The sequence below is a fragment of the Bacillus sp. JJ1533 genome, from assembly GCF_036965045.1.
Taxonomy (GTDB): domain Bacteria; phylum Bacillota; class Bacilli; order Bacillales; family Bacillaceae_L; genus Ferdinandcohnia.
Genome location: NZ_JBALOV010000007.1, coordinates 145,153 through 202,823, shown reverse-complemented (window position 1 = coordinate 202,823; position 57,671 = coordinate 145,153). Strand labels below are relative to the sequence as shown.

Annotated in this window: 55 protein-coding genes, 1 other RNA gene, 1 pseudogene and 2 other annotated features (1 of these 59 running past the window's edge); of the genes and pseudogenes, 7 read left to right on the top strand and 50 right to left on the bottom strand. The window is 38.5% G+C overall.

Going from position 1 to position 57,671, the window contains the following annotated elements:
• From V7138_RS05200 to V7138_RS05120, 17 genes are all read right to left on the bottom strand, one after another.
• On the bottom strand, positions 1–885 hold the 5' portion of the coding sequence (locus tag V7138_RS05200) for a bifunctional cystathionine gamma-lyase/homocysteine desulfhydrase (protein ID WP_335394683.1). Its footprint begins 249 nt before the window's first position; the window shows 885 of its 1,134 coding nt (coding positions 1–885); the start codon lies at positions 883–885; its stop codon lies off the left edge, out of view.
• Between the two features lies 1 nt (position 886).
• Positions 887–1,810 (bottom strand): PLP-dependent cysteine synthase family protein, encoded by a 924-nt coding sequence (locus V7138_RS05195; protein WP_335394681.1) that lies wholly within the window; start codon positions 1,808–1,810, stop codon positions 887–889.
• Positions 1,811–1,849: 39 nt separating this feature from the next.
• Complete coding sequence (gene mtnN, locus V7138_RS05190) at positions 1,850–2,554, bottom strand: 5'-methylthioadenosine/S-adenosylhomocysteine nucleosidase (RefSeq protein ID WP_335394680.1); 705 nt, start codon at positions 2,552–2,554, stop codon at positions 1,850–1,852.
• Positions 2,555–2,575: 21 nt separating this feature from the next.
• Positions 2,576–3,220 (bottom strand): class I SAM-dependent methyltransferase, encoded by a 645-nt coding sequence (locus V7138_RS05185; RefSeq protein ID WP_335394679.1) that lies wholly within the window; start codon positions 3,218–3,220, stop codon positions 2,576–2,578.
• Positions 3,221–3,370: 150 nt separating this feature from the next.
• Positions 3,371–4,099 carry a YrrS family protein gene (locus tag V7138_RS05180; RefSeq protein ID WP_335394678.1) on the bottom strand — a complete coding sequence of 243 codons (729 nt, stop codon included), beginning with the start codon at positions 4,097–4,099 and terminating at the stop codon, positions 3,371–3,373.
• An 88-nt stretch (positions 4,100–4,187) separates the two neighbouring features.
• Positions 4,188–5,963: a peptidoglycan D,D-transpeptidase FtsI family protein gene (locus V7138_RS05175; RefSeq protein WP_335394677.1), complete on the bottom strand. Its 1,776-nt coding sequence runs from the start codon at positions 5,961–5,963 to the stop codon at positions 4,188–4,190.
• An 88-nt stretch (positions 5,964–6,051) separates the two neighbouring features.
• Complete coding sequence (gene greA, locus V7138_RS05170; RefSeq protein ID WP_335394848.1) at positions 6,052–6,528, bottom strand: transcription elongation factor GreA; 477 nt, start codon at positions 6,526–6,528, stop codon at positions 6,052–6,054.
• Positions 6,529–6,693: 165 nt separating this feature from the next.
• The gene (gene udk, locus V7138_RS05165) at positions 6,694–7,329 is read right to left on the bottom strand and encodes a uridine kinase (protein WP_335394676.1); all 636 of its coding nucleotides are present in this window, start codon (positions 7,327–7,329) and stop codon (positions 6,694–6,696) included.
• 1 nt (position 7,330) lies between these two features.
• Positions 7,331–8,608, bottom strand: a complete 1,278-nt coding sequence (locus V7138_RS05160) for a peptidase U32 family protein (RefSeq protein ID WP_335394675.1) — start codon at positions 8,606–8,608, stop codon at positions 7,331–7,333.
• A gap of 23 nt (positions 8,609–8,631) precedes the next feature.
• Positions 8,632–9,561, bottom strand: a complete 930-nt coding sequence (locus V7138_RS05155) for a peptidase U32 family protein (RefSeq protein ID WP_335394674.1) — start codon at positions 9,559–9,561, stop codon at positions 8,632–8,634.
• Positions 9,558–10,208 (bottom strand): O-methyltransferase, encoded by a 651-nt coding sequence (locus V7138_RS05150; protein WP_335394673.1) that lies wholly within the window; start codon positions 10,206–10,208, stop codon positions 9,558–9,560. The genes V7138_RS05155 and V7138_RS05150 overlap by 4 nt, the downstream gene beginning before the upstream one ends.
• A 291-nt stretch (positions 10,209–10,499) precedes the next feature.
• Positions 10,500–11,636 (bottom strand): endolytic transglycosylase MltG, encoded by a 1,137-nt coding sequence (mltG, locus tag V7138_RS05145; RefSeq protein WP_335394672.1) that lies wholly within the window; start codon positions 11,634–11,636, stop codon positions 10,500–10,502.
• A gap of 185 nt (positions 11,637–11,821) precedes the next feature.
• On the bottom strand, positions 11,822–12,109 hold the full coding sequence (locus tag V7138_RS05140) for a DUF1292 domain-containing protein (RefSeq protein WP_335366100.1): 288 nt from the start codon (positions 12,107–12,109) through the stop codon (positions 11,822–11,824).
• A gap of 14 nt (positions 12,110–12,123) precedes the next feature.
• Positions 12,124–12,540, bottom strand: a complete 417-nt coding sequence (ruvX, locus tag V7138_RS05135) for a Holliday junction resolvase RuvX (RefSeq protein WP_335394671.1) — start codon at positions 12,538–12,540, stop codon at positions 12,124–12,126.
• Between the two features lie 5 nt (positions 12,541–12,545).
• Positions 12,546–12,812 (bottom strand): IreB family regulatory phosphoprotein, encoded by a 267-nt coding sequence (locus V7138_RS05130; protein WP_010678229.1) that lies wholly within the window; start codon positions 12,810–12,812, stop codon positions 12,546–12,548.
• 147 nt (positions 12,813–12,959) lie between these two features.
• Complete coding sequence (alaS, locus tag V7138_RS05125; protein WP_335394670.1) at positions 12,960–15,593, bottom strand: alanine--tRNA ligase; 2,634 nt, start codon at positions 15,591–15,593, stop codon at positions 12,960–12,962.
• A 52-nt stretch (positions 15,594–15,645) separates the two neighbouring features.
• Positions 15,646–15,861: a binding site (T-box leader), on the bottom strand.
• A gap of 58 nt (positions 15,862–15,919) precedes the next feature.
• Entirely contained in the window at positions 15,920–16,990 is a 1,071-nt protein-coding gene (locus V7138_RS05120; RefSeq protein WP_335394669.1) for an AI-2E family transporter, read from the bottom strand.
• A 124-nt stretch (positions 16,991–17,114) separates the two neighbouring features.
• On the opposite strand from V7138_RS05120, the gene V7138_RS05115 reads away from it, so the two are divergent.
• Positions 17,115–17,357, top strand: a complete 243-nt coding sequence (locus V7138_RS05115) for an NERD domain-containing protein (RefSeq protein ID WP_335394668.1) — start codon at positions 17,115–17,117, stop codon at positions 17,355–17,357.
• A gap of 66 nt (positions 17,358–17,423) precedes the next feature.
• Positions 17,424–18,044, top strand: a complete 621-nt coding sequence (locus V7138_RS05110; protein ID WP_335394667.1) for a hypothetical protein — start codon at positions 17,424–17,426, stop codon at positions 18,042–18,044.
• 317 nt (positions 18,045–18,361) lie between these two features.
• On the opposite strand, the gene V7138_RS05105 is transcribed toward V7138_RS05110, so the two are convergent.
• The 9 genes from V7138_RS05105 to V7138_RS05065 all read right to left on the bottom strand — a co-directional run bounded on the left by V7138_RS05105 (position 18,362) and on the right by V7138_RS05065 (position 25,893).
• A complete protein-coding gene (locus V7138_RS05105; protein WP_335394666.1) occupies positions 18,362–18,493 on the bottom strand; it encodes a YrzQ family protein in 132 nt (43 codons plus the stop codon).
• A gap of 23 nt (positions 18,494–18,516) precedes the next feature.
• A complete protein-coding gene (locus tag V7138_RS05100; RefSeq protein ID WP_010678234.1) occupies positions 18,517–18,705 on the bottom strand; it encodes a hypothetical protein in 189 nt (62 codons plus the stop codon).
• Positions 18,706–18,731: 26 nt separating this feature from the next.
• Positions 18,732–19,211 (bottom strand): PRC-barrel domain-containing protein, encoded by a 480-nt coding sequence (locus V7138_RS05095; RefSeq protein ID WP_335394665.1) that lies wholly within the window; start codon positions 19,209–19,211, stop codon positions 18,732–18,734.
• A gap of 105 nt (positions 19,212–19,316) precedes the next feature.
• Complete coding sequence (gene recD2 / locus V7138_RS05090; RefSeq protein WP_335394664.1) at positions 19,317–21,719, bottom strand: SF1B family DNA helicase RecD2; 2,403 nt, start codon at positions 21,717–21,719, stop codon at positions 19,317–19,319.
• Positions 21,720–21,739: 20 nt separating this feature from the next.
• Entirely contained in the window at positions 21,740–22,402 is a 663-nt protein-coding gene (locus V7138_RS05085; RefSeq protein ID WP_335394663.1) for a tetratricopeptide repeat protein, read from the bottom strand.
• A 75-nt stretch (positions 22,403–22,477) separates the two neighbouring features.
• Positions 22,478–23,590: a tRNA 2-thiouridine(34) synthase MnmA gene (gene mnmA, locus V7138_RS05080; protein WP_335394662.1), complete on the bottom strand. Its 1,113-nt coding sequence runs from the start codon at positions 23,588–23,590 to the stop codon at positions 22,478–22,480.
• Between the two features lie 11 nt (positions 23,591–23,601).
• Complete coding sequence (locus tag V7138_RS05075; RefSeq protein WP_335394661.1) at positions 23,602–24,744, bottom strand: cysteine desulfurase family protein; 1,143 nt, start codon at positions 24,742–24,744, stop codon at positions 23,602–23,604.
• Positions 24,745–24,795: 51 nt separating this feature from the next.
• Positions 24,796–25,209 (bottom strand): cysteine metabolism transcriptional regulator CymR, encoded by a 414-nt coding sequence (cymR, locus tag V7138_RS05070; RefSeq protein WP_335394660.1) that lies wholly within the window; start codon positions 25,207–25,209, stop codon positions 24,796–24,798.
• A gap of 12 nt (positions 25,210–25,221) precedes the next feature.
• Positions 25,222–25,893 (bottom strand): YczE/YyaS/YitT family protein, encoded by a 672-nt coding sequence (locus tag V7138_RS05065; protein WP_335394659.1) that lies wholly within the window; start codon positions 25,891–25,893, stop codon positions 25,222–25,224.
• A 168-nt stretch (positions 25,894–26,061) separates the two neighbouring features.
• Here V7138_RS05065 and V7138_RS05060 point away from each other — a divergent pair, with 168 nt between their 5' ends.
• The gene (locus tag V7138_RS05060) at positions 26,062–27,363 is read left to right on the top strand and encodes a replication-associated recombination protein A (RefSeq protein ID WP_438824312.1); all 1,302 of its coding nucleotides are present in this window, start codon (positions 26,062–26,064) and stop codon (positions 27,361–27,363) included.
• Between the two features lie 27 nt (positions 27,364–27,390).
• Here V7138_RS05060 and V7138_RS05055 read toward each other — a convergent pair whose 3' ends face one another.
• Positions 27,391–28,347, bottom strand: coding sequence for an ABC transporter permease (locus V7138_RS05055; protein WP_438824311.1), 957 nt, complete (start codon positions 28,345–28,347; stop codon positions 27,391–27,393).
• A complete protein-coding gene (locus V7138_RS05050) occupies positions 28,334–29,254 on the bottom strand; it encodes an ABC transporter ATP-binding protein (RefSeq protein WP_335394657.1) in 921 nt (306 codons plus the stop codon). Before V7138_RS05050 ends, V7138_RS05055 begins: the two co-directional genes overlap by 14 nt.
• Before the next feature lie 284 nt (positions 29,255–29,538).
• Between V7138_RS05050 and V7138_RS05045 the strand changes: the two genes are divergently transcribed.
• Positions 29,539–30,210, top strand: coding sequence for an RsfA family transcriptional regulator (locus V7138_RS05045; RefSeq protein ID WP_335394656.1), 672 nt, complete (start codon positions 29,539–29,541; stop codon positions 30,208–30,210).
• Positions 30,211–30,238: 28 nt separating this feature from the next.
• Here V7138_RS05045 and V7138_RS05040 read toward each other — a convergent pair whose 3' ends face one another.
• The 5 genes from V7138_RS05040 to V7138_RS05020 all read right to left on the bottom strand — a co-directional run bounded on the left by V7138_RS05040 (position 30,239) and on the right by V7138_RS05020 (position 35,538).
• Positions 30,239–31,003 carry a tRNA threonylcarbamoyladenosine dehydratase gene (locus tag V7138_RS05040; RefSeq protein WP_335394655.1) on the bottom strand — a complete coding sequence of 255 codons (765 nt, stop codon included), beginning with the start codon at positions 31,001–31,003 and terminating at the stop codon, positions 30,239–30,241.
• 180 nt (positions 31,004–31,183) lie between these two features.
• Positions 31,184–31,375: non-coding RNA, 6S RNA (gene ssrS / locus V7138_RS05035), on the bottom strand.
• Between the two features lie 288 nt (positions 31,376–31,663).
• On the bottom strand, positions 31,664–33,433 hold the full coding sequence (gene aspS / locus V7138_RS05030) for an aspartate--tRNA ligase (protein ID WP_335394654.1): 1,770 nt from the start codon (positions 33,431–33,433) through the stop codon (positions 31,664–31,666).
• Between the two features lie 11 nt (positions 33,434–33,444).
• Positions 33,445–34,713, bottom strand: coding sequence for a histidine--tRNA ligase (gene hisS / locus V7138_RS05025; RefSeq protein WP_335394653.1), 1,269 nt, complete (start codon positions 34,711–34,713; stop codon positions 33,445–33,447).
• A gap of 182 nt (positions 34,714–34,895) precedes the next feature.
• Positions 34,896–35,262 (bottom strand) — a binding site (T-box leader).
• 99 nt (positions 35,263–35,361) lie between these two features.
• Positions 35,362–35,538: a hypothetical protein gene (locus V7138_RS05020; protein WP_165439132.1), complete on the bottom strand. Its 177-nt coding sequence runs from the start codon at positions 35,536–35,538 to the stop codon at positions 35,362–35,364.
• Positions 35,539–35,675: 137 nt separating this feature from the next.
• Here V7138_RS05020 and V7138_RS05015 point away from each other — a divergent pair, with 137 nt between their 5' ends.
• Positions 35,676–37,466: an SH3 domain-containing protein gene (locus V7138_RS05015; protein WP_335394652.1), complete on the top strand. Its 1,791-nt coding sequence runs from the start codon at positions 35,676–35,678 to the stop codon at positions 37,464–37,466.
• Positions 37,467–37,557: 91 nt separating this feature from the next.
• Here V7138_RS05015 and dtd read toward each other — a convergent pair whose 3' ends face one another.
• The 7 genes from dtd to V7138_RS04980 all read right to left on the bottom strand — a co-directional run bounded on the left by dtd (position 37,558) and on the right by V7138_RS04980 (position 47,200).
• Positions 37,558–37,998 carry a D-aminoacyl-tRNA deacylase gene (gene dtd, locus V7138_RS05010; RefSeq protein WP_335394651.1) on the bottom strand — a complete coding sequence of 147 codons (441 nt, stop codon included), beginning with the start codon at positions 37,996–37,998 and terminating at the stop codon, positions 37,558–37,560.
• A gap of 16 nt (positions 37,999–38,014) precedes the next feature.
• Positions 38,015–40,204, bottom strand: a complete 2,190-nt coding sequence (locus tag V7138_RS05005) for a RelA/SpoT family protein (protein ID WP_335394650.1) — start codon at positions 40,202–40,204, stop codon at positions 38,015–38,017.
• Between the two features lie 224 nt (positions 40,205–40,428).
• Positions 40,429–40,941: an adenine phosphoribosyltransferase gene (locus V7138_RS05000; protein WP_335394649.1), complete on the bottom strand. Its 513-nt coding sequence runs from the start codon at positions 40,939–40,941 to the stop codon at positions 40,429–40,431.
• The gene (gene recJ, locus V7138_RS04995) at positions 40,941–43,295 is read right to left on the bottom strand and encodes a single-stranded-DNA-specific exonuclease RecJ (RefSeq protein WP_335394648.1); all 2,355 of its coding nucleotides are present in this window, start codon (positions 43,293–43,295) and stop codon (positions 40,941–40,943) included. The genes V7138_RS05000 and recJ overlap by 1 nt, the downstream gene beginning before the upstream one ends.
• A gap of 201 nt (positions 43,296–43,496) precedes the next feature.
• Complete coding sequence (locus tag V7138_RS04990; protein ID WP_335394647.1) at positions 43,497–44,393, bottom strand: cation diffusion facilitator family transporter; 897 nt, start codon at positions 44,391–44,393, stop codon at positions 43,497–43,499.
• A 127-nt stretch (positions 44,394–44,520) separates the two neighbouring features.
• Complete coding sequence (secDF, locus tag V7138_RS04985; RefSeq protein ID WP_335394646.1) at positions 44,521–46,770, bottom strand: protein translocase subunit SecDF; 2,250 nt, start codon at positions 46,768–46,770, stop codon at positions 44,521–44,523.
• Positions 46,771–46,918: 148 nt separating this feature from the next.
• The gene (locus V7138_RS04980; protein ID WP_335394845.1) at positions 46,919–47,200 is read right to left on the bottom strand and encodes a post-transcriptional regulator; all 282 of its coding nucleotides are present in this window, start codon (positions 47,198–47,200) and stop codon (positions 46,919–46,921) included.
• Between the two features lie 138 nt (positions 47,201–47,338).
• Between V7138_RS04980 and spoVB the strand changes: the two genes are divergently transcribed.
• On the top strand, positions 47,339–48,901 hold the full coding sequence (gene spoVB / locus V7138_RS04975) for a stage V sporulation protein B (protein WP_335394645.1): 1,563 nt from the start codon (positions 47,339–47,341) through the stop codon (positions 48,899–48,901).
• Positions 48,902–48,925: 24 nt separating this feature from the next.
• On the opposite strand, the gene V7138_RS04970 is transcribed toward spoVB, so the two are convergent.
• On the bottom strand, positions 48,926–49,591 hold the full coding sequence (locus tag V7138_RS04970) for a DUF421 domain-containing protein (protein WP_335394644.1): 666 nt from the start codon (positions 49,589–49,591) through the stop codon (positions 48,926–48,928).
• Positions 49,592–49,783: 192 nt separating this feature from the next.
• On the opposite strand from V7138_RS04970, the gene V7138_RS04965 reads away from it, so the two are divergent.
• Positions 49,784–50,167: a TIGR04086 family membrane protein gene (locus V7138_RS04965; RefSeq protein WP_335394643.1), complete on the top strand. Its 384-nt coding sequence runs from the start codon at positions 49,784–49,786 to the stop codon at positions 50,165–50,167.
• Positions 50,168–50,206: 39 nt separating this feature from the next.
• Here V7138_RS04965 and yajC read toward each other — a convergent pair whose 3' ends face one another.
• From yajC to V7138_RS04920, 9 genes and pseudogenes are all read right to left on the bottom strand, one after another.
• Positions 50,207–50,467: a preprotein translocase subunit YajC gene (gene yajC, locus V7138_RS04960; protein ID WP_116351614.1), complete on the bottom strand. Its 261-nt coding sequence runs from the start codon at positions 50,465–50,467 to the stop codon at positions 50,207–50,209.
• 40 nt (positions 50,468–50,507) lie between these two features.
• Positions 50,508–51,647, bottom strand: coding sequence for a tRNA guanosine(34) transglycosylase Tgt (gene tgt / locus V7138_RS04955; RefSeq protein WP_335394642.1), 1,140 nt, complete (start codon positions 51,645–51,647; stop codon positions 50,508–50,510).
• Between the two features lie 56 nt (positions 51,648–51,703).
• Positions 51,704–52,729, bottom strand: a complete 1,026-nt coding sequence (gene queA / locus V7138_RS04950; protein ID WP_335394641.1) for a tRNA preQ1(34) S-adenosylmethionine ribosyltransferase-isomerase QueA — start codon at positions 52,727–52,729, stop codon at positions 51,704–51,706.
• Positions 52,730–52,754: 25 nt separating this feature from the next.
• Complete coding sequence (locus V7138_RS04945; RefSeq protein ID WP_335394640.1) at positions 52,755–52,946, bottom strand: DUF2905 domain-containing protein; 192 nt, start codon at positions 52,944–52,946, stop codon at positions 52,755–52,757.
• A 10-nt stretch (positions 52,947–52,956) separates the two neighbouring features.
• Positions 52,957–53,958: a Holliday junction branch migration DNA helicase RuvB gene (gene ruvB, locus V7138_RS04940; protein WP_335394639.1), complete on the bottom strand. Its 1,002-nt coding sequence runs from the start codon at positions 53,956–53,958 to the stop codon at positions 52,957–52,959.
• Between the two features lie 13 nt (positions 53,959–53,971).
• Positions 53,972–54,574 (bottom strand): Holliday junction branch migration protein RuvA, encoded by a 603-nt coding sequence (gene ruvA, locus V7138_RS04935; protein ID WP_335394638.1) that lies wholly within the window; start codon positions 54,572–54,574, stop codon positions 53,972–53,974.
• Between the two features lie 109 nt (positions 54,575–54,683).
• Positions 54,684–55,211, bottom strand: a complete 528-nt coding sequence (locus V7138_RS04930; protein ID WP_335394637.1) for an intercompartmental signaling factor BofC — start codon at positions 55,209–55,211, stop codon at positions 54,684–54,686.
• Between the two features lie 161 nt (positions 55,212–55,372).
• Complete coding sequence (locus V7138_RS04925; protein WP_335394636.1) at positions 55,373–56,272, bottom strand: YhcN/YlaJ family sporulation lipoprotein; 900 nt, start codon at positions 56,270–56,272, stop codon at positions 55,373–55,375.
• Between the two features lie 226 nt (positions 56,273–56,498).
• Positions 56,499–57,671: pseudogene (locus tag V7138_RS04920) on the bottom strand (hypothetical protein); the annotation flags it as partial.

The window sequence follows — 57,671 nt, the reverse complement described above, 5'->3', positions numbered from 1 at the left end:
TCCACCAAAGCCTTTTGCTTGAGCTTTTGCAATAGCATGATTTGGATGTGTTTCAATTCCGGGATAGAACACTTTTTTGATTGCAGGATGTTTTTGTAAGAATTCTACAATTTTTCTTGTGTTTTCTTCATGTTCTTCCATCCTAACTCCAAGTGTACGAATTCCACGAATCAATAACCAAGAATCCTGAGGACCAAGCACACCACCCGTTGAATTTTGAACAAAATGTAAATCCTCACCTAGCTTTGCTGAATTCACGACAACGAGTCCAGCCACAACATCACTATGACCACCAATATATTTGGTAGCACTGTGTAACACAATATCAGCACCAAGTGCAATCGGCGTTTGCCAATAAGGGGTACTAAAGGTGTTATCAACGATCGTTAATAGGTTATGCTTTTTCGCAATTTCTGCAGCACCCTTAATATCTGTAATTTTTAACAACGGATTTGTTGGTGATTCAATATAAATCGCTCTTGTATTTTCGCGAATTTCACCTTCTATATTGTCAAGATTGCTTGTATCAATAAAAGTCGAATCAATGCCCAGTCGGTTAAGAACCTTTGTCATCACACGATAGGTGCCACCGTATACATCATCCGTTAAAATCACATGGTCCCCGCTGTTAAATAGCATCATTACAGCCGTAATTGCTGCCATACCAGAACCAAAAGCAAATCCTCTTTCTCCGCCTTCAATGTCCTTAATTAATTCTTCAAGGGCATGTCTGGTTGGATTTCCAGTCCGTGAGTATTCGTATCCCTTAAAATTTCCGATTCCTTCTTGTTTATACGTACTAACCTGATAGATTGGTGTATTAACTGCACCTGTCTGCGGATCCTCGCCCACTCCTCCATGAATAAGCAATGTTTTTCTTTTCATTCTATATCCCACCTTCATAAATTTTTTTACTTAAATAGCGTTCACTACTATCTGGAAAAATCACAAGAAGATGTGACCCTGGCTTCGCTGCTTGCGCTTCTATAAGTGCGGCATGAAGGGCAGCGCCTGATGAACTACCAACAAGCAATCCCTCTAAATGTGCTACCTCTTTTACCCGTTTAAATGCATCCTCATCCGTGATCGTATGAATGGAATCGAAATAAGATGTATCCATATATCCTGGAAGAAATTCCATACCAATTCCTTCTGTTTTATGTGGCCCTGATTCCCCACCATTTAAAATGGACCCAACTGGCTCGACAATAACCGTTTTTATAGAGGGGTTCATTTCCTTCAAATACTTTGCAGTCCCCATAAAGGTCCCGCCTGTACCAGCACCAGCTACAAAAATATCTATTTTACCCTCAAGTTGCTGCCAAATTTCAGGTCCAATTGTTTTATAATAGGTACCTGGATTAGCAGGGTTTGCAAATTGTTGTGGACAATACGAATTTGGTATTTCATCAAGTAGCTCTTTGGCCTTCTCAATTGCCCCCGTCATCCCAGCCTCTGTGGGTGTATTAATGACTGTTGCACCTAATGCCTTCATCAAATCTTGTTTTTCGGTGGAAAACTTCTCTGGCACACAAAGAATCACGTTAACGTTGTGGTTAATTGCAGCAAGGGCAAGTCCAATTCCCGTATTACCAGCTGTAGGTTCAATGACCGTTCCTCCTTCTTTTAACTGACCTGTTGCAAAAGCATGTTGAAGAAGTTCGACTCCTAATCGATCTTTGATACTACCACCTGGATTAAAGAATTCAAGCTTTGCAAAAAGACGAACCCCATTACATAATGGAAGCTTCGTAATTTCAACTATCGGAGTATTTCCGATAAGCTCATGGACATTTCGATACACTTGCATGACAAATCCCCCTAATCAAATTCACCTTGGCGAATCAAATTATAATGATCTATTTATTTCCTCTACCATACGTTCAACAACTTTTGAAGAATTGACTGCTGCAGTTTGCAGGAATTGTTCGAACGAGACGTCTGACTCTTTCCCTGCGATATCTGATAGGGCACGAATAACTACAAATGGTACTTCAAACTGATGACAAACTTGCGCAACAGCAGCAGCTTCCATTTCTACAGCATATAAATCGCCAAATTTTTGACTGACAAATGAAACTCGCTCCGGGTCATTCATAAAAGAATCACCTGTTGCAATCAGTCCTGTGACAACCTGGATATCTGTAATTCCTTCAGCACTTTTTTCAGCTAATTCAATTAGCTTTTCATCTGCCTTAAAGGCTGCAGGTAGCCCTGGAACTTGCCCATATTCATAATCAAAGGCAGTCACATCTACATCATGATGTCTTACCTCAGACGATATGACAATATCACCTACATTAAGTGTTTCTAGGTGACCGCCTGCCGAACCCGTATTCACTACAAAATCTGGTTTAAATTGCAGCAATAAAATCGTTGTTGAAATCGCGGCATTCACTTTACCGATCCCTGATTTGAGTAAAATGACATCATAGCCATTGAGTGTTCCAGTATAGAAAACACTTCCTGCTACTGTTGTTTCACGTCTATTTTCAATTTTCCCACGTAAAATGTCTACTTCCTCGTCCATTGCTCCGATTATTGCTATTTTCATACAACATATCACCTTTCATTTTTACTGTTTCGTCGCCTCCATTACCCATACAAAATGGTTGAAACGTGTGAATTCTACAGAAAAACCATTTTGCTCTGCAATTTCCTGCAGGACAGGAATGGTTGTATAGTATTCTGTTTCTAAGTCCTTTGCTAAGTGAAGGAAGCCTTTTTGTTTTGCGGACTGAATCGTCATACTATATTCTTGTTTATTTTCAAACATAGTATCCGCAAACACTATTTTACCACCTTTATGAAGTATCTTGCTATATTGAGAAAATGCTTGATTTTTCTCAATATCATTTAGATGGTGAAAGGCATACGTACTAACGATTGTGTCGATTTGATCAGAAGGTTTATTAAAAATAATAAAATCTCCATCTTCAATTGTTAAAGAATAGTTTTGAAGCTTTTCTAAGGCAATCTCTCGCATGGGCTCCGAAGGTTCAACCCCATACACTTTTTTATTTTCGTCCAGTAGCTTTTGAGTGAGATTACCAGTACCCACCCCAAACTCCAATACTGTGGGACCAGATTTTTGTACGACATCATTTAGAATATCGTCATACCGTAGAAACACTTCCTTATATTCGACATCATTTCCTGTTACTGTCTGGTCATAAGTGTTTGCCCAACCTTCAAAAACCTCTAAAAACTCGCGCCCCATTTTTCTCACTCTCCACTATTATATATTATTCCTATCTGTATACTATGAATTTAAAAATGAACTGTTCTAAATTTATCATATTTACCTTATTTTTTCAATTTCCACGTCTAAAATAAGATAAAAAAAAACGCAGGATCCCCTGCGCTTAATTTATTCATCATCTTCATCTGGTTCTGAATTCTTATAGTTTTTATATGTTTGACTGTCATTTTCTTTCAATTCTTCAATTTTTGTTGGTTTCCAACCTTCATTCGGAACCCAATCTAAGTATACTTTAACAACTTGTTTAGTCGTTTTTGATGAAACGGTTGCGGTAATGGAATTTTCTCCATTCCTTCCTAGCCACCAAACAACCATATCCGACCGATCAAAGCCCGTCGCATAGCTCGCAGCCATCTCCATTTCATTTCGATCAACTGAATCTTCCGTATAGTTAATACTATGCGGTTCTGCCTGTGCAGTGCCAATTGGCTTCCATGCAGGATTTTCAATTATTTTTATAATATTTGATTCAGGGTCCCCTTCTGTAACAACAGCCGCTTCATCTGATTCTGAAGCTTGTTGCTCTTCCTTATTTTCTTCAGAATCTTCCTGATTTGTTTCTTGACTATCTGGTTTATCAGTAGAGGTTTCTTCTTTTTCTTTCTCTTTGTCCCGTGAATCATCAGAAGCAGCTTTATTATCCTGCGGTTGATTCGTTTGATTAGAAGACACAGTTTCGTCTACATTTTTATCTCCAAAAATAAGCTTTCCACCAAAGAAGATAATTAACACTACAACTAGGACAATTAACATATTTAAAATTCGATTTACCCTTTTTCGTTTCGCTCTTTTTTGTGATCGAGGACCTTCATATAAATTGTCTAAATCATACCCCATTTTATAGTACCTCCTAAAACAACTATTACTCCATTCACTATCTTCTTATTCTAGCATGTGTGAACGAAAGGTTGAAGTGCTTTCTTTATCAGTCGTTTGATTTGGTACCTTTTTCCTGTTCCATTTGATATATACCTTGAACAATTTCATAAAAGACTGAATTCGTTACTGACTGAGAGTTCGGATGCTCCAAACCAACCACTACGAGTGCGTATCTCGGACTTTCAAATGGAAAATATCCGGCAAACCATGTGTTAACAAGTCCCGTTTCACCCTGTTTTTTTCCTGTTTGGGCTGTTCCTGATTTACCGGCCACGCTATAAGGAAGATCTGCGAACCGTTTCCCAGTTCCGTTAGTGACAACTCCTCGAAGCAACTCCTGAAGCCTGCTTGCTGTATATGGCGCAATCTTAGCCCCTTCCATATCTTGTTTTGAAAAAGAAAATAAGGTCGTTCCGTTTTTATACAACACATCACTAACAGTACGGACTTCTTTTTTTGAACCCCCACGGGCGATGGTTGACATCATATTGGCTATACCTAATGGAGTTACCCTAACATCCTTTTGACCAATTGCCGTTTGTGCGATAGCTTTTGCCACATGTTTATCTTTTTCATCCGTCCAAATTCGACCATTATATTCATTTGGGAGCTGTTTGAAATCCTGGAAACGAAATACATCACCATTCCAGCCCACTGGACCAAGTAAGCCCAGCATTTCGGAATATTTTTCAATGATATCTCGGTCCTTTTGTATCAATTCCTGTGCGATGGTTGCAAATGTGTAATTACAGCTATTCGCAAAGCTATTATTAAAATTAAGCATCCCGTGTGGATATTCAGCTGGTCCCTCGCCATACAGATCTAGATCACAATTGAACATTCGATCATTCGAAACTTGCTGTTGTTCAATCGCAGCAGCGGCAATTACCGTCTTAAAAACAGACCCAGGGAATTGCGGCATGATCATTTGATTTTGTGCAGTACCATCTTCAAATGGATTTGATGAATTGATATCTGGTTTACTAACCATAGCAAGCAAGTCATTGGATTCTACGTCAAGTAGAACAATTCCCCCTTTTTTCAAATGATGCTTACCAAGAATTTCTTCGGCCAAAAGCTGTAGGTCTTTATCCAATGTCGTTTGAATAGCCACTGGGTAATAGGGATTTGCAGGCGCTGTGTACTTAACATCAATGCCAAATAAAGGTCCTCCATCCCCTGCCACATGATATAACAGCTTTGCCTCACCTTCTGGCAATAGAAATTCATCAAACGTAGACTGCAATCCAGTAATTCCAAGTTTCGTATTCTGAGGTAAATAGGTTTTCTCAGGATAGCGCTTCTGAAATAGATCTTTATTTTCTCGTATGAGTCCAATTAAATGCTCGGCAATATCACTATCAAGCTCATATTGCCGATGGACAGCAAATACGCCAGGAATTTGAAGATCGTTGATTTTATTCATCTGTGTTTCTGTTAATTCTATGGGTCTGTCTCCACCAACGATTACAGGCTTTTTGGCATCCTCAATTTCATCTCTTAAAACGGTTGCGGAAAGATTTACGATTTCTGCTACGTCCTCGGCTGGCCATTCAATGTTTTTTAAAAATGGAAACAGTACGAGTGTTGGGTAATATTCATGGGTTAAAGCCTTTTTATTTCGATCGATAAATCGACCTCGTCCCTGGTCGATCACAAGTTCTTGAGTTCGTTGCGAAACACTTGCTTCAATTAAATTTATATCTCGGTTCGTAAATGTCTCTGTACTGACAAGCTGCAATTGCATGAGTCTACCGATTAGCCCGATTAAAGTTAGCAGAATGATAACAAGGATAATAAATGCACGTTTTTTAATTACCATAGAAAAACACCTCGTCTACAGTTTCGACGAGGTGTCATACTATTTATACCTATAGAAGTTACTCAAAAACCTCTTTAAAATGACAATATTAGTCAATTTTAGTGATTTCAACAAGCATATCTCCGCCTGGTGTTTGAACTGTTACTTTGTCCCCAACATGTTTTCCCAACAGGCTTTTTGCAATTGGAGAGTCATTTGAAATTTTACCTTCAAAAGGATCCGCTTCTGCGCTTCCCACAATTGTATATGTTTCTTCTTCTCCATCTGGAAGTTCAATAAAGGTTACTGATTTTCCTAATGAAACCTTACCAGCGCTGTCTGCATCTTCTTCAATAATTCTTGCATTTCGAATCATATTTTCAATCGTAGTAATACGTCCTTCAACAAATGCTTGTTCGTCCTTCGCTGAATCATACTCTGAGTTCTCAGAAAGATCTCCAAAGCTTCTCGCAATTTTTATGCGCTCTACAACTTCTTTACGCTTTACAGTTTTTAAATGTTCTAATTCCTGCTCTAATTTTTGCTTTCCCTCTAATGTCATTGGAAATACTTTCTCTACCATAATCCCTTCACTCCTTGTAGTCGTTACAATCCCCCTGTGATTGCTTTTTAAGTATGTAGTACGATTTGTTTTTTCTTTTTTGTATAGTAAGGAAAGGAATGGTAGGGAATATCTACCATTCCTTTCCTTAATTTGTACTATCATAACATCTTTTTCACTGTTATGTTATTACAAAATGACGTTTTGTTCAAGAATTGTTTGAATTTTTGTTACCATTAAGTCAATTGCAACGTGATTTTGTCCACCTTCAGGGATGATGATGTCCGCATATCGCTTTGTAGGTTCACAAAATTGATTATGCATCGGACGAACCACTGTTTCATATTGCTCAATAACAGAATCCAACGTACGACCACGGTCTTTAATGTCACGTAGCATTCTACGGATGATTCGGATATCTGCATCAGTGTCAACAAATAGCTTAATATCCATTAAATCTCGTAATCGTTCATCCTCAAGAACTAGAATTCCTTCTAAAATAATTACGTCCTTCGGTTCAACGTGAATCACTTCGGAAGACCTTGTATGAAATTTATAGTCATAAACTGGCTTACTTATACCTTTGTAATCAAGAAGAAATTTAATATGCTCAATCAGTAAGTCATTATCAAAAGCTAAAGGATGGTCATAATTTGTATTTAATCTTTCTTCAAAAGGCATATGGCTTTGATCTTTATAATATGAATCCTGTTCAATCATTAAGATTGAGTGACCCTTAAAATGTTCATATATGGCTTTTGATACACTCGTTTTACCAGATCCTGAGCCTCCAGCAATGCCAATGACAATTGGCTTCTTGCTCATCTTACTTCCCCTTTCGCATCATGTTGTTCGAATATACAGGCTTGTCCACTTTAAACGAAACAATTTGCAAAGGATGTTTTGCAGCCTCGATTTCGTTTCCGTCCTCATCCCAAATCGTCTCAACTGTTTGTGTAAAGTTTTCAATTTCAGGTCCGAAAAATTCAACCTGGTCACCTTTTTTAAAGTAATTTCGCTGCTGTAACGTTACAATCTCTAATTCCTTATCATAGTCTAACACCAGACCAGCAAAATCATAAGTCGTTTTTTTGCTATGTGTGCCATACATTTGCTCTTTTACGCCAGGGACAGCCTCAAAGAAGGCAGGTGCCGTATCACGATTTGCACATTTATCAAGCTCTTTTAGCCACTCTTCTTTGATAACAAAATTGTCTGGGTCGGCACTATAGGCATCAATTACTTTTCGGTAAACACTTACTACCGTTGCAATATAGTGAATCGATTTCATTCGACCTTCGATTTTTAAACTGTCAATTCCTAATTCTATCATACGCGGAATTGATTCAATCAGTTTTAAGTCCTTTGGGCTCATTGCAAAAGGTGCATCCGTTTCACCAAAAAGAGCGACTTCGTCCTCATTTTCATCCAGTTTAAATAAATCGTAATCCCATCTACATGATTGACAACAGCCACCACGATTGGAATCGCGAGCAGTCATATGATTACTTAGTGTACAACGACCGGAATAAGCAATACACATTGCGCCATGGACGAATGTCTCAATTTCAATATCGACTTTTTCCTTCATTTCTTTTATCTCTTCTGCACTTGTTTCACGTGCTAGCACGACACGTTCTAACCCTTCTTCCTTCCAAAATTGAACAGCCTTCCAGTTGGATAAGGATTGTTGTGTACTTAGATGTACTTCCATTTTTGGAGCTACTCGTTTACATGTTTCAATAATGAGCGGATCTGCAACGATGATACCTGAGACACCCGCTTTTTCGAGCCCCATTAGGTATTCATCTACTCCATCCATGTTCTCATTATGGGCAAAAATATTGGTAGTGACGTAAATTTTCGCTCCATAATTACTTGCGAATTTAACACCTTCTGCGATTTCTTCTAGTGTAAAATTATCAGCGTTCGAACGTAGTCCATATTCTTGACCACCTATAAAAACAGCATCTGCACCATAGTGAACAGCAATTTTTAATTTTTCAAGGTTACCTGCAGGTGCTAGCAATTCTGGCTTTTTGACGATCACACGCTTGCCGTCAACTATTTTTGAAATAGGTTCTCTTACAACTGCTGTTAACATGCATTTTCCTCCTCTGCGGTTAATCAATAAACCGTTTCTTTAAAGTAGAAACCGGTATCGAGCGGGCGATTAATTGGTTGAAGTTCTTCTAGTTGCTCTAATAGGTCATCCTTAATGTCTTCATATTCATCACGATTTTCGACACATAAATCAATTGCTTTGCGATAAATTTTCGTTACCTCAAGTAGATATTCGGGCGTTTTAAGAATCCCTTCAATCTTAAAGCTGTCAATGCCAGCATCAATCATTTCTTCCAATTCGTCGATAATACATACATCATTTGGGCTCATGATATGTGTACCATTTTCATCTTCAAAAATTGGATATTTGTTATTGCGCTCTTTATCAAATAAAAACATATCTTTTTCTTTTTTACGGTTTTCGATTTCCATCACATTACCTTGGTACTCGAAATAGTTACCAACTAATGAACGCTTTGACTGAAACATGCACATCATGCCGTGAACTTGAACTTCAATTTCAACTTCTGCATTTTCTTTTATTTCAACAATCGCATCCATGTTTAATTCACGAGCAAGCACTGCACGCTTTGCACCTTTTCTTCCCCAATAATTACATGTATACCAGTTTGTCGCAGTCGTTTCTGTATTCCAGTGCAGCTTCAATTCCGGGGCAACCTCACGGACAGTCATTAATACTGCAGGGTCTCCAAACACGATTGCATCTACTTTATGGTCCCGTAAAAACGCAACATAGTCTGCTAACTCATCCACTTTTTCATTATGGAAGATGGCATTAACTGCTACATAAATTTTTGCATCTTGAGCATGGGCAATTTCAACCGCTTGAACAATTTGCTCCCGATTAAATTCCCCTGCAAGACGCAACCCGTAACGTTGCTCACCTATAATAAAAGCTGTTGCTCCAGCATGAATCAATGGTTCAATATCTTCTACACATGTAGGCGTGACCAGAAGCTCTGGTTTCTTCATTCCTTAACACCTCTTCTTTTACTTAATGCAACCCCATCCCCTACTGGTAAGATGGTTGTTTGGTAATCTGGGTGTGCGAGGAGCCATTCGTTATACGATTTAATTTTTGTAACGAGATTTCGGATTCTTTTATTCTCGATTTCTTCCTCCGCCACAAGCCCTTTAAATAGTACATTATCAGTCACAATTAAGCCATCCTTTGAAAGGCTTTTTTCGTAGTTGTCAAAAAAATGTCGATATTGGCCTTTGGCGGCATCAATAAAAATGCAATCAAATTTCCCGTGTTTTTTCACTTCATCTGCAACCTCAAGGGCGTCACCAAAAATAACGTTGATTTGAGATTCTGTCCCAGTCCGTTCAATGTTTTCAAGGGCTTTTTCATACCGTTCAGTATCCCTTTCAAGTGTTACGATTTTTGTTCCAGGCAGTGCCTGTGCCATGCGTATCGCAGAATAGCCAATCGCAGTTCCAATTTCGAGAATTTGCTTTGGCTGGGATATGCGCAGTATTTGAAGCATCGTTTCAATGCCGACTAGTTCCATGATTGGTACATTGTTTTCTTTTGCATAATGTTCAATTTCTTCAACGATTTCGTTCCGTTTTGGAAGTAGAGCCTCTAAATAATTGGTTATTTTGCTTGATAACAAGAAAAAAACCTCCATTTCAGTATGGTGGTATTTGTTAAAAACATAGTCATTTGTTTTTGTATGATCATTTTTCTCGATTCATTTTACCATAAAGGAATAGGGAACGCCATATTGGGTTCCCTTAGATCAAATGCGCCTTGACGTATTTAGCCCGGATTTTTTTAGGACCACACGATGTGGGTCACAAAGACTTTGCCCCAGGAAGTAGCGTTCTTAGTCTTTGATCTTAAAAATCTGTGGCATCCGCCGGAGGCTGTAACTTTATTCAGACATTGCTGAATAAAGTTACTACTATTGTTGATTTGTAATATACTGTGCTTTTTTCACATTATGTTCTTCCAATGTCTTGGAGTAATACACTTCACCTGTTGGTGCTGCCAGGAAATATAAATAATCTGTTTCAGCCGGGTTGAGTGCGGCTGATAAAGACGATTCCCCGCTATTTGCAATCGGTCCTGGTGTTAACCCTTTATTTTTATACGTATTATACGGTGAATTCACATCAAGATGCTCGTATAGTACGCGCTTTTCATGTTTTCCTAATGCATATAGAACAGTCGGATCTGTTTGAAGTGGCATATCAGCATCTAAACGATTATAAAACACACTGGAAATAGTCTCACGGTCTGTTTGTGCTGTCGCTTCCTCCTCTATTAACGAAGCCATCGTTAGTAGTTTATGAGTTGAATCTATATATTTATTCCCTTCTATGAGTCCTGCGTATTTTACTAGAATTTTCTCCGTTTGCTCTAGCATTGTTTCAACGATAGATTCAATTGAAGGTTTTTTCTCATAAAACGGATAGGTTGCAGGGAATAGATATCCTTCAAGTGGATGCTTAATATCCTTATTCAAGATTTCTTCCGTTAATACGCTTGGGTATCTGCTGATTAAGTCACGAACATAGTCAGAATCATCCATTTTATTAATGACTTCCTCCTGGGTGTATCCTGTTTGTTCAGCAATAATCGTTGCAATTTCCTCAAGTTGTTTTCCTTCAGGGATTACGAGTTTAAAAGTCGGTTCACCCATAAGAATTCCTGATTTCAAACTTTCAATGATTTCATCAAAGTTCATTGATTGATTAAACGTATATTCTCCTGCCTGAAAACCAGATTCATTTTTAAATTTCGTGTAGTATCGAAAAACCCTTGCGTTTTTAACAATATCGTTTTCCTCAAGAATACGAGCAATGGCTGTTGGTGAAGAACCAATTGGAATTGTGACCTCGATTGGTTCTTTATTGGTAGGGTCAACTGGCTCAAGCGCTGATTTTATATATAAATAGCCTCCGCCGATTATTCCAGAAATAGCTAATAGTATAATTATAAATACGATAAATACGATTTTACGGATCATTCTTGCTTCACGATGACGTTCTTGTAAATTCTTTTTATAAACATCCTTTTTCGATTCGTTATCTGACATATATCGTAAATCCTCCCCTCACTCGAATTATTATACTACATTTTTTTATCTAATTCGTCAATTTTAGGAAGAATTCACTAGTATATTGTAGATTTTTCTTTAAAATCTGTCTATTTGCGAGTCAATCTCGGGGCTTTTAGGGGAGTTAATTGGGCGGACAAAGAAAAAAACAGCACGCAGCTGTTTTATTCTTCACCTTCTTCATCAAGGAATGTATTTAACATTTCTTCGACAAGATCCCATTCTTCTTCTGTTTCAATTGGTTGAAGTTCTCCATCTTCTCCGTCCTCAGAAGGGCTAAAGCTTGATGCATGAATTTCAATATCTTCTTCATCCTCATTCTCATCACTTACTGGATAATAAAGGACGTAAGACTTTCCAAATTCTTCTGACTCGAATGTAAATAATACTTCACAAAGAATTTCATTTCCTTGTTCATCTACTACTGTAATTTGCTTTTCACCATGTTCCATATAAATCCACCTCATTAATTTTTACTATCAAGATACCCCTGGAGAATCATGACTGCTGCCATTTTATCGATTACTTGCTTTCGCTTTTTTCGACTTACGTCTGCGGATAACAGGACTCGTTCGGCCGCTACTGTTGAGAGACGCTCGTCCCATAAAACAACCGGAAGGCTGAATCTCTCCTCAACCATATTAGCAAAGTGCTGACTTGCCTCGCCACGTGGTCCAATCGTTCCATTCATATTCTTAGGCAAACCGATGACGACAGATTCTACTCCATATTCCTTAATAATCTCACCTAGTCGTTCCAAACCAAACTGCTGACGTTCTTCATTAATCTTGATTGTTTCAATGCCTTGAGCAGTCCAGCCCATTTCATCACTGACGGCGACACCGACTGTTTTAGAGCCGACGTCTAAACCGAGAATCCTCATTCGTTTTACCCCTCACGATGAATCTTTAAATATGATTTCACTAACTCCTCAATTATTTCATCTCGTTCAAGCTTTCGGATGATATTCCTTGCATCATTATGACGTGGAATATATGCAGGGTCACCTGACAATAAGTATCCTACGATTTGATTGATTGGATTATACCCTTTTTCTTGAAGAGCATCATATACATTGAATAATACTTCATTTACATTTGTTTCAACTGGTTCCTCTGGAAAGTTGAATTTCATTGTTTTATCAAATGAGCTCAAGTTTTGCACCTCACTCTTTAGATTCTGATGTGTGAATCCGGGCATGTAAATCTTACCATTTATTGTACACTAATCACAACTAAATAGAAACAAGAAGTGACAATTTGTATCATCCCAATACACAGGATGATACAAAATCACTGTTTATTAGATATTTTTCACCCATTCCTCTACAAATGCTAATGCAGATTCAAGTTGTTCTGGGTTTTTACCACCTGCTTGAGCCATATCTGGACGACCACCACCGCCGCCACCACAGCGGGTTGCAACTTCCTTAATTAGTTTTCCGGCATGGAAGCCTCTTTCAATCAAATCTTTTGTTACTCCAGCCGTCAGGTTTACTTTTTCTTCATTCACAGAACCTAATACAATAACCGCGGAACCTAGCTTTTGTTTTAAGTCATCAACCATTGCACGAAGATTATTCATATCTTGGGCATTTACCTTACTATATAAAACAGTAACTCCGTTGATTTCTTTTGCTTTGTCAACAAGGCTACCAGCTTCAATATTGCCAAGCTTTGCTGAAAGTGATTCATTTTCACGATGTAAAGTGCGAATTTCTTGCTGCATGGTTTCAATTCTTGATGAAACATCGGTTGGCTTTGTTTTTAATAGATTAGCCACTTCATGAAGCATTTTCACTTGGTCATTTATGACATGGTACGCTGCCTCCCCAGTTACTGCTTCAATACGACGTGTTCCAGCCCCAATTCCTGATTCAGAGACAATCTTAAATAGTCCGATTGTAGACGTATTCGGTACATGGCATCCACCACAAAGCTCTAAGCTATAGTCGCCAACCTGAACAACACGAACAATGTCACCATATTTCTCGCCGAATAAAGCCATTGCTCCCATCGCTTTTGCTTCCGTTAATGATTTGTAATCAATCTCTACTGGGATGCTGCTCCAAATTTTTTCGTTCACAATTGATTCAATTTGCTCAAGCTCTTCAGGTTTGATTTGTCCAAAGTGCGAGAAGTCAAAACGTAATCGGCTTGATGTTACAAGTGAACCCGCTTGGTTTACATGGACTCCAAGAACATCCTTTAATGCCTGATGCAATAAATGTGTCGCTGTATGATTTTTAATGACATCACCGCGATTTTCCTGGTTAACTTTTGCATGGAGTTGATTACCTTTAGATATACTTCCTTTTTCAATGACAACTCGGTGAAGATTTTGTCCATTTGGTGCCTTTTGAACGTCTCTTACCAACAGTTTTGTTGTTTCATTTTCAAGTGTACCTTCATCTGCAATTTGACCACCGCTCTCCGCATAGAAAGGCGTTTTGTCTAAAATAAGCTGAATTTCTTCCCCTTCGTTTGCCTGCTCAACGATTTGTCCATCTTTTACCAATACAAGAACTGTTGATTGTGTCTCTAGCTCATCATAACCGACAAAAATACTTTCAACTTTTATTTCACCGAGAACACCACTTTGCACTTGCATAGAATCAACATCTTGACGAGCGGCTCTAGCTCTTTCACGTTGGCTTTCCATTTCACGTTCGAATCCATCGTGATCCACTTTCATGCCTTCTTCTTCAGCATATTCCTCGGTCAATTCCACAGGGAATCCATACGTGTCATATAAACGGAAGACATCTGCACCAGAAATAGTGTCACTGCCGTTATCTTTTTCCTTTTGAATTACAGTTGAAAGGATAGCTAATCCATCATGTAATGTTTCATGGAAGCGTTCTTCTTCTGTTTTTACTACCTTTTGGATAAATTCCGTTTTTTCCTTCACTTCTGGGTAAAAATCAACCATAATCTCACCAACGACAGGAACGAGTTCATACATAAATGGACGATTGATTGAGATTTTTTTAGCATAACGGACAGCACGTCTGAGCAATCTTCGGATGACATACCCTCTTCCTTCATTTGATGGAAGCGCTCCGTCTCCTACCGCAAATGTAACGGTACGGATGTGGTCAGCAATCACCTTAAATGCTTCATCCTTTTCTTTTTCTTGTCCATATTTTTCTCCTGAAATGGACTCAGTTGCCTCGATAATAGGCATGAAAAGGTCTGTATCAAAGTTTGTCGGCACATTTTGAATGACTGAACACATTCTTTCAAGACCCATTCCAGTATCAATATTTTTCTTAGGTAGCGGTGTATATGTACCATCCGGATTATGATTAAATTGTGAGAACACAAGGTTCCAGATTTCTAAATAACGTTCGTTTTCTCCACCTGGGTATAATTCTGGATCATTCGAATCATTTCCAAACTTTTCACCACGGTCGAAGAAGATTTCTGTATTTGGACCACTTGGGCCTTCACCAATATCCCAGAAGTTTCCTTCAAGACGAATAATACGCTCTTCTGGAATTCCGATTTTTTTATTCCAAATTTCATGAGCCTCATCATCTTCTGGATGGATTGTGACAGATAGCTTCTCTGGATCGAACCCGATCCATTCCTTGCTAGTTAAAAATTCCCACGCCCATTCAATCGCTTCTTCTTTGAAGTAATCACCAATCGAGAAGTTACCGAGCATTTCAAAGAAAGTGTGGTGTCTTGCTGTTTTCCCTACATTTTCAATATCATTTGTACGGATCGACTTTTGTGCATTACAAATCCTAGGGTTCCCTGGAATGACCCGCCCATCAAAATATTTTTTTAATGTAGCAACTCCACTATTAATCCATAGCAAAGAGGGATCTTCATGCGGAACTAATGAAGCACTCGGTTCAACTGCATGTCCCTTTGATTGGAAAAAATCTAAAAACATTTGTCGTACTTGAGCTGATGTTAACTGTTTCATTTTATAACCTCCACTATCATTTTAGACATAAAAAAATACTCTAATCCCTAAAAACAGGGACGAGAGTATGCTCGCGGTACCACCCTGATTATGGACGCAAAAAAGAGCACGTCCATCACCTTCGTATATTGATAACGGTATTCACCGGTAGGTTTTCCTACACTCAGGAGTAGCGTTCTGTTACCCTTCATCTGGAATTCCTCTCAGCCTTGGAAATCCCTCTCTGGTTTGATGGTCTGTAACATACTGGTTCCTTCATAGTTTTCATTTAAATACATCATTTCTTGTCAATTATATTCAAGTCAAAAATATTTGTCAATAATGGTCTATTCCTTTCGGATAACGGATAAATGCTGCTTTGCATGAACAATAAATACCTTTAGAATAGCTACAAGCGGTACCGCAATGATGAGACCCACAACACCTCCAATTTCTCCACCTACTAAAAGGGCCGCAATGATTACAATTGGATGTAACCGCAGGCTTTTTCCTACGATAATCGGTGACAGCAGGTTTCCTTCAATAAACTGCAGTCCAAATACCACAATCACAACAATGATTAGCATTTTTATCGAGATCGTTGCTGCAATAATGGCTGCTGGGATTGCGCCAATTATCGGTCCAAAATAAGGAATAATGTTAGTAACTCCAACAATGCTCCCGAATAATAATGGATATTTCATTCCTGAGATCCAAAATGCTACCGCCGCGGTCGTGCCAACAAGTAAACAAACAATGAGCTGCCCTCTTATATAATTACCCAAGGATTCATCAACATCTCTGAAAAAAAGCTGACCCGCTTTTCTCAGTCTACGAGGAGTAATATACCAAAGTGCCTTAATCATTTGGTCATGATCCTTTAGCATATAAAAAACAATGAACGGAATGATCGCAATAATAAAAATGGAATTAAGTAGCCCTTTAAAAATTTCGATTGTCTTTGAGAGCAGATAATCTACATAATCTTCTGCTGAATTAAGCAAATCATCAAGCTGACCATGAACAAAAGCAGGAAGTTTTGAAGTTCCTGATTCAATTTCAATAAGCCAAACCCTATAGGTTTTACTAAACTCTGGAATGCTTTCGGCAAGGTCCTTAAGCTGTGCAAGTATCACTGGTATACCTTTGTATAGTGCGATTCCAATGCCGCCGAAAAAAACGAAATAAATAAGCAATATCGCAAGTGTTTTTGGAACTCCCCGATAGCTGAGTTTTTCAATAATTGGATGGAGCAAGTATGTAATAAAAACCGAAATGATAAAAGGAATTAAAAACGTCTTTAAGAGTGACACAATCGGGAGCCAGATTGGAGCCAATTTTAAAAATATATAGATTGTCAAAAATGCCAATAATGATAGCGATAATCTAAAAATCCATTTGACTCTATTTTCGTTCATCAGCTTCACTCCCTTGTTTAGTTTTTGGAATCTAAATGGTTTTATACGGACAGGGTATGTACAAGGTTATATTGTAAAAATACAGATTGTTTTGTAAAATGTTGCTGAAAGGATGTGGTAGTTTTTGATTATTAAACCACGTGGTGAAAACAAAGAACTAGAGCTATTCCGCTTTTTACGGGTCCGTAAGAAACTTGAAAGTGAAGACGAGACCAATTTTGCTTACATTGAAAAAGGCTGGCTCGGTGAAAAACAATTTGATCAATTGCTTTACAGTCTTCCAAACGAATGCCTCATTTTAAACAACCTTCTCCTGAAAGTGAACAACACTTTATTTCAAATCGACTCCCTACTCATCACAGAATAGAAAATAAACATCTTTGAAATTAAAAATAACGAAGGCGATTATTTCATCAAAGATGACCGTTTGCACATGATTAACGGAATAGAAATCAAAGATCCACTCATTCAAATAACCCGCAGTGAATCATTGTTTCGACAACTCCTACATGAACTAAAGTATACATTTGCCGTGGAAGCTCAAGTTATTTTTATTAACCCAGCGTTTTATCTATATGAAGCTCCAATTAAAGCACCGTTTGTATTTCATGCTCAACTTCCTCGTTTTTTAAAGAAATTAGGGCCAGGCACTTCTTCTAAACTTTCTGCGAGACATGTGCGATTTGTAGAAAAATTAGCCAAGCTGCATCTAACAGAGAATCCATATTCGCGATTGCCAGCGTATACATATGAGGAACTGGAGAAAGGGATTGTTTGTTGGCGTGGGTGTGGATGCCTTGATCTTGAAGAAACAAATAGCCATACTTTGATATGTAAAAAATGTAGCTTTGTTGAGACTAAAGAGTCAGCACTATTAAGGAGTATCGAGGAGTTTAGACTTCTTTTTCCTAAAATGCGATTAACTTTGGATGTTATTTTTAATTGGTGTAAAGTAATAAAATCTAAAAGGACGATTCAAAAAGTACTGTCCAAGCATTTTGATCTGGTTTTGTTTGGTAGGGGTTCTTATTATGTAGATAAGGTGAAGAAATAATTTTAATGTTTTTTCTTGAAATGAGGGCTTTCTGGTGGTTCTATCAGTTAGCCTTCTCCTTTTGTTATGTATATTATTTGCATTTGTTAGTTCAATTTAGAACTTTTTGGTGTTACCTAGTTCTCATTATCCAATTTTATCCAGTTGAGTACCTCTTTCTCCCCTCACCTACCTCTCACTCTCCTAGTTTTATCCAACCGAGGACCTCTTCCTGCCCTCACCTCGCTTTCACTCTCCTAACTTTATCCAATCAGATGTCTTTTTTTACAACTAATTCAAAAAACCCCACAACCGTGGGGTTTTTTCCATCATACATATTAAAACATTCTTGCAATGCGTTTTCGCATTTTTTTCATGTTACGGGCAGACATAACATCTGTTCTTTGCATAATCCCGTATGCCGCAGCACCTAGACCCATTGTGATTAGAGATGTCATTGTTTTATTCATAACCTCTCACTCCTTGTTTAGGATTACATACTGATCCTTCTATCGTCCTCAGCAAACAGATCATCCAACGAACTGAGTGTGCCATCTTCCTCTACCTGGTGTGTGAATATTTGTCCTTTATTTACAGATAGTTCAATAAAACATCCCCAGCAGTAATATTGGTTAACCCCAATTTTACCGATATCCTTACTTTTACAATTTGGGCACTTCACAGGGTACACCTCACATCATGGAATTCCTAATTCAGATATACGACGATGACATCTTCGCCAATTTTTAAAGGCTTTTCAGTTTTGACAACTTTTTTTCCTTCGGTAATATCAGCAAAAAAGCCATCCGTTACTTCATACCCTATAATCGTGCCCACTTCTTCGGTAAAATATACATCTTCAAGTAAGCCTAATTTTTGTCCTTCTGAAGACAATAAAGGCTTTCGGAATAATCCATGATGAGTGTGTAAAAAATAGGTGGGTGTATCAGCTTCGTTATCCAGACGCTCCAGCATTTGGACGTCCGAAACCATGATACCATCATCTCCAATGGAGGAAATGGATTGGATAGGGACTACTCGTTCTCGTTCAAATAGTCCTTTTCCTTTCATAATCAGGGCATTCACCTTGCCATCTGATGTGATACATAAATCAGCAACCCGGCCAAGTACCTCGGCAGAATTTTCATCATAAATCGGTAAATCCTTGAGTAATGAGAATGTCCGCAAAGATAATCGCCACCTTTCCGAACATTACTTATCATTTACTTTCAGGCAAGTAGGCATACTGTACAAGAGTTTCCAAAACAAAAAAGCCGGGGATGTTCCCGACTTTTACTCAGCCTCCATGTAATCATATGGAGAAATACCCGCCATTCCAATATTTGGATCCGTTTGAAAAAGCATATCATAGTAGGACATAGCCTCCTCAGGTACAGATACAACGCCATCCTCCATAACACCAAAGGTGGATTTTAATTTTTCACATAAAGTTGTTTGACGGTTTGTATCATTTGCACGTTGGACACCTTGTCGTAAAGCATCTTCTTCCCCACAGAGAATTAAAAAGTTTTTCGCTCTTGTAATCGCCGTATAGATTAAATTTCGGCGTAACATCCGATAATACCCTTTCACAATCGGTAAAATCACGATTGGAAATTCACTACCTTGGGATTTATGAATCGAACAACAATAGGCGTGCGTGATTTGATTTAAATCTTGTTTTGTATAGGTCACTTCATTACCTTCAAAATTAATCACAACCATGTCTTGTTTTTCGGTATTTTCTTTAGCATAAAAAATCGATTCGATTTCACCAATATCTCCATTGAAAACATTGTTTTCGGGCTGGTTGACTAGTTGGAGCACTTTATCGCCTCTGCGATAAACGATATCCCCGTACTTGATTTCTCGTTTGCCGTGGACAGGCGGGTTAAAAAGCTCCTGCAGCATTACATTCAAACTGTCAATCCCTGCAGGGCCACGATACATCGGTGCCAAAACTTGAATGTCTCTGACAGAAAACCCCTTCTTTTTCGCATTATCCGAAACCTGTCTGACAACCTCAAGGACCTGATTTTGATAACATTTTAAAAAGGATCGGTCTTTTTTAGGTGCCGAAATGTCTGGTGGTAGGTTACCTTTTTTAATATCATGAGCTAACTCAATAATCGATGAGCCTTCAGATTGGCGATAAATGTCTGTTAGCCGTACTGTTGGTAAAACGTCTGAGGCCAATAAATCCTTTAAAACCTGCCCAGGTCCGACTGATGGCAGCTGGTCTTCATCACCAACCAGGATTACTTGGATATGCTCTGGCAGTGATTTGAATAATTGATTGGCTAACCAAGTATCAACCATTGAAACTTCGTCGACAATTAGTAGTTTCCCATTGATTGGATTGTCCTCATCATGGCTAAAGCCTTCAACACCGTTCCAGCCTAATAGCCTGTGGATTGTGACAGCAGGTAGACCGGTTGATTCACTCATTCTTTTTGCTGCACGTCCAGTTGGGGCAACTAACACAACTGGAAATGGATTTTCAGAATTATAATCCTTTGGGTCCAATGAGCAGCCATGCAATTCTCCGTATAATTCAACAATTCCTTTAATGACAGTCGTTTTTCCTGTACCAGGTCCACCGGTTAAAAGGAGCATAGGTGACATTAATGCTTTTTGTATGGCATCTTTTTGTGAAGGTGCATATTGGACATTAATCCTTTCCTCTAGCGCACCAAGTGCCAACAAAAATTCTGATTCTGGAAAAATATCTTCGTATTCGGTTTGTTCCATGACACGTTTAATATTTGTAACAAGTCCTTTTTCGGAAAAATAAAGGGATGGAAGATAAACCTTGTCCTCTTCAATGACCAGCTTACTTTCTTCGGTCAAGCTGATCATTTCCTTTGAAATATCGGTCGCATTAATATCTTCTCGGCTATTTTGTTCTAACAATTGTTGGACACGAACAATCAAATCTTCTACTGAGAGATAGACATGTCCGTCCTGTAATGAGTCTTGTTCAAGTATGTATAAACAACCAGCTTTGATTCGGTCTGGGTGGTTACCGGAGATTCCTAATTGACGGCCTAGTTCATCGGCTCGTCCAAACCCTACACCTTCAATGTCCTCGACCAATTTATACGGACTGTGTTGAAGGATTTCAAGTGTTTGCTCTTTATATATTTGATAAATTCTCATCGAAAGTTGAGGACCAAATCCATATTGAGAAAGACCAATCATGATTTGTTCGAGACCTTGGTGCTCTTGAAGGGTATCGTATATTTCCTTTGCTTTCTCTGCAGAAAGCTTATCAACCTCCTGCAAGACAGCTGGATTTGCGATAATTTTTGAGATTGCTCCTTCTCCAAGGGTCTCGACTATTTTTTCTGCGGTCTTTTTCCCGATTCCTTTAAAAAGATCACTTGAAAGATACTGGACGATTCCTTGTTTTGTATGGGGGATTTCTTTTTGAAATTGTTCGACGTGGAACTGGATCCCGAATCGTGGGTGCTCCTTTAAGCGACCGAAAAAAATATAGGTTTCATTTTCGTGAATGCGAGGGAAATACCCCGTTACAACTGCTTCTTTTTCATTATAGTCTTCGTTTGTTTCTTGAAGCCTGATGCGAACAACAGAATATAAATTTTGTTCATTATGAAAAATGGTAACTAAATGAGTGCCCTTCATATATTTACGTTGTTCACTAAATAAATCTAAAGATTCCTGTTGTTCCATAAGTATTCCCTCCCCATCGTTTATTCGCTTATTGCTTCACTGACTATTTTCTTTCCATTAGCAGCTAGCATATGATCTGGTTGAATGGCTAAAGCTTTTTCAAACATGTCGAGTGCTTTTTCGTGATCATTTTTAAAACCTGCATAAGCCACTCCTAAATTGTAGTAGGCATCAGAGTGCTCAGGCTCTAATTCAATTACATGCTTAAATGTTGAAATGGCTTCATCTATAACGGATTCTCCTGCAAGACAAAGTCCATATTGGAATAAAGCATCTACATCCTTTTCGTTCAACTCAACTGCACGTTTCATATAGGGCAATGCAAGCTTTGGTTGACCTAACTGGATCAAGGTCATTCCAAGCATAAAATATGTATCACTATTATCAACCCCAGCTTTTAGAGCTTTTTCAAACATATCCTTCGCTTTAATAAAATCATCCTGATTGTAAAGCAGGCTGCCGATTCCGTAATAAGCAGTTCCCGCTCCCTCATCAAGCCCCAGTGCTTTGTTAAAAAATGCAATTGCTCTTTCAGGATCACCTACTGCTGCTAAAAGATTACCAAAATTAATATAGAAAATAGGTTCTTTAGGGTTTGCTTCAATCGCTTGCGAAAAGCATTTCGCTGCTTCTTCGTATTTTCCTTCTTGCATATATTCAATACCTTGTTTATTTAAATCCAATTATACTCACTCCTTTGTGCAGTACATATTATAACACAGGAAAACCCCAACTCTAAATATAGAGTTGAGGTTTCATTACCCAACATAAGTTAGTCGTTCACCATCTTTAAAGACTTTATCAATTGTCGCTCCGCCAAGACATTCGTCCCCATTATAGAAGACTACTGCTTGACCCGGTGTAACAGCCCTGATTGGCTTATCGAAAATAACTTGCACTGTATTTTCATCAACCTTTTTCACTGTAACAGGATTATCCTCTTGGCGATATCGGAACTTAGCTGTACATTTAACATCTTGTTCTGGTTTGTGATCTGATACCCAGCTTACATTTGTGGCTAAAATGGAATCAGAATAGAGGTATTCATTGTGAAAGCCTTGGTCAACATACAAAATATTTTTCTTAAGGTCTTTCCCAATTGCAAACCATGGTTCACCACTTCCACCAATGCCAAGACCGTGACGTTGTCCAATTGTGTAATACATTAAACCGTCATGCTTACCCTTTACTTCTCCTGAAAAAGTCACCATATCTCCAGGTTGAGCAGGTAAATAGTTGCCAAGGAATTCTTTAAAATTCCGTTCGCCGATAAAGCAAATCCCCGTACTATCTTTTTTTGTAGCGGTCGCCAGATTTGCTTCTTTTGCAAGCTCACGTACTTTTGGTTTTTCAATATTTCCGATTGGAAACATAACTTTCGAAAGCTGTTCCTGTGTAAGTTGATTTAGAAAATAGGTTTGATCCTTATTTTCATCAATTCCGCGGAGCATTTTATATTCTCCGTCTCTGTATTCAACCCGAGCATAGTGTCCCGTCGCTAAATAATCCGCACCAAGTGTTAAGGCATGCTCTAAAAAGGCTTTAAATTTGATTTCTTTGTTACACATCACATCAGGGTTTGGGGTTCTGCCTGCTTTATACTCGTCCAAAAAGTAGGTGAACACTTTATCCCAATATTGTTTTTCGAAATTGACCGCATAATAGGGAATGCCAATTTGGTTGCAGACACGGATGACGTCTTCATAGTCTTCTGTTGCTGTACAAACGCCATTTTCATCAGTATCATCCCAGTTTTTCATAAAAATACCGATAACATCATAGCCTTGCTCTTTTAGTAAAAGCGCAGCAACAGATGAGTCTACTCCACCAGACATCCCTACAACTACACGGGTATCTTTTGGATCTTTCATGCCTCCACCTCCTATTTCGTTAATCGGTTAACAATTTTTGCTGTTTCTAATGCTGCCGTTCTTATCTCATCTAAGGTATTTCCAAGACCGAAGCTAAAACGAATCGATGACGTGATTCGGTCAGAGTCTTTTCCAAACATCGCTACAAGCACATGTGATGGGTCGATCGAACCTGCCGTACATGCAGACCCGCTTGATGCAGCAATCCCAGCTAAGTCAAGGTTGACCAGCATAGATTCAACATTCGTTCCCGGAAAATATATATTTAATACATGAGGCAATGATTTTGATAGATCACCATTCACTTCAAACATGATATTTTGTTCCTGTAAGACAGACACAAAAATCTGTTTAAATTCCTGGTAAAGCCTATTTTTTTGATTTAGTGTTTGCTTTGCTAATTGGACGGCGGCTTGCAGACCGATAATACCTGCTACATTTTCCGTTCCAGCACGGCGTTTCTTTTCTTGTTCACCACCGAATTGTAGTGGCGCCACCTTATTACCTTCTCTCATAAATAAAAATCCGGTTCCTTTTGGACCATTGATTTTATGAGCTGAAACTGAGAGAAGATCAATTTTGTATTCATTAACATCTATATCAACCAATCCGTATGCTTGGACGGCATCTGTATGAAATATTGCCTGATGGTCTTGAAGAAGTTCGCCAATTTCCTTAATTGGCTGAAGTGAGCCGACTTCATTATTGCCAAACATAATCGTGACAAGAATCGTTTCTTCTGTAAGGGCCGCTTCAACATCCTTAATCGAAACAAGACCAGCCTGGTTTACTGGTAAATATGTCACTGTAAAGCCTTGTTTTTCAAGGTGTTCACACGTATGAAGTACAGCGTGGTGTTCGATTGCAGACGTAATAATATGTTTGCCTTTGCCTTTCATCGCATAGGCAGTTCCCATTATTGCTAAATTATCTGCTTCAGTGCCCCCGCTAGTAAAAACAATCTCATTTGATTTTGCATGGATGCTATCAGCTATTGATTGTCTCGCTTCATCAACAGCGTGTCGACCTTTTCGACCAAAATAATGAATGCTTGATGGGTTGCCAAAAACTTCTGTCATATATGGAAGCATACTCTCCACAACATCGGGGTGCATGGGCGATGTAGCTGCATGATCTAAATAAATATGTTGCATCAATGCGCCCTCCTTTTTAAAAAGTAACTATAAGATTATTGCATATTTTCATCAGATATAAAACATATATGCATCGTTGCCATCACTATAGCTTGCCAGGTCTTCAAGAGTTGTACTGTCTAATACTTCTTTAACTGCATCTCGAATTCTTATCCATAATTCCCTTTTTGCCGGTTCTTCATCCTCTAAAACCTCTACAGGACTTATCGGTCCTTCTAGAACGAGAATCACGTCACCTGCTGTGATTTTTGTAGGTTCGTCTCCAAGGATATACCCTCCATAAGCACCGCGAATGCTTTTTACCAAGCCCGCATTACGTAAAGGAGCAATTAATTGTTCAAGATAATGTTCTGAAAGCTCATGTTTTGCTGCAATCGATTTTAATGAAATAGGTCCTTTTCCATGATTCTTTGCGAGTTCAATCATGATTGTTAGACCATATCTGCCTTTTGTTGATATTTTCATACTCATACACTCCTAATTACTAAAATGATTCACTTCAATCACTGGTGTTTTATCCAGTTTTCGTATTAATCTATCATGCATTCTTTGACATTGTGGCAATGCAAATCCTGCAATATAGCCAATTCCTACACAATATACCAAGGTTCCAACAAAAACAGGACCTCCTAATAACCAACCAATCGTTAAAACAATAATTTCCATTCCTGAACGAATATATTGCACTTTCCACTTCGTAAGTTCAGTTAGTGCTAACATTAAACTATCTCTTGGGCCAGCGCCGGCCATGGCAGAGATGTAAATCCCCATACCATATCCATTAATAAGAAGTCCTAATAGTAACATGATGAATTTTCCGATAAAAGTATCAGGTGTAACAAGGAACGGTACCATCATGAACATATCAATAAAAACACCAACCGAAATCATATTTAAAAAAGCACCGAGTTGAGGTAGTCGCTTCAATAAAAAGGAGGAAAGAAACAAAATAAAAAAGCCGACAATAATCGACCAGGAACCGATGGTAAGACCGATTTGTTTATAGAGCCCAATATGTAAAACGTCCCAAGGAGAAGCACCTAAGTCTGCTTTTATAATCATGACAATCCCCAAAGACATAATTAATAATCCAATAAAAAACGTTGACCATTTTAACATATGATGGCTAAAACTAGTCTGTGCTCGCATTCTCTCACTCCGTCTCTTCTGTCTCACACTGCTGTAAATCATTTAATTTCATTTTCTTCTAATCACGACATTATATCATAAATTGCTTTGCATTTGAATTTTATCAATTGGAAACGTATGATAAAGTTGGAATATCACTTTGAATTGTTGGGTAAGGGGATGAATCTTTTGCTTTTTGAATCACTAATCGAAGCACCTTTATCGTATCGAATGCGGCCAAGACATATTGAAGAAATTCTTGGTCAGAAACATATTATCGGCAAGGAAACAGCGTTATATAAAATGATTATGAATGGACATGTTCCATCCATCTTACTCTATGGTGAGCCTGGAATTGGAAAAACATCGATTGCTACGGCAATTGCAGGTACCGTTGATATGCCCTTCATCTCCATCAACGCAACAACTGCAGGAAAAAAAGATATTGAGGATGCCGTATCAATTGCAAAAACGGAAGGTAAATTAATTCTTTTTATCGATGAGGTCCATCGTTTTAACAAAGCACAACAGGATTATTTACTTCCTCATGTTGAGCGAGGTTTGATTTCATTAATTGGAGCGACCACGGAAAATCCGTTTCACGATGTCAATCCGGCGATTCGGAGCAGATGTGGACAGATTAAAGAACTGCGACCACTAACAAAAGAGGATATAAAGGAATTAATCAAGCGTGCCTTAGGAGATTCAGAACGGGGTCTCGGCCATTTGCAAATTTCAATATCTGAAGAGGCAATTGACTTAATCTCATCATCCACAAAGGGGGATGCACGTTCTGCAATGAATGTGTTAGAAGACGTCGTGTTGGCTTCAAAATCAAGAGATAGTGACATCGTTGAAATAGAGATAGAGCTTGTACAGGAATGTGTAGAAAATAAAGGCTTTTCTCATGATAAAGATGGAGACCTTCATTATTCACTGTTATCTTGTCTTCAAAAAAGCATCCGTGGCAGCGATGTTAACGCTGCTCTGCATTATTTAGCAAGACTAATTGAAGGTGGGGATTTAGTTTCGATTTGCAGACGACTTACAGTCATTGCTTATGAAGATATTTCAATCGCTGCACCCGAGGTTGGGGTTCATACTGTAGCCGCTTGTCAAGCGGTCGAACGACTCGGATTACCTGAAGCACGAATTCCGTTAGCGAATGTCGTGATTGAACAATGCTTATCACCAAAAACAAACAGTGCATATCGATCGCTCGATAAGGCGATTGAGGATATTAGAAAAGGAAATATCGGAGAGATTCCTGATCACCTCAGGGATGCACATTATAGTGGTGCAAAAGAACTTGGCCACGGAATTGGTTATCTATATCCACATGACTACCCAAATAGTTGGGTAAAGCAGCAATACTTACCGGATCTATTGAAAAATAGAAAATACTTCAAACCGAAACAAAATGGACAAGAAAAATATTTTTCAAAAGTATACTACCGGCTAGAGCAACTACAAAAAGAGGGGGAGAAATAGATTTCTACTATTTCTTCCCCCTTTTCTTTAAGCAGCTACATCACGTTTCGTAAACACGAACCATGTAAGTGCATTGAAAATAACAAAATAAATGATTAGCATGACAATTGAAAATTGCATTGTCATTCCTTCAACTAAAACATATCCAGTTAGGTATTGGGATAGATCTGTATTCGCAAACAGGATGTATTTTGCCCAATCAAATTTCATTGCCAAGAGGGCAGTTGCATTTACCCCAGCAAACATTAAGAAGATCGCTAACCCAATAGCAAGACCACTGTTTCTAAAAATGGTTGAAATCATAAATGCAAATGTGGACATCATGATTAAATTAATGGATTTTAATCCAAAAACCCCTAAAATATGAGAAACCATAAGAACCTCATGTACTGCACCATCTCTATAAACGAGGTGTGGTATGGAATCTCCGCTACCGAAGAAGATACTTCCTATAATGAATGAAACAACAAAGAGTAGAACTAATGAAAATAACGCAAACAAGATGGTTGCTAAATATTTAGATAAAAGAATCTTTGCTCTTGATACGGGCCGGATTAACAATAACTTTATTGTTCCCCATGTAAATTCTGATGCAACACTGCTTGCACCGACTACAATTGTAAATAAGGTAATTAACGAAACAATTTCCGCTGCATATCCCATATAGGTCCAAATCGATCTATCATTTGTTGGTGCTATATCATGTTCGATACGGTATTCATTAATAGCTAGTTCTTTTTCAATGGTATCCCTTGCCATTTTTGGTATAGATTCATTCTCTATATCTGCTTTGAACGATTCATTTTGTTGTTGCAGGTTTTGTTTCCAATTTTCATCTACAGAATCAGAAGCAGTTATATTCGTGACAATCCCCACAACAAGTGCAGCTCCAATCAGGATTACAAGCATGATCCAAGTTGAAACCCGACGGTAAATTTTCATATTTTCATTCTGAATAAGTTTGAAGAAATTACCCAATTCCACTACCTCCTGTTACCTCTAAGAATCGATCTTCTAACGATTTTGAAAGTTGTGCAATTCCAAACACGTGAATCTCATTTTTTACAAGACTAGCATTTATTTGTGGAATCATTTCCTGATCCGTAAGAATCTCAATTCCTTTATCCGTCTGTATCACTTCAAGCTTTGGATATTCAGCTGATAGAATCGATAAAGCTTTTTCTATTTGACCTACTTGAAATTGAACCCGAATAGTAGCTTCTTCATTCACAAATTCAGTAACCTTTTGTACACCCACTAATCTGCCATCTTGAATAATCCCAATGCGGTCACACATCATTTCCATTTCGGAAAGCAAATGGCTTGATACAATTACAGCCAGACCTTGCTCTTGTGCAAGCTTCCGAATATAATCACGAACCTCACGAATGCCAGCAGGATCTAATCCGTTGGTAGGTTCATCTAAAATCAAAATCGAAGGGTTATGCAATAACGCCTGGGCAACCCCTAAACGCTGACGCATCCCTAGTGAGTATGTTTTGACTTTATCATTGATTCTTTTTCCAAGACCAACAAGTTCAGCCACTTCATGAATTCTTTCTTTAGTTACCCCTTGTACCATCCTTGCATAGTGAACAAGGTTTTGATAGCCTGTTAAAAATTTATACATTTCTGGGTTTTCAACAATGCCCCCAATATGCTGAACAGCTTGTTCAAAATTCTTTGCTATGTTTGTTCCTTTAATAATGACTTCACCGTCTGTGATAGACATGAGTCCTACAAGCATTCTAATCGTAGTCGTTTTACCGGCACCATTTGGTCCTAAAAAACCAAAAACTTCTCCTGAATAGACATCGAAGGTAATTCCTTTAATAATATCTTTCCTACCAATTGTCTTTTTAACGTTTTTCAATTGTAAAACTGGCTGCACATTTTCTCCTCCTTACAGTTTGTGAGATTCGTGTCTCGTGAATCTCGTTCACATTTTCCGGATTATGCGATATTACTACTTACGTATTATAAATGAAAAAGTTCCCATTTTTTTAGGTTGTGAGAAAACTTTACATCCTTTTTACATTGCAACTTGCAGTCATGATATGCCTTTAGGAGTATTTCCTATTTTCCTAAAACTAGTAATGTATAAAACAAATTTAACATGGTCATGCTAGATATAAAGAAAAAATCTATCATTTTAATTAATAGGGAGTTGGTTATATGAAAGTTAGACAAGACGCATGGTCTCATGAGGATGATCTCTTATTAGCTGAAACGGTTTTACGGTACATTCGCGAGGGTGGAACACAATTAGCGGCATTCGATGAAGTAGGCGATAAATTAAATCGTACCTCAGCAGCATGTGGGTTCAGATGGAATGCGGAAGTTCGCAATAATTATGAACAGGCCATTGCCATTGCCAAAAAACAAAGAAAAGCACGAAAAAGAGCATTAGAAAGAATGAACAAAGAAAATACGGTAACGACTGAAAAACCAGTAATAAAGGAAATGGTTGTCGAAGAAACATCTACACCTGTGTATGTGGAAGAGGTGTCGGCGGAACTCATCCCATCATCAAACTCCATTACGCTTGAAGATTGCATATCTTTCTTATCGTCCTTACGACGTCATGATCTTCTGTCAAACCAGTTGGAGATGGAGAACAATCGCTTACGTCGAGAAAATGAATCGTTAAGACAACAAACAAAAGAGCTTGAGAAGAAGTTAGAAAAATTATCTGACCAACAGACTATCATTCAAGAAGACTACCAAGCACTGGTACAAATAATGGATCGTGCAAGACGTCTGGTCATGTTTGAAGATTCTGATGACCGTAACTCCCCTGCTTTCCGTATGGATAAAAACGGAAATCTTGAGCAATTGGCAAAATAGAAAACGTGGCCGCAATGGCCACGTTTTTCTATTCGTCCTTTACTCTTTTGATCTTGATGTCTTTTAGTAATTCGCGGACTACATAGCTTGCCATAATAAGTCCACATGTAGATGGAACAAATGCATTTGAGGATGGCGGCATTTTTGCCTTACGAATTTTAGCATTTTCATCCGTAATTTCCTGACGAATATCTTCGCGAATCACAATTGGACTTTCATCAGAGAATACGACAGGAATTCCTTTACGAATTCCCTCTTTTCGTAATTTCGTCCGAATGACCTTAGCGATTGGATCAGTGTGAGTTTTGGAAATATCTGCAATCATAAAACGAGTTGGGTCCATTTTATTTGCTGCTCCCATACTTGAAATGATTGGAATATTTCGTTTTAAACATTCCTTCATAAGATGTATTTTATACATAATTGTGTCAGAGGCATCGATGACAAAGTCTAAGTTATAGCTGAAAAATTCCTCATATGTTTCCTCTGTATAAAACATTTTAAGTGCGATTACTTCACATTCAGGGTTTATGTCTGCAATACGGTCTTTCATAATGTCTACTTTTGACTGACCAACTGTGGAAAGTAAAGCAGGCAGTTGTCGATTAATATTGGTAATATCTACATTGTCCTTATCAACAAGTATTAAGCGTCCTACTCCAGATCGGGCAAGTGCTTCAACCGAGAAGGACCCGACTCCCCCGACTCCCAGAACGGCAACTGTACTATTTTTAAGGATTTCAACGCCATTTTTACCTACTGCTAATTCGTTTCGTGAAAATTGGTGTAACATCTCTTCAACTCCATAAGGTATCAATTTCATCGTAGCTTTGTTGTATTTTTACCAGAATTAGAATATAACATACTTCATCTAAATTCAAGAATTTCTATATGAAATTAGTTATTTTTTACATAAAAAACCCTGTTTACAAAAAAGTAAACAGGGTTTTGTTGGTTGAGTTAGTCTTTCTGTAGAAGTCCCAATCGTGCCGTCGATGCCTTAGTTTTGAACCCGCTCTCCGCAGGTGGGCACCCTATTTCGACTTTAGTAAGTCCACTATTAGCGAAAACTGAGGCATTTACGCAAGTACGAAAACTCCGGGTTCCCGTATAAACTATTGTTCGGTCAAAACAATAGGTTATACGACAAACACATCAGGACTTCAACTTAGAGGTTGTTCAAAAAGTCCGGTGAAAATGACACATCGCAAGAGGAACTTCGACTAACGGCCGACACGTCCTGTGTCGAACGTCGAAGTCACCACATCCTGTGGAAGCTCGTTGGCTTGTTTTTCCGTTCCTCACGTATTAACTACATACGTTCCGGTACTCAAAGCTGCGCCGCCTCGAACTTCTTGGTCCTTTTCATCCTCCTTTTTGAACTCTAACTTTATGTCACAATAATAACACACCAGATTCGTGTTTACAAGTTGACCAAAAAGGGTTTTGTTCGCTATTTTCGAACATTTAACGACAAATACAAGTCGTTCAATTGTGCCTTGCTTACCTCACCCGGTGCATCTGTTAAGAGATCACTTGCACTTGCAGTTTTAGGGAAGGCAATCGTATCACGAAGATTTGTTCTGCCCGCTAATAGCATAACAAGTCTATCTAGTCCTAATGCAATACCACCATGTGGTGGTGTTCCATATTCAAAAGCTTCTAATAAGAATCCAAACTGCTCCTTTGCTTCCTCTTCAGTAAATCCTAAAACTTTGAACATCTTTTCCTGGATGTCACGTTCAAAAATACGAAGGGAGCCCCCACCTAACTCATAGCCATTCAATACAAGGTCATATGCTTGTGCCTTTACTTCCCATGGTTTGCTCTCCAAATGCTCAATATCATCTCTTGCTGGCATTGTAAATGGGTGGTGGGCTGCATAATAACGTCCATCTTCCTCATCAAACTCAAATAGTGGCCAGTCAGTCACCCAAAGGAAATTAAACTTAGACTCATCGATTACATCAAGCTCTTTTCCAAGTTTTAATCGAAGTGCACCTAATGCATCTGCAACAACTTTTGGCTTATCCGCTACAAATAAGAGTAGATCTCCCGCTGAAGCTTCTAAAACTGCTCTTAATGTTTTTTGCTCTTCTGCATCAAAGAACTTAGCAATCGGACCCTTTAATTCATCTTCTTCAACCTTTAACCATGCCAATCCTTTAGCACCATAACGATTTACATATTCAGTAAGTCCATCGATATCTTTACGAGTGTATTTATCAGCAGCATCCTTTGCATTGATTGCCTTTACCTGACCGCCTGTTGCCACTGCATTGCTGAAGACTTTAAATCCACTATCCTTTACAACTTCAGATAGGTTGATTAATTCCATATCAAAACGAGTATCAGGTTTGTCCGAACCATAACGGTTCATTGCATCTTCATAAGTTAATCGTGGTAATGGAAGCTCGATGTCCATTCCTTTTACATCCTTCATAAGCTTTTTCATCATTTGCTCAGCCATGGCCATGATATCTTCCTGACTCATGAAAGACGTTTCGATATCAATTTGTGTAAATTCCGGCTGTCTGTCAGCACGCAGGTCCTCGTCTCTGAAACAACGAGCAATTTGATAATAACGGTCAAATCCACCTACCATCAATAGCTGTTTGAAAATTTGTGGTGATTGTGGCAAGGCGTAAAACTCACCAGGGTGTACTCGGCTTGGTACTAGATAGTCCCGGGCACCTTCAGGTGTGCTTTTTGTTAAAATAGGTGTTTCGATATCTAAGAATCCTTCACCGTCGAGATAGTCTCGAATTGATTTCGTGACATTATGACGCATTTTAAAGGTTTCAAACATAGCCGGTCGGCGAAGATCTAAATAACGATATTTTAAACGTAAATCCTCAGAAACATCGGTACGGTCTTCAATCATAAATGGGGGCGTTTTTGCTTCATTTATGATTTTGACATCCGTTGCTTTAATTTCGATTTTTCCGGTCGTAATATTATTGTTTATTGTTGATTCATCACGAGCCACAACTGTTCCTTCAATATCTAATACATATTCACTTCTTACAGTTTCGGCAATTTCTAATGCTTCCTTGGATTCTTCAGGATTAACTACAATTTGGACGATCCCTGTTCTGTCTCTTAGGTCAATAAAAATAAGTCCGCCTAAGTCCCTTCTTCGCTGAACCCAACCCTTTAAGGTTACTTTTTCGCCAATTGCTTGTTCGGTGATTTCACCACAATAATACGTTCTTCCAAACATGTCTCCCACTCCTAGTGACTTTTTTCAAGTATATAGTTTATAAATTGCTCAATATCAACTTCTTCTTGGTTTCCAGTTTCCATGTTTTTTACATTTATCACATTTCTTTCTAATTCTTCATCGCCTAAAATTGCAACAAAATTAGCTTGTAATCTGTCAGCTGCTTTGAATTGGCCTTTTACTTTTTTATTTAAATAGTCTTTCTCAGCAACTAAGCCTGCTTTTCTAAGTTGATTTACTAAATAGACAGATTTTGAAGTCGCAGCATCCCCGATTGCAGCAATATAGCAGTCCACGCGTTCTTCTACTGGAAGATCAATTCCCTCTGCATTCAATGCGGCTAAAAGCCTCTCAATACTTAAAGCAAATCCGATGCCTGGGGTTTCAGGTCCGCCAAGTCCTTCCACTAAACCATTGTAGCGACCTCCGCCACATAGGGTCGTAATGGCGCCAAAGCCTTCTGCATCACTCATAATTTCAAAAGCTGTGTGGTTATAGTAATCCAAGCCCCTAACTAGACCTGAATCCACCTCGAAATCAATCTGTAAATCTGTTAAGTATGTCTTGACTTTATTAAAATACTCGTTCGATTCCTCGTTTAAATATTCGAGAATAGATGGTGCAAAATGCATTAACTCGTGATCACGGTCTTTTTTACAATCCAGAATTCGCATTGGATTTTTTTCAAGTCTTGATTTACAGTCTGAACAAAACTCGCCTATTCTAGGAGAAAAGTGTGCGATTAGGGCGTCTCGGTGTGCACTCCTACTAGAAGTATCACCTAGGCTGTTAATGACAAGCTTAAGTTTTTTTAATCCAAGTGATTTGTAGAGTTCCATCGCGAGTGCAATGACTTCTGCATCGATAGCAGGGTCATTACTTCCTAATGCCTCTACTCCAAATTGAACGAATTGACGGAAGCGACCAGCTTGCGGACGTTCGTATCGGAACATTGGTCCACAATAATACAGTTTTGTTGGCTGGGTCGGGTTGCCAAACATTTTATTTTCCACATATGAACGTACAACAGCTGCGGTGCCTTCCGGTCGAAGGGTTAGGCTTCGTTCTCCACGGTCTTCAAAAGTGTACATTTCTTTTGTTACGATATCTGTGGTTTCACCAACACTTCGTAAAAATAGTTCTGTATGTTCAAAGATTGGTGTCCGAATTTCTTTATAATTAAATCTTTTGCAAATATCTCGAGCCTTTTCCTCAATATATTGCCACTTTTCCACATTACCTGGAAGAATGTCCTGCGTTCCTCTAGGAATATTAACCATTGTTTACTCCTCCTTACTACTATTCAAATGCGCCTTGGCGTATTTGCGCCCAGATTTTTTCGAGTTTACTCGAAAAGATTCATTTGAAAATCTGTGGCATCCCCCGGAGGGCTTTAACTTTATTTAACAGGGGCCTGTTAAATAAAGTTAAACCAAAAAAAGCTCCCATCCCTACAATTTCTTGTAGGGACGAGAGCTTGTGTTCCCGTGGTACCACCCTAGTTAAAACTAAACGCCCCATAAGCGGCGAATCTCTTCGTTAGCTTCGTTTTCTGCGATACGCATGCACCAAGAACGTGCATTTGCGTTTCTCGAAAACTCACTGCCTCGACCTTCTTGCTTCTAGGTCGTTTAGAGACAATTGTTTTAGTTTTCACTCGATCAGTTAACGCCTGAAACGTTCAACTCCTACTAGAGCACTTGCTTTTTCAGAGAGAAACCTACGAGGTGTTCGTTCAATAAGTCATCATGCAGGAATGTTTTCAGCCCTTGACATTCCCTCTCTATTCATGTGTATTCCTATCTACTTTTCCCCATCATTGGTTCAAGTTATTATTATTTTGTTGAATTTTATATAATCATACGTATGAACTCAGTTCATGTCAAGTTTTAGAATGATTTTTTTTGATTTACGATCAATCATATCGATTAGGAACGATGTAATTGCTTTTTTAAGTTTCTTACATCTCTCACCGAAACACCAAATTCACTCGCTAATTCAACATATGTTGACGATTGCTCTTTTTGAATAAAATCGTGAAAATCCACCCCAAATACATTTCCGCCTGTATTTTGTACATTGTTGCTTTTTTCGCTAAATCGCACCCAAATCACTCCTATTTCATGTTAAACTATTACGTATCTTTCCCATTTTTATGATTTTATTTCTATTAAAAACAGGAATATTTTTATTTATGGCGAAATCTTATAAAGCTATGTTTTTTACTCAAGGAGGCTTTTAAGTGTTACACAAGATTTTAAAACTGGGACTAGCGTTCCTACTCGCAATTATTTTTTCAGTTACAATAAACCCTGGAAAACTGACAAATGCAGAATCAATCGCAGTCATTAATACTTCTGTCTTAAACGTAAGAGAAGGCCCTGGACTCTCCTACGGAAGAACAGCACAGGTCAAACAAGGGGAAAAGTATACCATCATTGAAAGGAAAAATGAGTGGGTTAAGCTACAGCTTTCCTCAGGAAAAACAGGCTGGGTTGCTTCATGGCTTATAAAAGAAAACCAATCCAACTCATCTCCAACTACTACGTCATCAACCGTTGTATCAACCGTAGATGGACTAAGGTTTCGGAGTGGTCCTGGAACAAGTTTCCAAATAATTGGTTCGTTAAACAAAGGGAACGAGGCCAAGTTTATTGAGGCAAATGAGAATTGGACTAAACTTTCATTTAATGGACATGTTGGTTGGGTTTCCTCACAATTTATCAAGGCAAAGCAGACAACTGGTTCAACGAACTCGAATTCGAATCCAACTTCAAATTCAAGCTCTGCTAAAAAAACCGGCACTATTACTGCTTCTATTCTAAATGTGCGGGATCAGCCTAATTTGCAAGGTAGAGTCATTGGAAAGCTAAAGCAAAATGCAAATGTTACGATTACAAATGAGCGAGAAAAGTGGTTAGAAATTGTGTTTGGCGGACGTTCTGCTTGGATACATAGAGATTTTGTTGCAGGGATTTCTTCTAAAGAGGAGGAAAAACCATCTCAGCCTACTACACCACCCAAAAGCCCGTCAAACCAGGGTAAGATAGGGATTGTTACAGCATCTAGCTTAAATGTTCGAGATAGTGGTTCCCTTTCGGGTAAAATTATTGGAAGCCTAAAGCAAGGGAATAAGGTAACAATTGATGAGGAAGTAAATAATTGGAGCCGCATTACATTATCGAACGGAACGAAAGGCTGGATTGCTAGCTGGTATTTAGATGTTCAGATGGATACAAAAACAGAAACACCAAGTACTGGACAATCCACAGTTAAGATCCTTTACAATGGTACAAATATTCGTTCAGGGGCCTCTACTTCACATTCAGTAGTTGCACGGGGGAACGAGGGCGATTCTTTTGCAATGGTTACCAAGGACGGGGACTGGTATAAAATTAACCTTCCTGGAAATAAAATTGGCTATGTTGCGGGTTGGCTTGTTTCAGTCAATGGTGCGCAGAACATTGTCGAACGTCCAGGTGTGAATCAATATTTAAAAGGAAAAACGATCGTTATTGACCCTGGTCATGGAGGAAATGACAGTGGTGCCATTGGAGTAAGTGGTTCTTACGAGAAACATCTAAATTTGCGTACAGCTAGTATGGTTGTGGATAAACTAAATGCGTCTGGTGCTAATGTAGTCATGACACGCAATAGTGATAATTATGTAAGCTTACGTTCAAGGGTAAGTATCTCTCATTATCGAAACGCTGATGCCTTTGTGAGCATCCACTATGATAGTATTTATGACCGAAATGTACGCGGAGTAACTTCCTATTATTATAAAAATATTGATGTTGGACTTGCTTCTACTCTTCAATCGGAGCTTGTAAAGAACACGGGATTCAAAAACAGACAGCATCGTCAAGGGAACTATCAAGTATTACGAGAAAACAGAAACCCTTCTGTCTTATTGGAATTAGGATTCCTAAGCAATCCAACAGAAGAGTATACAGTAAACACCAATAATTTCCAAGAAAATGTGTCAAATGGCATTTATTATGGGCTAGCCCAATATTTTAAAAGTAAATAAACTTTTACAGAAAAATGCCTCAAAAGCAAATCGCTTTTGAGGCATTTATTATTGTCTAGTGTCAGGCGCTATCGGGCACCTTACACTTTTCTTATTTACTCTCTATTATTAACGTGACTGGTCCGACATTGGTAAATTGGACATCCATCATTGCTCCGAATGAACCCGTCTCAACATTTACACCTTTTTCTCGGAGTTCTGAATTAAAAAGATCATACATCTTTTCCGCAAATTCAGGTTTTGCAGCATCCATGAAGTTTGGGCGTCTACCTTTTCGGCAATCTCCGTATAATGTAAACTGGGATACAGAAAGAATATCCCCTTTTACATCAAGTAAAGATAAATTCATTTTTCCTTCATCATCCTCAAAGATGCGAAGATTAACAATTTTATCGGCTACATATTTGATATCTTCCATTGTATCGTTATGTGTAATGCCGACCAAAAGCATCAACCCATTTTTGATAGAACCCACTTCTTCACGTTGAACCATAACTCGAGCGTCTTTCGCACGTTGTACAACAACTCTCATTCGATAATTCCCCTTCTTAACTCATTACACGTCGAACCGAATAAATATCCCGAATTTGCTTTATCCGTTCCACAACTTTATGAAGATGACTTACGTTTTGAATGGAAATGGACATATTAATCGTTGCCATTTTATTACGGTCTGATCTTCCTGAAACAGCCGAAATGTTTGTTTTTGTCTCATTTACCGCTTGGAGAACTTCGTTTAATAATCCACGACGATCATAGCCATTAATTTCAATTTCAACATTAAATTCTTTTCGATCATTTAAATTACTTTCCCATTCAACCTCAATAAGGCGTTGCTGCGCATCCTTTGTATGCACATTTTGGCAATCAGCACGATGAACAGATACGCCTCTGCCTTTTGTAATGAAACCAACTATTTCATCACCTGGAACCGGATTACAGCATTTCGATAGACGAATCAATAGATTGTCTATTCCTTGCACCTGTACACCAGAATCTCTTCGTTTCGAGCGGTTTGAGACCTGCTTTACCTCTGATACTGTTTCGGCAACCTGTTCAAGATCCCGTTGCTTTCGTAATTTATCCGTTAGACGATTGGCGATTTGGGCTGCGGTAATTCCGTTATATCCAATCGCTGCATACATATCATCTTCGTTTGAAAAATTGAATTTCTCGGCAACCCTTTTTATATTTTCGGGTGTTAAAATATCCTTTACTTCAAACTCAAGGTTACGAATCTCTTTTTCAACGAGCTCTTTTCCTTTTTCAATGTTTTCTTCACGGCGTTGCTTTTTGAAAAACTGACGAATTTTGTTTTTTGCCTGTGATGTTTGGGCAAGTTTAATCCAGTCCTGACTTGGACCATAAGAATGCTTCGAGGTTAAAATCTCGATGATATCCCCCGTTTTTAGTTTATAATCCAAAGTCACCATTTTTCCATTTACTTTCGCACCGATTGTTTTGTTACCAATTTCAGAGTGTATGCGGTATGCAAAGTCAATTGGAACTGATCCAGATGGGAGCTCCATAACGTCTCCCTTTGGTGTAAAGACGAAGACCATATCGGAAAATAAATCAATTTTTAAGGATTCCATGAACTCTTCTGCATTTGAAGCATCGTTTTGCCATTCCAGAATTTCACGGAACCATGTTAATTTCTCTTCAAAAGAAGATTGTTGGTTAACTTGTTTACCTTCTTTATAAGCCCAATGGGCTGCAATTCCATATTCGGCAATCTGGTGCATTTCTACTGTTCGTATTTGAACCTCAAGTGGGTCGCCCTTAGGACCAATTACAGTTGTATGAAGGGATTGATACATATTTGGCTTCGGCATTGCAATATAGTCTTTAAATCGACCAGGCATTGGCTTCCAGCAAGTATGAATGATTCCTAGAACCGCATAACAGTCTTTTATACTACTAACGACAATCCGAACTGCCAGGAGGTCATAGATTTCATTAAACTGCTTATTTTGCAGGACCATTTTACGATATATGCTGTAAATATGCTTTGGACGTCCCGAAATATCCGCCTTAATTGAAACCTCTTCAACATGGTTCTTAACCTCTTCAATGACTTCCTCAAGATACTCCTCACGTTCTGCACGCTTCTTTTTCATCAGGTTGACGATACGATAATACTGCTGTGGATTTAAATAACGTAAGGCCGTATCTTCAAGCTCCCATTTTATTTTTGAAATACCCAGACGATGTGCCAATGGGGCAAATATTTCAAGAGTCTCATTGGATATCCTGCGCTGTTTTTCTGGTGGGAGATGCTTAAGTGTACGCATGTTGTGCAAACGGTCTGCAAGTTTAATTAAAATAACACGAATGTCCTGAGCCATTGCAACAAACATTTTTCGATGATTTTCAGCCTGTTGTTCTTCCTGTGATTTATATTTAATTTTTCCTAGTTTTGTAACTCCATCAACTAGCATGGCAACCTCAGGAGTGAACACATCACTGATTTCTTGAAGTGTGATATTCGTATCCTCCACTACATCGTGTAAAAATCCACCAGCAATTGTAGAAGGATCCATTTCAAGATCCACTAAAATACCTGCCACTTGAACTGGATGGATGATATAGGGTTCACCAGATTTACGGAATTGCTCCTTATGTGCTTCCTCCGCAAATTTATACGCACGATTAACAAACTCAATATCATTATCGTTCAAATATTTTTTTGCTTTTTCTATCACTTGCTCAGGAGTTAAGACCTGTTCGTTTGCCATAGACTTTATCACCTTTTTAGAAATTAAAGATTCAAAGAAAAAATTCTTTGAATCTTTTTTAAATATTAAATTAGGTTATTGTTACTATTATCTTGAAAATCTCTAAACTTGTAAAGGGAAATAACAGAAATATTGCCGATTGTATTGAAAAAATAGTCTTTTTACCGCAAATAACGAAGTCTCTACTAAAAAAAGCACTCTAACTGAGCGCTTTTTAAAAGAAATTAAAACTTCATTAGTGTTAACACATCATAGCCGTCTAACTTTTTACGGCCGTCTAGGTAAGTTAGTTCAATTAGGAATGCAATCCCAGCTACTACACCGCCGAGCTGTTCAACTAGATTGATGGTTGCCTCGATTGTTCCACCAGTTGCTAATAAGTCATCTGTGATCAATACACGTTGACCTGGTTTAATAGCGTCTTTATGGATGGTTAGGACATCTTTTCCGTACTCTAAACCATAATCTACTTTGATAACGTCCCTTGGAAGTTTACCTTCCTTTCGAACAGGAGCAAAGCCGACACCATGTGAATATGCTACTGGACAACCAATAATGAAGCCCCGGGCCTCCGGACCAACGACAAGGTCTATATCTTTTTCTCTAGCATATTTCACAATTTGGTCTGTAGCATATTTATACGCTTCACCGTCATTCATTAAAGGCGTAATATCCTTAAATTTAATCCCTGGTTTCGGATAGTCGTCAACTATCTCGATAAATTTTTCTAAATCCATTATTTAATTGCCTCCTCAAGCGAATGCGAACCTTGATTTATTGCATCAAACCAATGCTTTAATTGATGATATGATGAATACAATAATTGCTTTTCCAATTCAATTCTTTTTGCTTTCAATTGATATGTTCTTGATTCAGTCAAATCCCTTTTCTTAGCTTGATTTGATAAAGTTATAAACCCATTGTCTATTTTAACAAAATCTAAATCAAAAAACACCTGTGACATAAAATCAATTGTTTCTTTCGACCATCCTCTATATTTTGCTAAATCTTGGGCATAGCGATTCATGTCAAACGGACCTTTTTTCGCCAAGAATGCATAAAACCATTTAAAATGTTCTCTAGTCGGAATTGTGCTGAAAAAATGGTCCTGCTCATGAAAGAATAATGTATAAATGCGATTTGGAAACCCTGTCTCAAATAAGGCTTTGATCCACTCATCATCAACAGGTAAGTCAAGAAGAATAACATGTTTGGATCCACATTGAAGTCCAATTGCTTCATCCATGGAAAAAACAACGTTAACCTTATGATTGTTTAATCCCAGCTTATCAATCGTCGTTTCCGAAAAGGCAATTAGTTGAAGATTGTCATCCTTCAATTTCTCAAGGTAGGTTGTAAAATTACGCATGCCGCGAATATCGAATAATTGCCACTCATTAACAGCAATATCCTGCAGCATAATTTGTGGCTTCCGGCTATTGTTCCATTCATTGATGGATAGCTCCCCAATTACCGACACCTTTGATAATGGTGAGATTCCTTCACAGGTATGTCCCAACCCAAAGCCAACACCATCTAACGTATATGGATCATCCTGAAGAACAATTTTCAAATGACTTTGATCCGCTCCGATTTTACGAATTGTATTGACTTGAACATCATTAATTTGCAGCATTGGTTTGGGATTTCCCATTCCAAAAGGTGCTAATTTATTCATTTCTAAAATGGATTCAATTGAAACATCTTGAATACTGCAAATTGCATCTATATTTGTAATCGGTTGAAAGTCTTCAGGTGTTAACACTTCATTTGCGATTCCATTTAACCGATTCCTTAAGTCGTTGACATCGTCTACTTTAAGGGTCATTCCAGCTGCCATCGGATGTCCTCCATAATGAGGCAATATATCACGACACTTTGAGAGGCTCTCATATAGGTTAAAGCCTGCAATACTTCTTGCAGATCCTTTTGCCAGTCCTTTTTCTTGATCAACGCTTAAGACAATTGTAGGTCGATAAAAGCGATCAACTAATCGTGAAGCAACAATTCCGATAACACCAGAGTTCCAGCCTTCTTTCGCAATAACTAACACTGAATTGGAGGAAGGTGGATAGTTTTCTTCAACCTCTTGAATCGCTTCCTGTGTCATTTGATTAACCAAATGCTGTCTTTCCTTATTCAGTTCCTCAATTTCATCTGAAATATATGAAGCTTCTTCAGGATCATTTGTCATCATTAAATCAACAGCAGGGTCGGCAGATTGCAAACGACCAACTGCATTAATCCTTGGTCCAATTGCAAATCCAACGGTTTCCTCAGAAATTTCATTGGATTCTATTTTGGCTTTTTTCAATAATGCCTTTAATCCTGGCCGCTTAGTATTTTGTAAGGCTCTTATTCCCTTCCTGGCAAGAAGACGATTTTCTCCATGCAGCGGAACGAGGTCAGCAATCGTTCCAATTACAGCTACATCTAGTAAATCTGCAGGTACTTCGCCTCGCAAGGCATGAGCAACTTTAAAAGCAACTCCAACACCAGCCAATTCTTTAAACGGGTACCTGCTGTCCGGCTTTTTCGGATGGATAATTGCCGTTGCAACTGGTAGTTCAGGACCAACTTCATGGTGGTCAGTAATAATTAAATCGATTCCTAATTCTTTTGCAATTTCAGCCTCATGAAGGGCAGAAATTCCAGTATCTACGGTTATGATTAGAGAATAGCCTTCTGATTTAGCCCATCGGAAAGCTGTTTCATTAGGTCCATAACCTTCTGTGAATCGATTGGGAATATAAAAATCAACCTGTGCACCTTTTTCTTTTAATGCAGTTACCATAACGGTTGTACTACTAACACCATCTGCATCATAATCACCAAATACTAAAATTCGTTCCGCATTTTCAATAGCTTTCGTTATTCTTTCGATAGCCGTGTCCATTTGATCAAGTAGAAATGGATCGTGGAACTGAAGTTGATCTGGTTCTAAAAATTCTCGTGCTGATTCGACGGTAGTAAACCCTCTATTTACTAGCAGGGATGCTACTAGAGGTGTAACCTGCAGTTCTTTCACTAGTAGATTTGTATTTATCTGGTTGTATTCATTTACTTTCCAACGAGTTTTAGATTGTAACAAAAGTTTCACCCCTTAACCCCACTATTATACCGAAGCAAGAGGTGTGATACAATGATTGACATTTATTTTAGTTACTTTAATCAGATACGCCTTGGCCGATCTGCGCCCAGAATTTTTCGAGCTGGCTCGAAAAATTCCCTTTGAAAATCTGTGGCATCCGCCGTAGGCTTTAACTTTAATCAGCTTTAAAGCTGATTAAAGTTAATCGTCTTCTGAGTACGGATTAATATGGATAAAAACATTGTGTACTTGTGCATGTTCCATCAGCTTTGCTTTTACTTTTTTACCGACTTTATGGCCTTCTTCCACCGTTATGTATGGGTCAACAGAAATTTTTAAATCGACAATCACGTAATGCCCATGCTCACGCGCATGAAGCTCTGTAATTTTTTTCACTTCGGGAACAGACATAACCAGCTTTCTAAATTCTGAAGTATCTTCGTCGTGTAACACATGGTCTAATGTATTATGTATGGCTTCGGTTCCAAATTCCCATGCCATTTTAACAATGAGGACAGCAACCACAAGTCCCGCCACAGGGTCTGCATAAACAAGCCAATCAATCCCCAAATATCCACCGACAATTGCTCCTACGATTCCTACAAGGGTTGCAATTGATGCAAATACATCGGAGCGATCATCATACGCATTAATAATGAGTGCATCACTCTTAATCTTTTTTCCAAGATTGTATTTATAACGAAACATGATTTCCTTAATAATGATGGAGAATAACACAGCATAAATGGCCATTGTCTTGGGAACTTCAATAGGCTTAAAAAATGCCTCAATGGATGCTTTTCCAATCTCAAAGCCCACAAGTGCTAGAAGTACAGCAACAATGATAGCTGAAACAGATTCAGCTTTCCCATGTCCATATGGATGGTCCTCATCGGGGGGTCTTTTCGCAGCGCGCACACCGATGAAAACAGCGACTGAACCTGCTACATCTGAAGCCGAGTGGACGGCATCAGCTATAAGCGCCCGGCTATTGGATTGAACCCCAATAACCCATTTAATTATCGCTAGTATAATATTCCCCACAACACCAATGATGATGGCTTTTTCAGCTTGTTTAAAACGATCTTTCTCTTTCAAAAAATCCTCATCCTCCCCACGTAAGTTTGAGAATATGACACATGCTTTTTAGTGTAACCAAAACTAAAGCAATCCATCAAGTATAATGAGAAAATAAAAAGTCGTGATAACTCACGACTTTTTACTGTTACACTTGTGATTCTACCTCTGTTTTTTCTGGGCGTTTTTTCGTAATTTGCTTTGTTTTCCATACTAACCAAAGCTGTGCTGCAATGAAGATGGATGAATACATACCTGCTATCAAACCAACCGTTAATGCAAAGGAGAAGCTGGTAATCGCTTGTCCACCTAATAGCAATAATGCAACACTAGTGAAGAGTACGGTAATCGCCGTATTTACGGAACGATTTAACGTCTGTCTTAATCCCATATTTACGACACTAGCAAGATCTTCATATGTTTTAATACGCTTTTTCTTCTTCATTAGTTCACGAATTCTATCAAAGGTTACAATTGTATCGTTGATAGAGTAACCAATAATGGTTAAGATGGCCGCGATGAAGGTGACATCCACCTCAAAGCGAGTGATACTAAAAATCACAATCATAAAGAATGCATCATGGAAAAGCGCGACAATTGCTGCTAGTCCCATTATCCATTCGAAACGGAATGCGACATAGATGATGATACCAAGCATCGCAATTAAGCTTGCCAGGAATGCATTACGTGCCAATTCTTTTCCAACAGTTGGAGAGACTGTACTTACATTAGGGTCTGCCCCATACAAATCATGGAAATGAGCTTTTACCTTGCTTACTTCATCTTTTGAAAGTTCATCGGCAAATCTAGCAACTCCAATATTATTATTATCCCCGGAAATCACAATTTCCTTAGCTTCTAAATTTAGCTTACTAAGTTCATCTGTAAATTCCTCTTGAGAGATTGGATGGTCTGCAAGTACTTCCATTCGCGTACCGGCAACAAAATCAATCCCAAGATTAAGTCTGAAAATGACCAATACCACAATCCCTATGACAACCATAAGGCCAGACGCAATGAAGAATTTATTCTTATGCTTAGCAAAGTCAAAGCGATCGAATCGAGTTGGAAAATATCCTTCTGGATCGGCATCCGCTAGATTTCGAATTTGACTTTGTTTGACACCAAACCAGCTTGGTTTCTTATTTAAAAATTTACTGTTTACCCATAGACCTAGTAAAAGTCTGCTTCCATAAACCGCAGTTAAGAAGCTTAACAATATACTTACAATTAACATCGTAGCAAAGCCTTTTACGGCACTTGTACCAAAAATGAATAAAACCACACCAGCTAATAGGGTTGTAATGTTCGCATCAAAGATTGTCAGGAATGAGTTTTTACTGCCTGTACGATATGCCGATAGGATGGATTTACCAGACCTTATCTCTTCCTTGATCCTTTCGTACGTAATAATATTGGCATCCACAGCCATACCTACCCCGAGGATTAAGGCTGCTATACCCGGAAGTGTCAGGACCGCATTCATCCAATCAAACACGAGTAGGTTTAAATAAACAAAGATACTTAATGTAATCGCAGCAATTAAACCTGGGAATCGGTAAAATACAAGCATAAATAATAGCACTAAAAATATACCAATTGCCCCTGCGAAAACAGTTTTATCTAATGCTTGCTCACCAAATTTCGCTCCAACTGAAGTGGAATAAATTTCTGTCAAATCAACTGGAAGTGCGCCTGCGTTTAATAAGGAAGCAAGTTCATTTGCTGATTCAACCGTAAAATTGCCACCTTCGATTGATACTGTTTTCGTATTGAATACTTGGTCTACACCTGCAGCTGAAAGATACTTTGGATTCGGTTTCTTACTTTCAGCCTCAAAGGAATCTACACCTTCTTCAAAGTCTAACCAAATCACCATGAGGTTATTTGGACTACCATAATCCAAAACCTTTTGGGTTGCATTTTTTAAATCGTCAGGATTTTTAACTGTTAAAGAAACAGCTGGTGAACCCATTTTATCAAATGATTGTTTAGCCCCATTTTGGGCTAGTTGGGAACCGTCCAGCAATACATTATCATTTACATCTCTAAATGTGAGTTTAGCTTGGGTTGAGAGTATTTCTCGAACCTTATCTTGATCCTCTACACCCGCTAATTGCACACGAACACGATCTTTTCCTTCAATTTGAATATTTGGCTCATTTACCCCTAGCACGTCTACACGGTTAGTTAATGCATTTACCGTACTTACTAAGGCTTCTTTATCAATCACATCGCCTTTTTTAGCTGGTGTTACTTCGTAAAGAATTTCAAAACCACCTTGAAGATCAAGTCCTAATTTTATATTTTTTGCAGTGTCTGTGCCAGTAGCTCCGATTAACGCTCCAAAGAGAAGCACCACTAAGAAAAACACCACGATGCGGCCTTTTTTAACCATAAGTATGTAGATCCTCCTTTATCTAGCTTAAAAAACAAGGCTTGTCCTTTAAGCTCTCCATCACAATTATGAAACAATGCGATTTTCATGTCAATTGCAGTTTTTGTGAATGACCTTGCCACATCAAAAAAAAGTTTCAAAAAAAGGATTATAATAGCTTATCTAATACGTCTTTTCCTTCTCCTTCAAACCAATTTGGTGATTTGAAAGCTTCTACTGTTGCATAGTTCATATAATCTCCAACTTTAATAGATAAAATATCGTTAACAATTTGATGCAAACGCTTTTCTTCTTTTTCTTTTCTCCATGTTTTGTTTTTCAAGAACTCCCAAAGTTCTTCTTCTTTCACACTTTCATAACCGTAAAGTTTGAATTCCTCCAATTTACTTTTTAAAAATGGACGAACTGTTTCACGAAACTTTTCATACATGTGAGTCTCTGTTTGGTTCACTCGTCATCTCTCCCATTTTTCTCTCTATAAACGAATACTTGTCATGCTTGGCCACATATCAAGCATATAGTTAATTGTAAATGATATCACCTTTTTTGAGAAGGTAGGGAAAACGAATTGTCAAAGCAAACATTCCTTAAAGGAACTTTAATTTTAATTATCGCAGGTCTTATTACAAGAATATTGGGATTTATCAATAGAATTGTTGTCGCACGTCTTATAGGTGAAGAAGGTGTGGGACTTTATATGATGGCAATCCCCACCTTTGTACTCACGATTACATTAACCCAGATGGGATTGCCAGTTGCCATTTCTAAACTAGTTGCAGAAGCAGAAGCACAAGGGGATAAGAGAAGGATTAAAAAAATCTTGGTTGTTTCTCTATCCATTACAGGTACATTAAGTATTATCTTTACACCAATGATGATTTTTCTTGCACCTTTGTTATCCGAGACTTTACTAACTGACCAAAGAACGTATTATCCTTTATTAGCCATTTCTCCGATTGTTCCAATTGTGGCGATTTCATCTGTACTCCGCGGCTATTTCCAAGGCCGTCAAAACATGAAGCCACCTGCCTATTCACAGGTCATTGAACAAGTCGTTAGAATTACGTTAGTTTATGTATTTACGAAAGCTTTTTTACCGATGGGAATCGAATACGCCGCAGCAGGTGCAATGCTTTCAGCTGTTGTTGGAGAATTCATGTCATTACTTTATTTATTCTTAATGTTTAAAATGAAAAAACGAATTCGGATTCGAAAGAACTTCTTCCATTCAGCAAAGCACGGAAAACAAACATTCAATGATTTGACCAGAATTGCCGTTCCAACATTGGGAAGTAGACTTATCGGGTCCATCTCCTGGTTTTTTGAACCGATTGTAGTGGCACAAAGTTTAGCATTAGCTGGTGTTGCAACCCATCTTGCGACTAGACAATATGGTGAACTTACAGGTTTTGCTTTACCACTGCTCATGCTTCCGTCTTTTATTACAACTTCCCTGTCTACAGCACTTGTTCCTTCAATTAGTGAAGCTGCAGCAAAAAAACAAACATTATTAATTGAATACCGTCTAAAACAGGCATTGCGACTATCACTCGTGTCAGGCGGATTGGCAATTGTTGTATTATATGTGTTTGCATCACCTGTTATGGAACTTATGTATGGAAATAGTAATTCAGCCATTTATATAAAGGTTATGGCTCCATTTTTTATCTTTTATTATTTTCAAGGGCCCCTTCAAGCTACCCTGCAGGCACTTGATTTGGCAAAAGCCGCAATGATAAATAGTTTCATTGGAAATATCATCAAAACAGCTGCTATCTTTGTTCTTGCGACTAGGCCATCCTTTGGGATCATGGGGGCAGCTCTTGCCATTGTTATTGGGATGATGCTCGTCACATTGCTTCACTTTTCAACAATCGTAAAAGTCATCTCTTATAGCTTCTATATTCGGGATTATCTAAAGAGTGGTATCACAATGGTTCTCTCCGGAATCGGTGGACACTATTTTTATCAACTATTTCTAACAGACAGTTCCCTTACCATCCGAACGCTGGCAGCAATTGGCATAACTTCCCTCATTTATATTGTCTGCCTTTTTATTTTTAAACTTTTAACAAAAGAAGAAGTGAGGAGAATACCATTTATTGGTCCTAAGCTTGCATGGTTGTTATGATGGACAAAGAGGTAACCAAAGCGGTTACCTCTTTTCATCCTTGATATCGACATGTAGTTTGCCATGATGGTAACTGCAATAGGATATTTTATTCATATCGCTATGCCCAAGCTTCTTTAGTTCAGAATGCAACCATGTTCTAGTTTTATTAATTTGATTTAAATGTTCATCCTGTATTAGGCCGTCGAGGATTAGAGGCAAATCAATTGTATAATCGGTTGGTTGAGAGGATTGATTTTGGTTCTTTGCCAGAACCGACAATTCACCTGAAGATTCCAAGATCGCAAACTCTACGTCCGCTAAGTTCTTCACATTCTTTTCACGTAATTGCATTAAAAGGTCATCCAGATTATAACGTTGCTGCCTCATGGCATGTTCATCAATTTTACCCTTGTTAATAATAACGGTTGGTTTACCGTCGATAATTTGTCTTATTTTTTTACTTTTTAATGAAAGGAGGGCAAGAGTATATTGAATAATCAGAAGTAAGACCATTGGTATGACGGAATGCAGAATTGGATCTTTTGTAGATTCAATAGCGATGACAGCCATTTCAGCAATCATCATCGATACAATTAAATCCAGAAGACTTAGTTCACCAATTTCCCGCTTACCCATTAACCGAAATATCAAAAGAATGATTACATAAAGTAAAACAGTCCTCCCTATTATGATGAGGTATTCCCCCATAATGAAAGCCCCCTCTCATATGAGTTAATGATTAGAAAAACATCATACATGTTAGTTTGCACAATTTAAAGAAAAACATCATAGGTTTTTCCATCCCTGCTTTTGTTAACAGAAAAGTTTGTACTTTTTATTCTAATTCATTATGGACATGAATATGCTCGTACTAAGGGAAAACGAGGGGGAGAGAATACCATGAGAAAAATGGGAGTTGCAATGGTTTATGGAGTTGTAACAATTTTTGTAATCGTTATTGTATCAAGTTTACTTATTTCACTATTACTACGGTTTACTTCACTTCAAGAGTCATCCATGTCTTGGGTTATATTAGGTGCTTCCTTCCTTGCGCTGTTTATCGGAGGTTTTGTATCTGGTGGAAAAGGGAAGGAAAAAGGCTGGCTAATAGGTGGCGGAACAGGAGTTTTATATTCGATTATTGTGTTTATCGTTCAATTCTTAGGGTATGATACTACCTTTACAGCTGAGCAATCAATGTATCATATTGGGTTTTTAGCGGCTGCGGTCATTGGTGGAATTTTCGGAGTGAACATGACTACACCATCAAGAAGGGAAGCATAGTAAAAAAAGAGCGCTTTAGACGCTCTTTTTTGCTGTTCATTAGTCCTTAATGACATCACGTACTGCTTGTCTATCGTATGTAAGATTCGCATTGCCCGATTTAATGACAACCTTGTTTTCATCGATTGAATCAATAATTCCGTGTAAGCCACCAACAGTTACTACCTTGTCTCCCTTTGCAAGATTCGACTGCATTTGAACCGTAGCCTTTTGACGCTTTTGTTGTGGACGAATTAACAAGAAATAGAAAATCGCAAACATTAAAATTAGAGGACCAACTGTTCCTAAAATACCTTCCATTCATTTCACCTCCCGCTTTCATTCTTTATTACTCTATTTGTTAGAAGTTTTTCGCGTTTGGTTTATTGAAACCGTATCGCTCAAAAAATTCTTCACGGAAGTCTCCAAGTCGATCTTCACGAATCGCTTGTCTGACTTGCTCCATTAATTTTAACAGAAAATGCAGGTTATGATAAGTAGTAAGTCTAATTCCAAATGTTTCACTTGTTTTAATCAAGTGTCGAATATATGCACGACTATAATTTTTACAAGTGTAGCAATCACAGTTTTCATCTAGCGGTCTAAAATCACGGGCATATTCTGCGTTTTTCACAACTAATCGACCTTCACTTGTCATTAAGGTTCCATTACGAGCAATTCTAGTTGGAAGTACACAGTCAAACATATCGATTCCGCGGATTGCTCCGTCTATAAGAGAATCCGGTGACCCTACCCCCATTAAATACCTAGGCTTATTAGTTGGTAAATGTGGTGTCGTAAACTCAAGCACTCTGTTCATCACATCTTTAGGCTCACCAACTGATAATCCACCGACTGCATACCCTGGAAAATCTAAGGATACTAAATCTCTTGCACTTTGCTTACGAAGCTCTTCATATTCTCCGCCCTGTACAATCCCAAATAGTCCTTGGTCCTGCGGTCGGCTATGAGCTTTTAGACATCTCTCAGCCCAGCGGCTTGTACGCTCAACAGATTTTTTCATGTATTCGAAGGTAGCTGGATATGGAGGACATTCATCAAATGCCATCATAATATCAGATCCCAGCGCATTTTGAATTTCCATTGCTTTTTCAGGAGATAAAAATAACTTATCACCATTTAAGTGATTACGGAAATGAACACCTTCTTCCTTAATTTCTCGAAATTCACTTAAACTAAATACCTGGAAACCGCCTGAATCAGTAAGAATGGCTCTATTCCAATTCATGAATTTATGTAAGCCACCAGCTTCTTTAATAATGTCATGGCCTGGTCTTAACCAAAGATGATAGGTATTGCTTAAAATAATTCCAGCACCCATCTCCTTCAGGTCTTCAGGTGACATCGTTTTTACCGTTGCAAGAGTTCCAACCGGCATAAATGCAGGTGTTTCAAAAGAACCATGTGGCGTATGTACAATTCCTAGTCTTGCACCCGTCTGCTTACAAGTCTTAATATGTTCGTATCTTATTGCTGTCACTGATAATTGTCTCCTTTATCAAGGGCAGTGGTATTCCACCACCCAAAAATTCCATTTTATTTTATAAGCATTGCGTCTCCGAAACTAAAGAATCGATATCGTTCTTTTACCGCTTCGTTATAGGCATGTAGGATATTCTCGCGCCCTGCTAACGCGCTCACAAGCATGATAAGAGTGGACTTAGGTAGATGGAAGTTTGTGATCAGTCCATCAATTGCTTCATATTGATATCCAGGATAAATGAAAATACTTGTCCAACCACTTGACTCTGCAAATTTCCCATGATTTTTTACGATTGTTTCAAGTGTCCTTGTTGAGGTAGTTCCAACAGAGAAAATTTTTCCACCGTTTGCCTTCACCTCATTTAATAGTGTAGCCGTTTCCTCGGTCATTTGATAAAATTCCGAATGCATATCATGACCTTCAATTGTATCGGAGCTTACCGGACGGAAGGTTCCTAACCCAACATGTAAGGTGATAAATGCTGTATGTACACCTTTATCGCGAATTTCCTGAAGTAACTCTTCTGTAAAATGAAGTCCTGCTGTAGGTGCTGCAGCAGAGCCTCGATGCTTTGCATATACCGTTTGGTATCGTTCCTTATCATCCAATTGTTCGTGAATATATGGAGGTAATGGCATCTCACCTAATGCATCCAAAACCTCGTAAAAAATTCCTTCGTAGTGAAAGTCCAACATTCTGCCACCGTGATCGCCGGTTTCCGTACATGTTGCTTTTAATCGGCCGTCACCAAAGGTTAACACAGTCCCTTCCTTTACACGTTTTGCAGGCTTCACAAGGGTTTCCCATGTATCTCCGTCTTTTTGTTTTAATAGCAGTACCTCAACTTTTGCGCCTGTATCCTCTTTTACGCCATAAAGTCTGGCTGGGAGCACACGTGTATCGTTTAAGACTAAGCAATCTCCTTTGTTTAAATATGAAAGAATGGAGCGAAAATGGGTATGAGTAATTTCACCCGTTTCTTTATCTACTACCATTAACCTTGATGCCTCGCGATTTTCTAGCGGTGTTTGAGCGATTAACTCTTCTGGTAAATCAAAATCAAATAAATCTACTTTCATGTTTTCACCTTATTTCTGATGTCTTCTAACGAAATCGACCCATTATGTAAAAAATCAATGATAATACAATGCTAATGACGATCGATGTAACAATTGGAAAGTAAAACGTTGTATTCCCTTTTTTCACGACAATATCCCCTGGCAACTTTCCAATAAAATGCATGATAAAACCGACAACTAATAGTAAACTCCCCATTATCATTAGCATTTTTCCCATGATCCATTACCTACTCCTTCGGAATCTCAATTTGAAAATGTCGATATACATGTTCGGTTACGACTCGACCACGTGGGGTTCGCTGCAAGAAGCCGATTTGCAGAAGATATGGCTCGTATACATCCTCAATTGTATGTGCTTCTTCTCCAATTGTTGCGGAAATGGTCTCAAGTCCTACTGGACCACCACGAAACTTCTCAATGATGCCTTTAAGTAATTTATGGTCAATATGATCAAGTCCTAAACGGTCAACCTGAAGTAATTCTAAAGCGGTATTCGCCATTTGAGTCGAAATGGTTCCGTCACCACGTACTTGTGCAAAATCCCTAACCCGCCTTAGCAAACGGTTGGCAATTCTTGGCGTACCTCGTGACCGTCTTGCAATTTCATGTGCTGCCTGGTCCTCGATTTCTACTTCCAATAATTCCGCTGTCCTCGTTACGATATCAGCAAGCTGATTTTCATTGTAATATTCAAGACGACTAAGCACTCCAAATCTGTCCCGTAATGGTGCGGATAATGAACCAGCACGTGTTGTTGCTCCAACTAGAGTAAATGGAGGCAAATCCAGTCGTACAGAGCGAGCGCCCGCTCCCTTTCCAATCACGATATCTAAGCAAAAATCCTCCATTGCAGGATATAAAACTTCCTCAATTGATCGCTGAAGTCGATGGATTTCATCAATAAAAAGGACATCACCTGGTTCAAGTGCTGTCAAAATAGCTGCCAGGTCACCTGGCCTTTCTATTGCTGGTCCAGAGGTTGTACGAATATTGACACCCATTTCATTTGCAATTATCGTAGCGAGTGTCGTTTTCCCTAGTCCGGGAGGTCCATATAATAGCACATGATCCAAGGTTTCCTGTCTCATTTTTGCAGCTTCAATAAAAATCGCTAAATTCGATTTAACCTTCTCTTGACCAATATATTGAGATAAGGTTTGTGGTCTAAGGCTTTGCTCAATTGCCGACTCTTCGTAATTAGCACTCCCTGAAACGATTCTGTCCTCCATTCAGGCGACCCCCTTATTTTAAAAGCTTTTGTAAAGCCTTTTTGATATATTGATCTGTCGACAGCTCTTCTTTTCTTAAATCTGGCAATACTTTATTAATTTCTCTTTCTGCATAACCTAACACTTTTAAGGCTTCCACAGCCTCATCTAGTTCAGTATGACTCCTATTCATGTCTAGCTCGTGATCTTCGGTAAATAAATCTGGATGTAATGATGGCATGAGATCGTTTAGTTTCCCTTTTAAATCTAAAATGATTTGACGTGCAGTCTTTTTCCCTACACCAGGGAACTTTATTAGATACTTTTCATCCTCATTCTCAATCGCTCGAATAACCTGTGCTGGTTCTCCTGATGCAAGAATGGCAAGCCCACCTTTTGGCCCGATACCTGTAACATTTAACAACTTCAAAAATAAAGCACGTTCCTCACGTGTCTTAAAGCCATAGAGAGCCAGTATATCCTCTCGAACATGCTGATATGTATAAACGGTTTCCTGATTTTCTCTTTTAAAAATAAATGGATTAGGTGTATATATTTGATAGCCTACTCCGTTATTTTCAACCACAATGTATTCAGGATTTATATACTCCACCGTTCCTTTAATAAATTCAATCAAAAATCTTCTCTCCCCTACTTTGCTGTACATTATTTTATCATATTCATCCCAAAAACACTAAAATAAAAGAGAGACTAGAAGCTTTCCTAGTCTCTCAAATATTTAGTAATTATGGGGAAGATGTATATGTTTTATAGGTTTCAATCACTTTAATATATTCGTCTTTTGTACCTACCTTGATGCCCTTTTTCAATAAATCATGCTGGTAGCTCTCAAGCTTTCCTACATCGATTTGAAAGAAAGATTGAATAACTTTTTCTGATTCATCTGGTTTTCCGTTAAAAATAGATAAAATACCATCTTCCGTTAAGCCAAAATAGCCATTTGATTTCAGTAATGGCGAGATATCATCTACTCGTTGCTGAAAGACAACCTGAGCATCATCCTGGTGAACTAAGCTCCAATCCTCGTAATGTGCCCAAAAATCTTCCATCGATAGAATGGTTTCTTTTAATATTTCTTCGCTTACCTCACCATCAACATAAACTCGTTCAAGAATGACTGTGACCTCTAACGGACCATTTACCTCTTGAACTGCATCATCCCTTTTATCGGTTAATTCCGCACTATTTCCCGAAAAGCTTGGCAATATGAATACAACCGCTAGACAAATAATCACTTTTGCTATCGTTCTCATTTTGGCATCACCTCTTACAATTAGTTGCCAACTACTTTACTATTTAGAATCGCAATGAGCACCCTACACCCATTAGTGTGACCATAATTAACAGGTTTATCCATCTTTAACTTCATTTTATTTTCAATAGAAAAGGATGCCCAAAAGGACATCCTTTATACTTAACCCCTATTATCATTTGTAAATGGTGCTTTTATTGTATTGCCAATGTTGTTAAAGAGGTCTTTTATATCAGCATCAATTGATTCACGTCTGTTTCCATTACGGATATCATTATCGATGTCACGAACGCGGGTAAATGTACCCTCATCTGTTACAACATTAATGTTTCGATTACCAGCGAGCGGTGCAACTGCCTTTTTAACCGCATTTTGGACATTGTTGCGGTTATTATTGTCATTTGTATCAACAGCAACCAATACATTATCATCAGTTACGATCACACGAGCATCATCGACATTTTTAACCTTATTTGCACGTTCGGAAATTTTACGGACTAATTTCCCATTGTCATTGTAATATCCATATGTTTGTACCTTATGGTTATTATCATTTAGATGGCTGTGATAGTTGCGATCTGCATATCCATGCGTATTATATCCAATTGTATTTGGATTGCCATCATTAAAAGGGTTTATTGTACGACCATCACGATTGTTCATAATGCCATTTCGGCGCTGTTCATCGCGATAGTTCATAATACCAGGACGATTTTTGCTTGTCTTATCGTTGTTAAACATACCGTTATTGTTGTTATTTCTGTCATTCCGGTTATTCATGATACCGGTTCTATTTCGATCGTTTCTGTTGTTCATAACACCGGTGCGGTCATTCCTGTTGAAATTGTTGCCGTTACGATCCATAATCTCTGTTAATGGGCCATCGTTGTCGCGAGTACCATTACCATTCCGATCACGATTGTTTTCGTTTGAGTAATACCCAATTGGTCTGGCGTTATCATTATAATCCCTATTTGGCGATGCACCTTGGTCAGTATTACATGCCGTTAGACCACCAAGCAATAATGCTGCAGTTGATACTGAATAGAGTATTTTCCTCAATACAATAACCCCCTTTGACCTTTTGAACATAAATACATGTTCATTTTATAGGTTGGCTTATCGTAGGGGGATTATTTCTGTTAGATATTTGCAAGTTAATTAAATTTTGGACATATATGAGTGATTATTTATTTACTTTTTCCAATTAAATTCTTTTTAAAACAACATACTAAAAAATAAAAGGACGAATTTCTTATTCGCCCTTGCAAAATTTTATTTACATTTTTTAATCGTCTAAGTCATCATCGACATCAGGCATGTTAAACATTGGGTTAAAAGCCATTTGTTGATTTGGATTCATGCCCAATGGAGCACCTTGGTATCCTGGAAAACCGCCTTGGAATTGTGGCTGAAATTGTCCTGGAAACCCTGGTTGGCCCATCATCGGATAGCCTTGTTGTGGAAATTGCCCTACAAATGGCTGCTTTGGACCACCACATCCACAATCTCTTTGATTATAGAATTGTGGTGGCATAAATTGCGGATTCATTGGTCCCGCAAAACCTGGTGCAGGATTATACCCCATTGCTGGACCCACAGCTTGTTGTGGAGCTTGGATTGGCAAACCAGATCCATACGGCATTGGTCCTGGTCCTTGGAATCCCGGATTAAAACCTGAACCTGGCATTACCGGTGTAACGGGTACACAAGGTCCCATTGGTAACGGTGGTGCTTGCATTGGAGCAATTGGTGCCATTTGAGGAGGCATTTCAGGCATTTCTTCCTCTATACCTGCCACCATTTGAGGCATTTGCATTTGTGTCTGCATGACATTGTAATTGTTAATATCAATATCTAATGGATGTTGCTGAGGCATTTGCATCGGTACCATTTGTTCTTTAATCTCTTCTACACCTTCTGTTCGTGGGAATTCACCCATTGGGTTAAATGGCATCTGTGACGGAACCCCTCCCGGAAACCCAGGAACAAAATTAAAGCCAGAACCTGGCATTACTGGTGATATCGGCACACAAGGTCCCATCGGCATTAGTGGTGCTTGCATTGGTGCCATTTGTGGTGGCATTTCAGGTATTTCTTCCTCAACACCTGCCACCATTTGAGGCATTTGCATTTGTGTCTGCATGACATTGTAATTGTTAATATCAATTTCAAATGGATGCTGCTGCGGCATTGGAACAGGCGGCATTTGAATAGGTGCCATTTGTACTGGTGCCATATGTTCTTTAACTTCCTCTTTTACACCCTCAGTTCGTGGGAATCCTCCCATTGGGTTAAATGGGCCCTGTGGCGGAAAACCTCCCTGAAATCCTGGAAACCCTGGAATATAATTAAAACCATCACCTGGCATTACCGGTGAAATAGGCAAACAATTATTGAACATTCCAGGCTGTTGCAATGGCATTTGTGGCATAACAGGCATCTGCTGTGCTTGTGGCAT

What these genes read in the sequence shown, in the direction of transcription:
- V7138_RS05195 (WP_335394681.1), bottom strand. Translation starts at nt 1,810, where the DNA reads ATGCAAGTGTATCGAAATGTCCATGAGCTTATCGGAAATACTCCGATA.
- mtnN (WP_335394680.1), bottom strand. Translation starts at nt 2,554, where the DNA reads ATGAAAATAGCAATAATCGGAGCAATGGACGAGGAAGTAGACATTTTA.
- V7138_RS05185 (WP_335394679.1), bottom strand. Translation starts at nt 3,220, where the DNA reads ATGGGGCGCGAGTTTTTAGAGGTTTTTGAAGGTTGGGCAAACACTTAT.
- V7138_RS05180 (WP_335394678.1), bottom strand. Translation starts at nt 4,099, where the DNA reads ATGGGGTATGATTTAGACAATTTATATGAAGGTCCTCGATCACAAAAA.
- V7138_RS05175 (WP_335394677.1), bottom strand. Translation starts at nt 5,963, where the DNA reads ATGGTAATTAAAAAACGTGCATTTATTATCCTTGTTATCATTCTGCTA.
- udk (WP_335394676.1), bottom strand. Translation starts at nt 7,329, where the DNA reads ATGAGCAAGAAGCCAATTGTCATTGGCATTGCTGGAGGCTCAGGATCT.
- V7138_RS05160 (WP_335394675.1), bottom strand. Translation starts at nt 8,608, where the DNA reads ATGTTAACAGCAGTTGTAAGAGAACCTATTTCAAAAATAGTTGACGGC.
- V7138_RS05155 (WP_335394674.1), bottom strand. Translation starts at nt 9,561, where the DNA reads ATGAAGAAACCAGAGCTTCTGGTCACGCCTACATGTGTAGAAGATATT.
- mltG (WP_335394672.1), bottom strand. Translation starts at nt 11,636, where the DNA reads ATGTCAGATAACGAATCGAAAAAGGATGTTTATAAAAAGAATTTACAA.
- V7138_RS05140 (WP_335366100.1), bottom strand. Translation starts at nt 12,109, where the DNA reads ATGGAACATGGTGAAAAGCAAATTACAGTAGTAGATGAACAAGGAAAT.
- ruvX (WP_335394671.1), bottom strand. Translation starts at nt 12,540, where the DNA reads ATGAGGATTCTCGGTTTAGACGTCGGCTCTAAAACAGTCGGTGTCGCC.
- alaS (WP_335394670.1), bottom strand. Translation starts at nt 15,593, where the DNA reads ATGAAACAGTTAACATCAGCTCAAGTACGACAAATGTTTTTAGATTTT.
- V7138_RS05120 (WP_335394669.1), bottom strand. Translation starts at nt 16,990, where the DNA reads ATGAACGAAAATAGAGTCAAATGGATTTTTAGATTATCGCTATCATTA.
- V7138_RS05110 (WP_335394667.1), top strand. Translation starts at nt 17,424, where the DNA reads ATGATTAACGGAATAGAAATCAAAGATCCACTCATTCAAATAACCCGC.
- V7138_RS05105 (WP_335394666.1), bottom strand. Translation starts at nt 18,493, where the DNA reads ATGAATAAAACAATGACATCTCTAATCACAATGGGTCTAGGTGCTGCG.
- recD2 (WP_335394664.1), bottom strand. Translation starts at nt 21,719, where the DNA reads ATGGAACAACAGGAATCTTTAGATTTATTTAGTGAACAACGTAAATAT.
- mnmA (WP_335394662.1), bottom strand. Translation starts at nt 23,590, where the DNA reads ATGAAAGATCCAAAAGATACCCGTGTAGTTGTAGGGATGTCTGGTGGA.
- V7138_RS05075 (WP_335394661.1), bottom strand. Translation starts at nt 24,744, where the DNA reads ATGCAACATATTTATTTAGATCATGCAGCTACATCGCCCATGCACCCC.
- cymR (WP_335394660.1), bottom strand. Translation starts at nt 25,209, where the DNA reads ATGAAAATATCAACAAAAGGCAGATATGGTCTAACAATCATGATTGAA.
- V7138_RS05065 (WP_335394659.1), bottom strand. Translation starts at nt 25,893, where the DNA reads ATGCGAGCACAGACTAGTTTTAGCCATCATATGTTAAAATGGTCAACG.
- V7138_RS05045 (WP_335394656.1), top strand. Translation starts at nt 29,539, where the DNA reads ATGAAAGTTAGACAAGACGCATGGTCTCATGAGGATGATCTCTTATTA.
- V7138_RS05040 (WP_335394655.1), bottom strand. Translation starts at nt 31,003, where the DNA reads ATGTTACACCAATTTTCACGAAACGAATTAGCAGTAGGTAAAAATGGC.
- aspS (WP_335394654.1), bottom strand. Translation starts at nt 33,433, where the DNA reads ATGTTTGGAAGAACGTATTATTGTGGTGAAATCACCGAACAAGCAATT.
- hisS (WP_335394653.1), bottom strand. Translation starts at nt 34,713, where the DNA reads ATGGTTAATATTCCTAGAGGAACGCAGGACATTCTTCCAGGTAATGTG.
- dtd (WP_335394651.1), bottom strand. Translation starts at nt 37,998, where the DNA reads ATGAGAGTTGTTGTACAACGTGCGAAAGACGCTCGAGTTATGGTTCAA.
- V7138_RS05005 (WP_335394650.1), bottom strand. Translation starts at nt 40,204, where the DNA reads ATGGCAAACGAACAGGTCTTAACTCCTGAGCAAGTGATAGAAAAAGCA.
- V7138_RS05000 (WP_335394649.1), bottom strand. Translation starts at nt 40,941, where the DNA reads ATGGATTTAGAAAAATTTATCGAGATAGTTGACGACTATCCGAAACCA.
- secDF (WP_335394646.1), bottom strand. Translation starts at nt 46,770, where the DNA reads ATGGTTAAAAAAGGCCGCATCGTGGTGTTTTTCTTAGTGGTGCTTCTC.
- V7138_RS04980 (WP_335394845.1), bottom strand. Translation starts at nt 47,200, where the DNA reads ATGTATGAAAAGTTTCGTGAAACAGTTCGTCCATTTTTAAAAAGTAAA.
- V7138_RS04970 (WP_335394644.1), bottom strand. Translation starts at nt 49,591, where the DNA reads ATGGGGGAATACCTCATCATAATAGGGAGGACTGTTTTACTTTATGTA.
- V7138_RS04965 (WP_335394643.1), top strand. Translation starts at nt 49,784, where the DNA reads ATGAGAAAAATGGGAGTTGCAATGGTTTATGGAGTTGTAACAATTTTT.
- yajC (WP_116351614.1), bottom strand. Translation starts at nt 50,467, where the DNA reads ATGGAAGGTATTTTAGGAACAGTTGGTCCTCTAATTTTAATGTTTGCG.
- queA (WP_335394641.1), bottom strand. Translation starts at nt 52,729, where the DNA reads ATGAAAGTAGATTTATTTGATTTTGATTTACCAGAAGAGTTAATCGCT.
- V7138_RS04945 (WP_335394640.1), bottom strand. Translation starts at nt 52,946, where the DNA reads ATGGGAAAAATGCTAATGATAATGGGGAGTTTACTATTAGTTGTCGGT.
- ruvB (WP_335394639.1), bottom strand. Translation starts at nt 53,958, where the DNA reads ATGGAGGACAGAATCGTTTCAGGGAGTGCTAATTACGAAGAGTCGGCA.
- V7138_RS04930 (WP_335394637.1), bottom strand. Translation starts at nt 55,211, where the DNA reads ATGAGAACGATAGCAAAAGTGATTATTTGTCTAGCGGTTGTATTCATA.